The sequence below is a fragment of the Micromonospora sp. U56 genome, from assembly GCF_018070095.1.
Taxonomy (GTDB): Bacteria; Actinomycetota; Actinomycetes; order Mycobacteriales; family Micromonosporaceae; genus Micromonospora; species Micromonospora purpureochromogenes.
Map to the genome: position 1 here is coordinate 1 of NZ_JAGPYL010000030.1, position 55,593 is coordinate 55,593.

Consider the following 55,593-nt stretch of genomic DNA (forward strand, 5'->3'; position numbering starts at 1 on the left):
AAGCGTGGCTATTCCGCGCCGAATAGCCACGCTTTCTCTGAAAGAGGCCTCAAGCGGGCGGCGCGGGCGGGGCGGGCGGGGCGGAGAGGGCGGGGAGGGCGGGGTGGGTCAGGAGGCGCGGGGGCGGGTTTTGGCGCGGAGCATCTCGCGGTCGGCGATCTCGAAGGCGGTGCCGAGGGCGTCACGCAGGGCGCCGTGGGCACCGTCGACCTCGGCGAAGCCGATGCTCACCCCCACCGGGGTGCCGGGCACCAGGGACTCCCAGTCCTCGGTGCGCACCGCCGCGTGGATCCGCCGGGCCACCTCGGCCGCCTCGGTCATCCCGGCCCCGGAGAGCACCACCACGAACTCGTCCCCGCCGTAGCGGGCCACGAAGTCGCCCCGGCGCATCACCCGGTTGATCACCCCGGCGATGCGTTGCAGGACCAGGTCCCCGGAGTGGTGGCCGTGGGTGGTGTTGACCGCCTTGAACCCGTCCAGGTCACAGACGCCGATCACCACCCGCTCGCCGCGGGCGGTCACCGAGGCGATGTAGCGCTCCAGCCGGCGCCGGTTCGGCAGGCCGGTGAGCGGGTCGGTCAGCGCCTCGCCCTCGTACCGGGCGGCCTCGCGGCGCATCTCCTCGTGGTCGATCCGGGCGGCGATGCCGTCGATGTACACGTCGCGCAGCCGGTCGTTGCGCTGGGCGGCCAGCCGGAACGCCATCCGGTCGGCCCGGTGCGCCGCCACATGGTCGCCGGCCCGGGCGTACGCGATGCTGCGCAGCCGGGACGGCTCGGCCGCGCCGAGCGTCTCGTTGGAGACCAGCGCGGTGTCCAGCCGGGTGATCGCCTCGATCGGCCGGCCGTCGGCGACGGCCAGGCAGATCTGCCCGAGCTGCCGCATGTCGCGGGCGCGGGCGCTGTCGCCGCCGTGGGCGAGCAGCCGGACCGGGTCGGTCTTGGTGCCGGTCTCCAGCGGGTCGCCGAGGGCGGCCCGGCGGGCCGCCGCGTAGCCGTACGCGGCCAGGCTGCTGGGACGGATCCGCTCGCTCCGGCCGTCGCGGACGAACCGGTTCAGGTCGATGGCGATGTCCCGGAGCACCCGCAGGCAGCCGTCACTGTCGCCGTTGTGGTCTAGGGCGACCGCGTTGCGCAGCCGGATCCCCGGCGCGGCGAAGACCTCCTCGGGGAGCCCGGCGGCCAGCCCGTGCTGCCGGGCCCGCTCGATCGCGCCGAGGGCGTAGCCGTGGAAGCTGAGGTACGAGTAGGCCATCGCCAGGTCGTGCCAGCCCCAGGCGGTGTCCCGGTCCCGCTCTTCGGCCGCGCCCAGCGCCCGGGCGGCGCGCACCAGGTGGGTGACGCACCGGTCCAGGGCGCCCTGGTGGTGCGCGGCGAGCGCGGCCAGTGCGTTGAGGTGCCCGTGCAGGTACGGCTCGGGCAGGTCGCGGACGGCGGTGGACGCCTCCTCGATGGCCCCGGTGAACTCCGCCGTCCGACCGAGATTGATCAGCGCGCAGAGACGCTGCACCAGCGCGTCGGCGCGGGTGTTCGGGTCGGTGGTGCTGCGCAGCACCGCTTCGAGCAGGCCGCACGCCTCGGCGGACCGGCTCGCCTCCTGCAGGGCCCGGGCACGCCGGAGAGCGTCAACCTGGTCATCGACCCGGTCGAGCCACCCCACCTGCGAACCTCCTGTCGGTGTGCGTCCGGCCGCACCCGCTCGTGACGTGACCCGCGACGCTTCATGATTATGTCGTGACCTTCCTTCCGCGCCACCCCTCCGAAGGGACAGAACGCGAGCGACCCTCGCTCGCCGTGACCCGCGCCACCCGTGCCCTGACCGCCGCCGGGGTGGAGTCGGCCCGCGCCGAGGCGGAACTGCTCGCCGCGTACGTGCTGGACGTGCCCCGCGGCCGGCTGGCGCTGGCGGACGGCTTCACCGCCGCTCAGAAGAAGCGGTTCGAGGCGCTGGTAGCCCGCCGGGCCGACCGGGAGCCGTTGCAGCACCTGACCGGCAGGGCCGGGTTCCGGCACCTGGAGCTGGCGGTCGGGCCGGGGGTCTTCGTGCCCCGGCCGGAGACCGAGCTGCTGGCCGGCTGGGGGATCGAGGTGGCCCGGTCCCGGCCGGCGCCGCTGGTGGTGGACCTGTGCAGCGGCTCGGGGGCGATCGCGCTGGCGGTCGCCCAGGAGGTGCCGGCAGCCCGGGTGGTGGCCGTGGAGCGGTCGCCCGCCACGCTGGAGTGGCTGCGGCGCAACGCCGCCGAGCGGGCCGCCGCCGGGGACCGGCCGATCGAGGTGGTCGCCGCCGACGTCACCGACCCGGAGCTGCTGGCCGCGCTGGTCGGCGAGGTCGACGTGCTGCTCTGCAACCCGCCGTACGTGCCGCGGGCGGTGGCCGTACCGCCGGAGGTGGCCGGGCACGACCCGGACGAGGCGGTCTTCGGCGGGACGGACGGGTTGAGCGTGATCCGGCCGGTGCTGGCCCGCGCCGGGGACCTGCTGCGGCCCGGCGGCGCGCTGGGCGTGGAGCACGACGACACGCACGGGGCGGCGGTGCCGGCGCTGCTCGCCGCCGACGGCCGGTACGTCGACGTGGCGGAGCACCGGGACCTGGCGGGACGGTCCCGGTTCGCCACCGCGTACCGGCGGGCGGACGGCCCGCACGCCGGTGTGGCCCCGGCGTGGCAGACTGGCTCCTCGTGATGCTCTACGACTGTCGGTCGCCCGCCGACCGGGACCGCGGCATCGCCGCTGCCATCGAGGCGGTCAAGAACGGCGAGCTGGTCGTCCTGCCGACCGACACGGTCTACGGGATCGGCGCGGACGCCTTCACCCCGTACGCGGTCAAGGCCCTGGCGGACGCCAAGGGCGGCGGCAGGCAGGCGCCGCCGGTGCTGATCGGCTCCCGGCACACGCTGGACGGCCTGGTCTTCTCGCTGCCGCGCGCCGCGCGCGACCTGGTTGAGGCGTTCTGGCCCGGTGCGCTGACCATCGTGGTGGAGCACTCGCCGAGCCTGGCCTGGGACCTGGGCGACGCCACCGGCACGGTGGCGGTCCGGATGCCGCTGCACCCGGTGGCCCTGGAGGTGCTGCGGGAGACCGGCCCGATGGCGGTGGCGTCGGCGAACAAGGCGGGCCAGGCGGCCGCGCTGACCGCCGAGGAGGCCCGCGACCAGCTCGGCTACTCGGTGCGCGCCTACCTGGAGGCCGGGCCCTGCCCGGACCCGGTGCCGAGCACGATCGTCGACCTGACCGGCGAGCTGCCGCGGGTGCTCCGGCTGGGCGCGATCGGGCTGGACAAGCTCCGCGACGTGGCGCCGGACATCCTCGACGAGCGGGGGGCGTGAGTGCCGCCGTTCACCGTCCTGCACGTGTGCATGGGCAACATCTGCCGCTCGCCGATGGCGGAGCGGCTGCTGGTGCTCGCGGTCCGGGAGCGGCTGGGCCGGCTCGGCGTCGACCCGACCCGCTCCGACGAGCTGCTGCACAGCCACAGCGCCGGCACCGGCGGCTGGCATGCCGGCGAGGAGATGAACCCGCCGGCGGCCCGGCAGGTGCTCTCGCGCGGCGGTGAGGTGGACGGCTTCGCCGCCCGCAAGCTGCGCTCGGATCTGATCGACGCCGCCGACCTGGTCCTCACCGCGACCGCCGACCAGCAGGAGTACGTGGTGGCGCTGCGTCCCGACGCCGTGGCCCGCACCTTCGTGCTCGGCGAGTTCGGCCGGTTGCTCGGGCTGGTGGACGCCGCCACCCTGCCGGCGGCGGAGGCCACCGGCGAGGCGGTGTACGCCCGGGGCGTGGCCCTGGTGGCGGCCGCCGACGCGGCCCGGCAGGGCGCGTCGGCGCTGCACTCCGACGATCTGGACGACCCCTGGGGTCGGGGCGACCAGTGCTTCGGCCGGGTGGCCGACGAGATCGAGGAGACCGTGCATCCGCTCACCGCGGCGCTGCTGCCCTGACCCCCCCCCGCCCGGGTGAACCGGGCGGCGTGTCCGGTGCTCCGCGCCGCGTCCCGCTCGCGAGTTTCCTCCGGGTTTCGCGAAACATGAGGGCGGAAAGGGCATAGCAGGTCATTCTGGACGGGTCCTGACGGCTCCTGCGGGGAGTGCTGATGATCCGGGCCCATCTCGACAAGTTGTTCACCGTGGTGATCGCCGGCGTGCTCGCCGGGCTGGTGCTGGCGGCGGCGGCCCTCCCGGTCGCCCTGGTGCTCGGGCTGGGCTTCGGCGCGCTCTCCGCGCCCTACTCCGAGCTGCCGTCGAGCCTGCCCACCCCACCCACCGCGCAACGGTCGAACCTGTACGCCAACGACGGCCGCACCCTGATCACCTCGTTCTACACCGAGGACCGCGTCGAGGTGCCGCTGGCCAAGGTGGCGCCGGTGATGCGCCAGGCCATCGTGGCCGCCGAGGACACCCGCTTCTACCAGCACCGGGGCGTCGACCTGCGCGGCGTGGTCCGGGCCTTCACGGTCAACCGGCGCGACGGCGCGACCCGGCAGGGCGCCTCCACGCTGACCATGCAGTACGTGCGCAACGTGCTGGCCAGCGATCCCCGGCTGACCCGGGAGCAGCGCACCGCGGCCACCGAGATCACCGCCGCCCGCAAGCTGCGGGAGATGCGGTACGCCCTGTCGTTGGAGCGCGAGCTGGACAAGGACGAGATCCTCCGGCGCTACCTCAACATCGCCTACTTCGGCGCCGGGGCGTACGGCATCGCGGCCGCCAGCAAGCGCTACTTCTCCACCTCGCCGGCGAACCTCACGCTGCCCCAGGCGGCCCTGCTCGCCGGTCTGGTCCGCTCGCCGGACACCGACGACCCGATCAACGGCGACGCCGACGCGGCGCTGCGCCGCAAGGCGTACGTGCTGGACCGGCTCGTCGACGCGGGGCAGGTGTCGGCGGCGGAGGCGGCGCAGGCGAAGGCCGCCCCGTTGTCACTGCGCCCCAGCCAGACCCCGAACGACTGCACCGCGGTGCCGCGGGAGCAGGGCGACTGGGGCTTCTTCTGCGACTGGTTCACCCAGTGGTGGAACGCCCAGCCGGCCTTCGGCGCGTCCGCCGCCGAGCGGCAGGACACCCTGCGCCGGGGTGGCTTCCGGATCGTCTCGTCGCTGGACCCGGCCGTGCAGCGGGCCACCCTGCGGCAGGCGCTGGACATCTACCCCGTCACCGACCGGCGGGCCGTGCCGACCGCGGTCGTCCAGCCCGGCACCGGCCGGGTGCTGGCGATGGCGGTGAACCGGAACTACAGCGTGGCCGACAACCCCGGCGGCCAAAAGAACCACCCGAACACCGTCAACCAGCTCGTCGCCGGTGGCGGCGGCATCGAGGGCTACCAGGGCGGCTCGACCTTCAAGCTCTTCACCATGCTGGCCGCCCTGGAGTCCGGGCTGCCGCTGGACACCGGCTTCGACGCCCCGACCCGGATCGTCACCCGGTTCCCGATCGACGCGGGGCGGGCCAGCTGCGGTGGCAACTGGTGCCCGGTCAACGCCACGCCGGACTGGATGGACGGGCGGCACACCATGTGGACCGCCTTCGGCCGCTCGGTGAACACCTACTTCGCCTGGCTGATCGAGCGGGTCGGCGCGGACCGGGTGGTGGAGATGGCCGAGCGGCTGGGCATCGTGTTCCGGGCCGAGGACGACGCCCGGCTGGCCCGCTCCGGCGCGCGGAACTGGGGCTCGTTCACCCTCGGGGTCTCCTCGACCACCCCGCTCGACCTGGCCAACGCGTACGCCACGGTCGCCGCCGAGGGGACCTGGTGCGCGCCGCTGCCGGTGGTGTCGATCACCGACAGCGCCGGGCACGAGGTGGCCGCCGGCCGCCCGGACTGCCGGCAGGTGGTCGACACCGACGTGGCCCGGGCGGCGGTGGACGCGGCCCGCTGCCCGGTCGGCGACCAGACCATGTACCACCGCTGTGACGGCGGCACCGCGGAGCGGCTCCGGCCACTGCTGGGCCGCCCGGTGGCCGGCAAGACCGGCAGCTCGGAGGGGTACGAGAGCGAGTCGGTGGTCGCGTTCACCCCGCAGCTCGCGATCGCCTCGATGGCGGCGAACCCGGACGACCCGCGGGACGCGGTCGGCAAGGCGGTGCAGGCCCGGATGGTGGACGCGGTGGGCCGGGTGCTCCTCACCGCGCTCAAGGACCAGCCCGTCCGCGACTTCGTCCCGCCCAGCGGGGCGGTCACCTACCGCCAGACCGGCCCCCGCGACGGCAACTGACCCGCGCCGGACCGGGTCAGCCGGTGGCGTGCTCGGCGCCCCGGGCGATGTTGCGGGCCATCCCGCCGAAGACGATGGCGTGGAAGGGGGCGACCGAGCCCCAGTAGGCGTGCCCGGCCAGGCCGCGGGGGAGGAAGACGGCGCGCTGCACGTACCGGCTGCGGCCGTCGGTGGTGGGCTCGACGCGCATCTCCAGCCAGGCCCGGCCGGGCAGCCGCATCTCGGCGCGCAGCCGCAGCAGCTCGCCCGGCACGATCTCCTCGACCCGCCAGAAGTCCAGCGCCTCGCCGACCTGCAGCCGGTGCGGGTCCCGCCGGCCCCGCCGCAGCCCGGCCCCGCCGATCAGCCGGTCCAGCCAGCCCCGCAGCGACCAGGCCAGCGGGAACGAGTACCAGCCGTGCTCGCCGCCGACCCCCTCGATCACCCGCCACAGCGCGCTGGTCGGGGCGGCCACGTCGCATGTCCGGACGTCGGTGTAGACCGTGCCGCCGGACCACTTCGGGTCGCTGGGCAGCGGCTCGGCCGGCGCGTCCGGGCCGCTCGCGGTGGACCAGCGGGTCTCCACCTCGGCGTCGCGCACCTTGGCCAGCGCCAGTGCCACGGCCTCGTCGAAGCCGGTCAGCCCGCCCGGCGGGTCGGGGATGAACCGGGCGATGTCGTGCTCGTGCGCCACCGCCTCGTGGACCAGGCTCTCCACCAGCGGCCGGGCGATCTTGTTGGGCACCGGGGTGACCAGCCCGACCCAGTACGAGGAGAGCGATGGCGTCAGCGGCCGCACCCGCAGGATCACTCGGCGACGCAGCCCGGCCACCCGGGCGTACCGCTGCATCATCTGCTCGAAGGTGAGCACGTCCGGGCCGGCGATGTCGAAGGCCCGGTCCACCTCGGGCGGCAGCGTCGCGCCGGCGACCAGGTAGCGCAGCACGTCGCGGACCGCGATCGGCTGGATCCGGTTGCGCACCCAGCGCGGGGTGACCATCCCCGGCAGCCGCTCGGTGAGATAGCGCAGCATCTCGAACGAGGCCGAGCCGGACCCGATGATCACGGCGGCCCGCAGCACCACCGTCGGCACGCCGCTGGCGAGCAGGATCCGCGCCACCTCCGCCCGGGAGCGCAGGTGCGGCGAGGGGACCGCGCCGTCCTGCTTCGGCTCCGGGCCGGCGAGGTAGACGATCCGGCGTACGCCGGACCGGGCGGCCGCCGCGGCGAAGTGGGTCGCCGCCTCCCGGTCGGCCGCCTCGAAGCCGGCCTGCCCGAGCGAGTGCACCAGGTAGTACGCGACGTCGACGCCGTCGAACGCGGCGGGCAGCGTCTCCGGCCGGCGCAGGTCGCCCTCGACCACCTCGGCCCGCGCCGCCCAGGGCACGTCGCGCAGCCGACCGGCCTTGCGGGCCAGGCAGCGCACCTCGTACCCCTCGGCGAGCAGCCGGGGCGCGAGCCGCCCGCCGATGTAACCCGTGGCTCCGGTGACCAGGCATCTCACGGGTTCCAGTGTGCGGCCCCATAGACTCCTTCGCTGTGGAGAACGCGAGCAACACCTTCTGGGGGCCGGACTTCCAGCAGCTCAGTACCGTCGACCCGGAGATCGCCGGGGTGGTGCTGGGCGAACTGGAACGGCTGCGCGGCGGCCTGCAACTGATCGCCAGCGAGAACCTCACCTCCCCGGCGGTGCTCGCGGCGCTCGGCTCGACGCTGACCAACAAGTACGCCGAGGGCTACCCGGGCCGGCGCTACTACGGCGGCTGCGGCGAGGTCGACCGGGCCGAGGAGATCGGCATCGCCCGGGCGAAGGAGCTCTTCGACGCCGAGCACGCCAACCTCCAGCCGCACTCCGGGGCCAGCGCCAACCTCGCGGCGTACGCCGCCCTGGTGCAACCCGGCGACACGGTGCTGGCGATGGACCTGCCGCACGGCGGGCACCTCACCCACGGCAGCCGGGTGAACTTCTCCGGCAAGTGGTTCCATCCGGTCGGCTACACCGTCCGGCCGGACACCGAGCTGATCGACTACGACGAGGTCCGCGACCTCGCCCTGGCGCACCGGCCCAAAATGATCATCTGTGGCGCGACCGCCTATCCCCGGCTGATCGACTTCGCCCGGTTCCGGGAGATCGCCGACGAGGTCGGCGCGTACCTGATGGTGGACGCCGCGCACTTCATCGGGCTGGTCGCCGGCCGGGCCATCCCGTCGCCGGTGCCGTACGCCGACGTCGTCTGCTTCACCACCCACAAGGTGCTGCGCGGCCCGCGCGGCGGCATGATCCTCTGCCGGGAGTCACTGGCCGCCCGGATCGACAAGGCGGTCTTCCCGTTCACCCAGGGCGGCCCGCTGATGCACGCCGTCGCGGCCAAGGCGGTCGCGCTGCGCGAGGCCGCGCAGCCCGAGTTCCGGGCGTACGCCGGGCAGGTGGTGCAGAACGCCCAAGCGCTCGCGGCCGGGCTGGCCGCTGAGGGGATGCGCCCGGTCTCCGGCGGCACCGACACCCACCTGGCCCTGATCGACCTGCGCGAGACCGGGGTGACCGGCGCGGAGGCCGAGGCCCGCTGCGACGCCGCGACCATCACCCTGAACAAGAACGCGATCCCGTACGACCCGCAGAAGCCGATGGTGGCCTCCGGCATCCGGGTCGGCACGCCGAGCGTCACCACCCAGGGCATGGGCGTCCCGGAGATGCGCCAGGTCGCCTCGCTGATCGCCCGCGCGGTACGCACCGACCCGGCGGCGCCCGGGGGAGCGGACACGCTCGCCGGGATCGCCGGCGAGGTCGTCGAGCTGGCCGCCGCCTTCCCGGCGTACCCCCGTGGCTGAGCCCGGGGTGCGCGCGGCGGAGGCGGCCGCGGACCGGCGCTGGCGGCTGCGCCACCTGCCGGTGCTGCTGATCGCCTCGGTGCTGCTGGGTGCGGTGGCCGCCCTGGTGGGCGGGGTGGCCGGCGGTGGCGACGCGGCGCTGGGCGCGGCGGCCGGGGTGGCGGTGACGGCGGCCAGCTACACGCTGACCACCGTGGTGCTGGCCTGGGCCGACGCGGTCAACCCGCAGCTGGTGCTCCCGTTCGGGCTCGGCCTGTACGCCGCCAAGTTCACCCTGCTGGGTGTCGTGATGGTGGCCGTGGCGTCGACGGGCTGGGACGGGCTGCTCCCCCTCTGCCTCGGCATCGCGGCGGGCGTGGCGGTCTGGACCGGGGTGCACATCTGGTGGCTGACCAGGGTGCACCGACGTGGGGTCGCCGGCTGACCGGTGGGGCGCACACCGAGCGTGGTGGATCTGTAGCGCCGTCCCACCTGGCGGGCGACGCGCGCGTCTGTCCACCTTCGGTCATTTTCTGGCCGGCCGAAGGGGAGTAGCGTGCCTCCAGACGACGCGCCCGCCAAAGGCCCACACAACGACGGTTGTGCGGGGGGTGAGGCACAGCCTCGTCTTCCCGGCTGATATCGTTCGCCCCGTCATGGCTGATGACCAAACCCCCCGATCCAGCGGCGGCTCAGGCGACGTTCCGTCCGGTGCCGGCCAGGGTTGGACCGCGCTCGGATACCTCATCACGGGCATGGTCTTCTGGGGTTTCATCGGCTGGCTGGTCGACCAGTGGCTCGACACCGGGGGCATCGCCACCGGGATCGGCGTCGTGCTCGGCATGGCCGGGGGAATCGTCCTGGTCGTCCGCCGACTCGGCACGCCTACTTAGGAAGGGACGCGGTGTTCGGACAGGCGAACGTCCTGGCAGCGGGCCAGGCGGCATTCCCACCCAGTGTGGAGGACTTCTACCTGCCCAGCATCCTGCCCTGGGGTGCGCACGACTCGTACTGGTTCACCAAGATCACGGCGATGGTCTGGATCGCGGTCGGCGTCCTGATCATCTTCTTCCTGGCCAGCTACCGGAAGCCGCAGCTGGTCCCGACGAAGAAGCAGTGGTTCGCCGAGTCGATCTACGGCTTCGTGCGGAACAACATCGCGGTCGACATGATCGGGCACGCGGGGGTGCGGTTCGCGCCGTACTTCACCACGCTGTTCTGCTTCATCCTGCTGACCAACTTCTTCGCGATCCTGCCGGGCTTCCAGATCTCGCCGAACTCGCACATCGCCTTCCCGGCGATCCTCGCGGTGATCAGCTACGTGCTCTTCATCTACGCCGGCATCAAGCACCACGGCGCCGGGAAGTTCATCAAGAACTCCCTGATCCCGCCGGCGCCCTGGTACATCCTGCCGCTGCTGATCCCGATCGAGTTCTTCTCGACCTTCCTCGTCCGGCCGTTCTCGCTGGCCGTCCGTCTCTTCGCGAACATGTTCGCCGGCCACATGCTCCTGCTGGTCTTCACGCTCGGCGGCTTCGCGATGCTCAGCGCCAACACCTGGCTGGCCCCGGTCTCGGTGCTGTCCTGGGTGATGACCATCGCGCTCACCTTCCTCGAGTTCCTGGTGATCGTCCTGCAGGCCTACGTGTTCACGGTGCTGACCGCCAGCTACGTGCAGGGCGCGCTCGCCGAAGAGCACTGATCCACTTCGCACCAACAGTTGTCGTCCCGCGTGACCGTCACGCGTGATAACCAGGAGGAACCCACTAATGGACGTCTACGCCGCGGTAGAGGGCAGCACCGCCGCCATCGGCTACGGTCTCGCGGCCATCGGCCCGGGCATCGGTGTCGGCCTGGTCTTCGCCGCCTACATCCAGTCGACCGCCCGCCAGCCGGAGTCGTCGCGGATGACCCTGCCGTACGTCTGGATCGGCTTCGCCGTCATCGAGGCGCTCGCGCTGCTGGGTATCGCCTTCGGCTTCATCTGGGCTGGCGCCTGATCCACCCCTGTTGACCGGGAGGTAACCATGTACCACCTGCTCGCCGCCGAAGGTGGTGAAACGGCCCACAACCCGATCGTCCCGCTGTGGCAGGAGCTCGTGGTCGGGACGGTCGCCTTTGCCGTGCTCTGCTTCGTGCTGATGAAGTTCGTCTTCCCCCGCATGGAGCAGACGTTCCAGGCGCGGGTCGACGCGATCGAGGGTGGCATCAAGCGCGCCGAGGCCGCCCAGGCCGAGGCCAACCAGCTCCTCGAGCAGTACCGCGCGCAGCTCGCCGAGGCGCGCACCGACGCCGCCAAGATCCGGGACGACGCCCGGGCCGACGCCGAGGGCATCCGCCAGGACATCCTCGCCAAGGCGCGGGAGGAGTCCGACCGGATCATCGCGGCGGGCAAGGAGCAGCTCGCCGCCGAGCGGGCCACCATCGTGCGCGAGCTGCGCACGGAGGTCGGCACGATCGCGGTCGACCTGGCCAGCAAGATCGTCGGTGAGTCGCTCGCCGACGAGGCTCGTCGCAAGGGCACCGTCGACCGGTTCCTGAGCGGTCTCGAGAGCGCGGGGGCCCGCTGATGCAGGCCGCCAGCCGGGAGTCGTACAAGGTCGCGGCGGAGCACCTCGACGCGTACGCGCGCAGTGCCGACCCGGTCGCGGTGGCTCACACCGCGAACGACCTGCTCGCCGTCGCCGGCCTGCTCCGGCGGGAGACTCGGCTGCGGCGGGCGCTCTCGGACTCCGCCCGGTCCGCTGCGGACCGCGCCGGTCTGCTCGGCGAGATGCTGCGGGGCAAGATCAGCGAGGGCGCGCTCGACCTGCTCGCCGCGCTGGTCTCCGGCCGTTGGTCGGCGCCGTCGGAACTGCTCGACGGCGCCGAGCGACTCGGCGTGGAGGCCGTGCTGGCCAGCGTCGATGCCGCGGGTGACCTGGGCGAGGTCGAGGACGAGCTGTTCCGTTTCGGGCAGGTCGTCGCCGGCCAGCCCGGGCTCAGCGCGGTGCTGTCGAACCCGGTGGCCCCGGTGGACCAGCGGGGTGTCCTGGTCGGCGAGCTGCTGGCCGGCAAGGCCAAGCTGGCCACCGTCCGCCTCATCGAGGTGGCGCTGGCCGGCTTCGGGGGGCGTTCCTTCACCGGATCGCTCACCCGGCTGGTCGAGCTGGCCGCCGAACGGCGGGACCGCCAGGTGGCGTACGTCACGGTGGCAGCCCCGTTGACTGACGAGGAGGAGCGACGCCTGGGTGCCCGCCTCTCCGCGATGTACGGTCGAGAGGTTTCCGTCAAGCAGACGGTCGACCCGGAGGTGCTCGGTGGGGTGAGCGTGCAGGTCGGCTCCGACCTGTACGACGGCACCGTCCTGCGCCGCCTCAACGAGACCCGCAACGCGCTCGCGAAGCGCTGACCAGCGTCTCCGCAGCCCTGATCGACGCCATTCGGACCGGTCGGTACTAGGTATCCCGGGACCCTGATACTTAAGGAAGCAGAGGATGGCCGAGCTGACCATCTCGACGGAGGAGATCCGCGGCGCCCTGGAGCGCTACGTCTCCTCCTACACGGCCGACGTCTCCCGCGAGGAGGTCGGCACCGTCGCCGACACCGGTGACGGCATCGCCCACGTCGAGGGCCTGCCCTCGACCATGACCAACGAGCTCCTGGAGTTCGAGGACGGCACGCTCGGCGTGGCGCTGAACCTCGACGTCCGGGAGATCGGTGTCGTCGTTCTCGGTGACTCCGCCAAGCTGGAGGAGGGGCAGCGCGTCAAGCGCACCGAACGGGTGCTCTCCGTCCCGGTCGGCGACGCCTTCCTCGGCCGCGTGGTCAACGCGCTCGGCCAGCCGATCGACGGGCTCGGCGACATCGCCAACGAGGGCTACCGCGAGCTGGAGCTCCAGGCCCCGAACGTGATGTCCCGGCAGTCCGTCGACGAGCCGCTGCAGACCGGTATCAAGGCGATCGACGCCATGACCCCGGTCGGTCGGGGCCAGCGGCAGCTGATCATCGGTGACCGGAAGACCGGCAAGACCACGGTCGCCCTGGACACCATCCTCAACCAGCGGGACAACTGGCGCTCCGGCGACCCGAAGAAGCAGGTCCGCTGCATCTACGTCGCCATCGGCCAGAAGGCCTCCACGATCGCCTCGATCAAGGGCATCCTGGAGGAGGCGGGAGCGATGGAGTACACCACCATCGTCGCCTCCCCGGCCTCCGACCCGGCCGGCTTCAAGTACCTCGCCCCCTACACCGGCTCGTCCATCGGGCAGCACTGGATGTACGGCGGCAAGCACGTCCTGATCGTCTTCGACGACCTGAGCAAACAGGCCGAGGCGTACCGCGCCGTGTCCCTGCTGCTGCGTCGCCCGCCGGGCCGCGAGGCGTACCCGGGTGACGTCTTCTACCTGCACTCGCGCCTGCTGGAGCGCTGCGCGAAGCTCTCCGACGAGCTGGGTGGCGGCTCGATGACCGGCCTGCCGATCATCGAGACGAAGGCCAACGACATCTCGGCCTTCATCCCGACCAACGTCATCTCGATCACCGACGGCCAGATCTTCCTCGAGACCGACCTGTTCAACCAGGGCGTCCGGCCGGCCATCAACGTCGGCACCTCGGTCTCCCGGGTCGGTGGCGCGGCGCAGGTCAAGCCGATGAAGAAGGTCGCCGGTTCGCTGCGGCTCAACCTGGCCCAGTTCCGCGAGCTGGAGGCGTTCGCCGCCTTCGCCTCCGACCTGGACCGGGCCTCCCGCGCCCAGCTGGAGCGCGGTTCCCGCCTGGTCGAGCTGCTCAAGCAGCCGAACTACTCGCCGTACCCGGTGCAGGAGCAGGTCGTCTCGGTCTGGGCCGGCACCGAGGGCAAGCTGGACGACATCCCGGTCGGCGAGGTGCGTCGCTTCGAGTCCGAGTTCCTCCAGTACCTCCGGCACAAGCACGAGGGTGTGCTGGCGGCCATCGCCGACAACAAGTGGGGCGATGACATCGTCGGCTCGCTGGAGTCGGCCATCACCGAGTTCAAGCAGGTCTTCCTGGGCAAGGAGGACGAGCGTCGGATCAATGAGGCCCCGGCCGCGCCGCTCCAGGGCGAGGAGAACCGCGAGACGGTGACCCGCTTCCGGGACGGCTCGACCGACCGCCCGGCCGAGAGCTGATCCATGGCTGCCCAGGTTCGCGTTCTTCGCCAGCGGATCCGCTCGGCGAAGGGGATGAAGAAGATCACCAAGGCGATGGAGCTCGTGGCGACGAGCCGGATCGCCAAGTCCCAGGCCCGGGTGGAGGCGTCCCTGCCGTACGCCCGGGCCATCACGGGCGTGCTCACGGCGCTGGCGTCCAACGCGCGGATCGACCACCCGCTGCTCACCCCGCGTGAGCGGGTGCGGCGGGCGGGCGTCGTGCTGGTCACCAGCGACCGCGGCCTGGCCGGCGGTTACAGCTCCAACGCGATCAGGACGGCGGAGTCGCTGATCGCCCGGCTCAAGGCCGACGGCAAGGAGCCGGTGCTCTACGTCATCGGGCGCAAGGGCGTCACGTTCTACCGGTTCCGCAACCGGCCGATCGAGGCGAACTGGACCGGGTTCTCCGAGCAGCCGACGTTCGCCGACGCCCGCACCGTGGGCGAGACGCTGATCAAGGCGTTCTCGGCCGGTGCGGACGACGTCGACGGCGGCGCCGGGGCGGACGGGGTGCTCGGCATCGACGAGTTGCACATCGTCTACACCGAGTTCCACTCCCTGATGACCCAGAACCCGGTCGCGAAAGTCATCGGCCCGATGCAGGTCGAGGACCGTCCGCGGTCCGAGGGTCTGCTGCCGGCGTACGAGTTCGAGCCGGAGGCCGAGGCGCTGCTCGACGCGCTGCTGCCGAAGTACATCAACACGCGGATCTACGCGGCGTTGATCGAGTCGGCGGCGAGTGAGTCGGCGGCGCGGCGGCGGGCGATGAAGAGCGCCACCGACAACGCCGAAGAGATGGTCGAGAAGTACACGCGTGAGATGAACTCGGCCCGCCAGGCCGGGATCACCCAGGAGATCAGCGAGATCGTCGGCGGCGCGAACGCGCTGGCCGCGTCGGGAAGTGAAGTGTGATGACTGCACCAGTGGAGACCAAGACGGCCACGGGTCGCGTGGTCCGGGTCATCGGCCCGGTCGTCGACGCCGAGTTCCCGCGCGACGCCATGCCGGCCCTGTTCAACGCCCTGCGGGTGGAGGTGAAGCTCGCCGGCGGCGGGAAGACGCTGACCCTGGAGGTCGCCCAGCACCTGGGTGACAACATGGTCCGCGCGATCTCGATGCAGCCGACCGACGGCCTGGTCCGTGGTTCGGAGGTGCGCGACACCGGCTCGGGGATCAAGGTTCCGGTGGGCGACGCGGTCAAGGGCCACGTGTTCAACGCGATCGGCGAGGTCCTCAACCTCACCGAGGGCGAGACGCTCAGCCCGGACGACCACTGGCAGATCCACCGCAAGGCCCCGGCCTTCGCGGACCTGGAGCCGAAGACCGAGATGCTGGAGACCGGCATCAAGGTCATCGACCTGCTCGCCCCGTACGTCAAGGGCGGCAAGATCGGCCTGTTCGGCGGTGCCGGCGTGGGCAAGACGGTGCTCATCCAGGAGATGATCACCCGAGTCGCGAACAACTTCGGTGGTACGTCGGTCTTCGCCGGCGTGGGTGAGCGGACCCGTGAGGGCAACGACCTCATCGCCGAGATGACCGAGTCCGGCGTCATCGACAAGACGGCGCTGGTCTTCGGTCAGATGGACGAGCCGCCGGGCACCCGGCTGCGGGTGGCGCTGTCCGCGCTGACCATGGCGGAGTACTTCCGCGACGTGAAGAAGCAGGAGGTGCTGCTCTTCATCGACAACATCTTCCGCTTCACCCAGGCCGGTTCCGAGGTCTCCACGCTGCTCGGCCGCATGCCGAGCGCCGTGGGTTACCAGCCGACCCTGGCCGACGAGATGGGCGAGCTCCAGGAGCGGATCACCTCCGTCCGGGGCCAGGCCATCACCTCGATGCAGGCGATCTACGTGCCGGCGGACGACTACACCGACCCCGCCCCGGCCACCACGTTCGCCCACCTGGACGCGACCACCAACCTGGAGCGGTCGATCTCCGACAAGGGCATCTACCCGGCCGTGGACCCGCTGGCGTCCTCGTCCCGGATCCTGGCCCCGGAGTTCGTCGGCGCCGAGCACTTCCAGGTCGCCACCGAGGTGAAGCGGATCCTGCAGCGCTACAAGGACCTGCAGGACATCATCGCCATCCTCGGTATCGAGGAGCTCTCCGAGGAAGACAAGATCACCGTGGCCCGGGCCCGGCGGATCGAGCGCTTCCTGTCGCAGAACACCTACGCCGCCGAGCAGTTCACCGGCGTGCCGGGCTCGACGGTCCCGATCAGCGAGACCATCGAGGCGTTCAAGAAGATCAGCGAGGGCGAGTACGACCACTTCCCCGAGCAGGCCTTCTTCATGTGCGGCGGTCTCGAGGACCTGGAGCGCAAGGCGAAGGAACTGATGTCGGAGGGCTGAGAACTCCGCCACAACTGACGAAGGCCACCCCGGCTCGCCGGGGTGGCCTTCGGCCATTGCGGGCCTGATCGGACCGGATGTCCGATTGTCGGGAGAGCGATTCCCACGACGGCGGGGTACCGTTTCGAGCGCGACGCCCGCCAATCGGCGTCGATCCGGTGCAACTTTTCGGCTGCGTCCGCCCGTCCCTTGAGTTGTGGGCGTGACGACGAATGGAGAAGCTCGTGGGTAAGGCCGGCAAGGGCGGCGGCAAGCCGTCCATGTGGTCGGGCGTGCCGCGGTGGGCCAGGACGTGCACCATTTTCGGCGCCGTGCTCATGCTGCTCAGCGGCGTGGTGCTGGTCGGCTACGAGGCGTTGCTGGCCCGGTACGAGGGCGCCGTCGGCAAGGCCGACCTCTTCGGCGACCAGGCGGCCGGGGCGCAGGAGCGCAAGAGCGACGTCAAGGGCCCGCTCAACATCCTGCTGGTCGGCACCGACCCGCGCAAGCCGGAGGACCGGCCGCTGGCCGACTCGATCATGGTGCTGCACGTGCCGGAGACGATGGACCGGGCGTACCTGTTCTCCCTGCCCCGCGACCTGTACGTCGACATCCCGGAGTTCGACAAGGCCGGCTACTCCGGCGGCGCCGGGAAGCTCAACGGGGCCATGTCGCACGGCAGCGTCGTGCAGGGGCAGAACCCGAGCGCCCCGCAGGGCTTCGAGCTGCTCGCCAAGACCGTGCAGAACGTGACCGGCATCGAGCGGTTCGACGCCGGCGCGATCATCAACTTCACCGGCTTCCAGAAGATCGTCGACGCGATGGGCGGCGTCGACATGTACATCGAGCGGGACGTGCGGTCCGAGCACCGCGAGCCCGACGGCACGCACCGCAAGGGCAACCCGAACGGCCCCGGTTACATCGGGCCGCAGGCGGAGTACACGAAGGGCAACCAGCACCTGAGCGGCTGGCAGGCGCTGGACTACGTGCGGCAGCGCTACCCCAAGAACGGCGTCCCGGACGGCGACTACGGCCGCCAGCGCCACCAGCAGCAGTTCATCAAGGCGATGGTCAAGCAGGCGTTCAGCGCCGACGTGGTGACCAACCCGATCAAGCTGGACCGGGTCATCCGGGCCGCGGGCCAGTCGCTGACCTTCAACGGCCGGGGCAACAGCGTGGTCGACTTCGCCGTCGCCCTCAAGGGTGTGCGCCCGGAGAACGTCGAGCTGATCAAGCTGCCGGGGGAGGGGATCGGCACCGGCAGCGCGTACCGGGGCGAGCGGCTGCTGCCGGCCGCGGACGACTTCTTCACCGCGCTGAAGAACGAGCAGCTCGACGCGTTCCTGCTCGAACACCCCGAGTTCCGCAACCGGAACAAGTGACCTTCGCGCCACCGCCGGGCCGGCCTCCCGCCGGCCCGGCTCCGCGTGTCCCGACACCGGGTGGCGCAGGTCTCGCCACCCGCGTTGGGGCGCTCCCGGCGGCGGGACTAGACTTTCGACATTCCGCCGCCGCAGCAAGGAGACAGCGTGGCACAGCAGCTTCACGTCGAGCTCGTAGCCGTCGAGGAGAAGGTCTGGTCGGGCGAGGCCGAGATGGTCGTCGCCCGGACTACCGAGGGTGAGCTGGGTGTGCTGCCCGGGCACGCGCCCCTGCTCGGCCAGCTGGCGGAGCCCAGCCAGGTCCGCATCAAGCAGGTCGGCGGCCAGCAGGTCGCGTACGACATCGCCGGCGGCTTCCTGTCGGTGACCGGTGAGGGCGTCACCGTCCTCGCCGAGAGCGCCTCCCCGGCCACCCCCGCGCGCTGAGCCGATCCGCCGATGGAGATCGTGGAAGGGATCGGAATCGGCTTTGCGGTGGTCGTCGCCGCGATCCTGATCCTCTTCATCCGGCGGGCCCTGGTCACCCGTAGCGGAGGCATCATCCGGCTCGGCGTCCGGGTCACCACGGTGCTCGACGGCCGGGGCTGGTCGCCCGGCTTCGGGCGCTTCGCCGGCGACGAGCTCCGGTGGTACCGGATGTTCAGCTTCGCCCTGCGACCCAAGCGGGTGCTCTCCCGCAAGGAGCTGGTGGTGGAGCGACGGCGCCTGCCGGAGGGGCAGGAGCGTCTCTCGATGCCCGCCGACTGGGTGATCCTCCGGTGTACCAGTCACCACGCTCCGGTCGAGATCGCCATGGCGCGTTCCACCGTCACCGGATTCCTCAGCTGGTTGGAGGCCGCCCCGCCCGGGGCGGCCTCGCCGCGTGTGGCCTCCCAGGACTGGCCCGCGGCCTGACCTCCCGGTTCTCCGGTGTTTCCGGGGAGCCCACCCGCTCCGGGCGGTCAGGCTTGATCCCTCCGCGGGCGGGCTCCCCGGAAACACCTCACGTGTCCGGCGCCGTCAGACGCTTCTTACCGTGGGCCGTTACCGGTTTCGTCGGAGGCGACCAGCTCGACTTCGTACCCGTGGGTGTCGGTGAGGTAGGCGGCGTAGGTGTCCGGGCCGCCGGCGTGCGGGTGGCGCTCGGGGAAGAGCAGTGTCCAGCCGTGCGCGGGTGCGGCCGCGACCAGCCGGTCCACCGCGGCGGGCGGACCGGCGTGGAACGCGAGGTGGTTGAGCCCGGGGGCGAGCCGGTCGTGCGCCCGCCCCGACAGCGCGGGAGACTCCTCCAGCACCAGGTACGTCGGGCCGAGCCGCCAGGACCGGCCGGCGGGCCAGTCCTGGTACGGCGTCCAACCCAGCTCGCCCAGCAACCAGCCCCAGCTCGCCCGGGCGGCGTCGAGGTCGGGCACCCAGACCTCGACGTGGTGCAGCGCGCCGACGCTCAGCGCCTACCGCCCGGCACCCATAGCACATCTCCGTCCGGATTTGCCGTTCTTGACAGGATGAACAGCAGGTCGGAGAGGCGGTTGAGATACTTTGCCGGAAGGGAGCTGGTGCGATCCGGGTCGTGCGCGACCAGTGCCCAGGCGGCCCGTTCGGCGCGCCGGGCGACCGTCCGTGCCACGTGCAGCAGCGCCGCGCCAGCGGTGCCGCCGGGGAGGATGAAGGAGTCGAGCTTGCTCAGGCGTGCGTTGTATTCGTCGCACCAGCCCTCGAGGCGCTCCACGTACTCCTCGGTGACCCGCAGCGGCGGGTACGCCGGATCCGGCTCGACCGGGGTGGCCAGATCGGCGCCGACGTCGAACATGTCGTTCTGGATCGACCCCAGCACCGCCCGGAGCTCCTCGTCGAGCTGCCCCAGGGCGAGCGCCACGCCGATCGCGGCGTTGCACTCGTCGACGTCCGCGTACGCGGCGATCCGCGGGTCGGTCTTCGGCACCTGCTCGTTGTTGCTCAGCCTGGTCATGCCGGCGTCGCCGGCCTTGGTGTAGATGCGCGTGAGGTGGACGGCCATGACGCACAGCCTACGGATACCGGACCTGACGATCCCGGCACGGCCGGACCCCGCCCTCGGCTGGCCGGGCGGAGCGGGGGCCGGCGACGCCGGCGACCAGGCGGTCAACGACGTCGACGTCATCCGGGTCGGCGGTGACGCCCGGCTGGCCGGCACCGTGCACGTGGTCGGTGCCAAGAACTCCGCGCTCAAGTTGATGGCCGCCGCGCTGCTCGCCCCGGGGCGCAGCGTGATCACCAACGTCCCCCGGATCACCGACATCGCGATCATGGGGGAGGTGCTGCGCCGGCTCGGCTGCGGCGTGCGGTTCGAGGCGGACGATCCGGTCGACCCGATGGTCGCCCGAGGTGGGACCGCCCGGTCCCGCTCGGTCGTCATCGACGTCCCGGAGCGGCCCGGCGTGGAGGCCGACTACGACCTCGTCCGCCGGCTGCGCGCGTCGATCTGCGTGCTGGGCCCGCTGCTGGCCCGTCGCGGGCACGTCCGGGTGGCCCACCCGGGCGGGGACGCGATCGGCTCCCGGGGGCTGGACATGCACATCTCCGGGCTGACCCGGATGGGCGCGGACATCTCCGGTGAACACGGCTTCGTCATCGCATCGGCTCCGGACGGCCTGCACGGCGCGGAGATCGTGCTGGACTTCCCCAGCGTGGGGGCGACCGAGAACCTGGTGATGGCGGCGGTGCTGGCCCGCGGCGTGACGGTGATCGACAACGCGGCCCGGGAGCCGGAGATCGTCGACATCTGCACGATGGCCAACCAGATGGGCGCGCGGATCTCCGGCGCGGGCACCTCCACGCTGCGGATCGTCGGGGTGCCCGAGCTGCACCCGGTGCGGCACGCCACGGTGGGGGACCGGATCGTCGCCGGCACCTGGGCGTTCGGCGCCGCGATGACCCGGGGAGACGTCACCGTCACCGGCGTGGACCCGGCCTACCTGGAGGTCGCGCTGGACAAGCTGGTCTCGGCCGGCGCACTGGTGGAGACTCGCGGCGACGCCTTCCGGGTACGCGCCGACGACCGGCCCGCCGCCGTCGACGTGGTCACCCTGCCGTACCCGGGCTTCGCCACCGACCTGCTGCCGATGGCGATCGGCCTGGCCGCGGTGAGTGACGGCGCCTCCCTGATCACCGAGAACATCTTCGACGGCCGGTTCATGTTCGCCAACGAGATGATGCGGCTGGGGGCGGACATCAAGACCGACGGCCACCACGCGCTGGTATGCGGTCGCGACCGCCTCTCCGGCGCCCCGGTACGCGCCACCGACATCCGGGCCGGCGCGGGTCTGATCATCGCGGGGCTCTGCGCCGAGGGGGTCACCGAGGTCTCCCACGTGTACCACGTGGACCGGGGCTATCCGGACTTCGTGGCCGACCTGCGGGCGCTCGGTGTGCGGGTGGAGCGGGGGACCGCGCCGGAGGCCCCGGACCTCACCATCTGACCGGCTCCGCCGCCGCGGCCGGTGCCTTAGCCGTCGTTCAGGCTCGCCGACTAGGGTGCAGACAGACACTCAATCGCAGCGAGGGAGAAGCAGATGGCGGGTCGACTCGCGGTCGTCGGTGCCGGGCTGATGGGTTCGGGCATCGCCCAGGTGGCGGCGCAGGCGGGCTGGCAGGTGACGCTGCGCGATCTGGACGACGCGGCCACCAAGCGGGGCGTCGACGGCATCCGGAAGTCGCTGGAGAAGTTCGCCGAGAAGGGCCGGATCGACGCGTCCGAGGTCGAGGCGACGCTGGGCCGGATCACCCCCACCACCGACCTGGAGGCGGTCGCCGACGCGGACATCGTGGTCGAGGCGGTCTTCGAGCGGCTGGAGATCAAGCACGAGGTGTTCCGCGCGCTGGACAAGATCTGCAAGGCCGACGCGGTGCTGGCCACCAACACCTCGGCCATCCCGGTCACCCAGATCGCGTCGGTGACCGAGCGGCCGGAGGCGGTCGTCGGCACCCACTTCTTCTCACCGGTGCCGATGATGAAGCTCTGCGAGCTGGTCCGGGGCTACAAGACCAGCGACGAGACGCTGGCGACGGTGAAGGCGTTCGCCGAGGGGATCGGCAAGACGGTCGTGGTGGTCAACCGGGACATCGCCGGTTTCGTCACCACCCGGCTGATCGCGGCGCTGGTCGTCGAGGCGGTCAAGCTCGTCGAGTCCGGCGTGGTGTCGGCCGAGGACCTGGACACCGCCTGCAAGCTCGGTTTCGGCCACGCCATGGGTCCGCTGGCCACCACCGACCTGACCGGCGTGGACGTGCTGCTGCACGCCTCGAAGAACATCTACACCGACACCGCCGACGAGAAGTTCTTCCCGCCGGAACTGCTCCAGCGCATGGTCACCGCCGGCGACCTGGGCCGCAAGACCGGCAAGGGCTTCTACACGTACTGAGCCGACCTCGACGCCGGGCGCCGGCGGCGCTCGAACCGCCCAGGGCGGGTGGCCGCCGGCGCCTTCGTCCTGCACCGGGCCGTCGCCGCCGGATCGCACCTCGGTACGGCCGGTGAGGTCGCCGGGAGCGTGCTCACGCCGGTGGCGTCGGTATCGCCGGAACGGGTTCGGGTGCGGTCCGTCGCAACCCCGAGGTGAGCGCGACGGTGGCGGCCAGCGACGCCCCGGCCAGCAGCGCGACGGCCCAGTACGCCGGGACCAGGTCCGCGACCGTACCGGCGAGCGCGGCGCACACCGCCTGCCCGGCCAGCATGCCGTTGTGGTGCAGGCCGAGCACCTGGCCACGGGCCTCGGGTGGCGAGTGGGCGATCAGCCGCTCCTGCAACGGCAGCCCGGCGGCGAAGCCGACCGAGGCGATCAGTGCGACGACCATGGCCAGTGGTAGCGGCGGCGACAGCAGGAAGACCAGATAGGGGACTGCGAGCAGCAACCGCAGTGCGGGAACCCACCGCTCCCGCCGGGCCCCCGTCAGGAACCGCCCCACCACCACGTCCCCGATCAGCATGCCGAGGGCGGCAGCGGCGAACAGGAAGCCGGCGCGGTCACCGGCGTACGGGACGAAGAGCGCCTCGCACCCGACGATCAGACCGTTGGGTACCCACAGGTTCAGGAACAGCGAGCGGCGGCCCGGGTCTGCCCAGAGTTCCTTGTTCACCCGCACGGTGCGCGCGATCGTCGTCCGCTCGGTGACCCGGACCGGGCGTTCGGACAGCCCGAACCAGCCCACCGCGGCGGCCACCGCCCGGAGCACCGCGGCGAGCAGGAACACCTGGTACGGGGTCAGCAGGACGAGCAGGGCGCCGGCCAGCCCGAACCCAGCGATCTGCATCACCCCGACGCTCGTGTTCATGGTGGCCCGGGCCAGTACGTAGGCGTTGGCCGGCAGGATGTCGGTGAGCAGCGCCCACCTGGCCCCACCGGTGATCGAGCCGACGTACGCGCTGACGAAGATGATCGTGAAGCGGGCCCACAGTGGCAGCCCGGGCACGGCCTGCACCGCCGCTCCGACGGTGACCAGCACCGCAGCGAGGGTCAGCGCCCGGCGGGGCGGCAGGCTGTCCGCGGCCGACAGCAACGTCAGGCTGCCGAGCACGCCGGCCAGCGGTGCGCCGAACATGCTGAGCGCGGTGAGTAGTGCCGAGCCGGTCGACGCATAGGTCAACGCGCCCAGCGCCAGCGCTGACGTGGTGTGCGCTGCGATCCCGGCGCAGTTGGCGAGGAACAGGTTGCGGAACTCACGGGCCGCGAACAGGTCTGCGTACGTTCTCACGAGCACGATCGTGTGGGCCGCCGAGTGGATCTCCTAGAGTTACGTCTGGAGGCGAAACGTGGGCGTCTGGCAGGTGCCATCGGATCTGCTCGCGCGCAGCCGCTTCGCGGTCTCGCCGATGGTCGACACGGTCGCCGCGCTGCACGCGCTGTATCACCCGCGTACGCCCTGGCAGCGTGCCTGGCGAGAGCGCCACATCGAGGCGTTCCGGCGGATGCTGGCCGCCCGGCCCGTGGCCCGGGCGCTGCTGCCCGCGTCGTTCAACCCCCGGTGGACCGCGGACTTCCTCACCATCGCACCCGCCTCGCCGGAACCGACGTTCCCGGCGGAGTTGGCGTCCGTCGCGCGGTTGTCCGACGAGCAGATCCGAGCCGACCTGCGGGTCACCCGCCCGGCGCCGCTCGCCGCCGAGTTGCTGGCGGACGGTCTCGCCGATCAGGTGGTGGAGCTCCTCGCCTGGGTCTGGACGCACACCGTCGAGCCGGAGTGGCCGGAGCGGGAACGCCGGTTACGGGCGGACATCGTCGCCCGCACCGCCACGCTGAGCACGGGCGGCTGGGCGGGGGTCTTCGCCGACCTCAATCGCGACATGCGATGGCTGGGCGACGGTCGTCTCCAGATCAACGACTACCCGGAGCCGCCGCTGTCGCTGGACGAGGCCGAGCAACTGGTCTTCGTGCCGGCACACTGCCGTCGCGGCTGGGTGGTGTGGGACGTGCCCACCCGGTTCGGGATGGTCTATCCGGCACGCGGAATCCTGGTGGATCCCACCTCACCGGCACCCGACGGTCTCGCCCGGTTGATCGGCGCGAACCGGGCCAACATCCTGGCCAGGCTTGATGCGCCGCTGAGCACCTCGCAGCTGATGGCGGTGACCGGGCTGTCCCTCGGGACGGTGAGTGACCACCTGCGGGTGCTGCTCGACGCGGGCGCCGTCAGCAAACGGCGGTCCGGGCGCGAGGTGCTCTACTGGCGTACGCCGCTCGGTGCCGCGCTCGTCGCCGGCGGGTGAGCGGGCCGGCCGACCGGCGGTGCCGGAACCCTCCGGCGGATCAGCCGTCGCGCCTGGTGGTCCAGCGGAAGGTGGTCAGGCAGAGCACCAGGCCGATCACGCACCACAGCGCCAGCACCAGGGCGACCCGGCCCAGCTCGAAGGAGCCGCCCGGCTCCTGCGCGCCGAAGCTCTCCGGCAGGAAGACCGCCCGCAGCCCCTGGCACATCCACTTGAGCGGGAAGAGTGCCGCGACCTGCTGCATCCAGGTGGGCAGCTCGGTGAAGACGAAGAACACCCCGGAGATGAACTGGAGCACCAGGGCGACCGGGGTGACCACGGCCGACCCGCTGCGCGCGGTGCGGGCCAGCGAGGAGATGGCGATGCCGCACAGGGTGCAGGCGGTCACCCCGAGCACGGCGACCCAGCCGAAGGTGAACCACTTCGCGGCGGTGCCGGGCAGGTCGAGGTCGAACAGCGTCACGGCGACGGCCAGCAGCAGCGCGGTCTCCGCGACGCCGATCGCCACCACCATGATCACCTTGCCGGCGAACCAGACCCACTTCGGCATCGGCGTGCCCCGGTAGCGCTTGAGCACCCCCCGGTCCCGCTCGATGGGGATCCAGATGCCCAGGTTCTGGAAGCTCACGGTCATCAGCCCGGTCGCGATCATGCCGGTGATGAAGTACTGGGTGTACTTCACCCCGCCGCCGACGGTGCCGTCGAAGATCGCCGCGAAGATCAGGATCATGATGATCGGGAAGCCCATCGTGAAGACGACGGACTCCCGGCTGCGCAGGAACTGGGTGATCTCCAGCCGGCCCTGCCGCAGCGCGAGGGCACCGGGCCCCACCCGCCGGCCACCGGTGGCAGCGACCGGGGCTGCCGGCTTCGTCGTGGTCGTCATGACTGTCCGATCATCCGCAGGTAGACGTCTTCCAGGGTCGGCCGGGTCACGGTCAGGCCGGGGACCTCGCCGCCGCAGCGCGCGGCCAGCTCCGCCACCAGCGCCGTCGGCGTCGCGCTCTGCGCGGTCTGCGGCGTCCCGTCCGGGGTACGCCAGGCCACGGTCGCCAGGGCCTCCTGCCGGTTGCCCAGCCGGTTCGGCGGGGCCACCTCGATCAGCCGACCGCCGGCGATCACCCCGACCCGGTCGGCGAGCGACTCGGCCTCGTCCAGGTAGTGGGTGGTCAGCACGATGGTGGTGCCGGCGGCCGCCAGGTCCCGGATCAGCTCCCAGAACTCCCGCCGGGCCTCCGGGTCGAAGCCGGTGGTCGGCTCGTCGAGGAAGAGCAGCTCGGGGCGGCCGATGATGCCCAGCGCCACGTCGAGCCGGCGCTTCTGCCCGCCGGAGAGGGTGTGGGTGCGGGCCTTCGCCTTGCCGGCCAGCCCGACCCGCTCGACGACCTTGTCCGGGTCGTCGGCGTCCGGGTAGAAGCCGGAGAAGTGTCGGACCACCTCGGCCACGGTCAGCTCGTCGAACTCGCCGGTGCCCTGGAGCACGATGCCGACCCGGGACCGCCAGTCGGCGGCCGGCTGGGCCGGGTCGCTGCCCAGCACCGAGACCTCGCCGGCGTCGCGCTGCCGGTAGCCCTCCAGGATCTCCACCGTGGTGGTCTTGCCCGCGCCGTTCGGGCCGAGCAGGGCGAACACCTCGCCGCGCCGGACGTCGAGGTCGACCCCCGCCACCGCGACGGTGTCGCCGTACGCCTTGCGCAGTCCCCGTACGGAGATCGCGAGCTCGTCATCCATGACGTCCAGTGTGCGACCTGGGACGCCGTCCCGGCCGGCCGGGGTGTGGTGGTGTCGGCCATGTCGCGTCGGCCGTGCCCGGTGGTCCGCTCCATGGACCTGTGTGGTTTTCCACAGCCCGTTTTACTGAACGGTAACTTAAACTCCGGCCATGGACGAGAAGGCACTCCCGGGCCGGCTGCCGGAGCGCGACCGCCCCTGGGTGATGCGCACGTACGCCGGGCACTCCTCCGCCGCGGCCACCAACGCGCTCTTCCGGCGCAACCTGGCCAAGGGCCAGACCGGTCTGTCGGTCGCCTTCGACCTGCCGACCCAGACCGGGTACGACCCGGACCACGAGCTGGCCGCCGGCGAGGTGGGCCGGGTCGGGGTGCCGGTGGCCCACCTGGGCGACATGCGGGCGCTCTTCGACGGCATCCCGCTCGCCGAGATGAACACCTCGATGACCATCAACGCGCCGGCGATGTGGCTGCTCGCCCTCTACGGCACGGTCGGCGCGGAGCAGGGCGCCGAGCTGTCGCGCTGCGCGGGGACGACGCAGAACGACATCATCAAGGAGTACCTGTCCCGGGGGACGTACATCTTCCCGCCGGCGGCGTCGCTGCGGCTGACCGCCGACGTCATCGCGTACACGCTGCGCGAGATGCCGCGCTGGAACCCGACGAACATCTGCTCGTACCACCTGCAGGAGGCCGGCGCGACGCCGGTTCAGGAGGTCGGCTTCGCCCTGGCCACCGCCGTCGCCGTGCTGGACGAGGTCCGCGACTCCGGCCAGGTGCCCGCCGAGCGGATGGGCGACGTGGTCCAGCGGATCTCGTTCTTCGTCAACGCCGGGGTGCGCTTCGTCGAGGAGATCGCCAAGATGCGCGCCTTCGGCGCGCTCTGGGACGAGATCACCCGCGAGCGCTACGGCGTCCAGAACCCCAAGCAGCGTCGCTTCCGCTACGGCGTGCAGGTCAACTCGCTGGGCCTGACCGAGGCGCAGCCGGAGAACAACATCCAGCGCATCGTGCTGGAGATGCTCGGCGTCACATTCTCCCGGGACGCCCGGGCCCGTGCGGTGCAGCTGCCCGCCTGGAACGAGGCGCTCGGCCTGCCCCGCCCGTGGGACCAGCAGTGGTCGCTGCGGATGCAGCAGGTGCTCGCGTACGAGTCGGACCTGCTGGAGTACCCGGACCTCTTCGAGGGCTCGCACGTGATGACCGCGCTGGTCGACGAGATCGTCACCGGCGCCCGCGTCGAGCTGGAGAAGGTGCTGGAGATGGGCGGCGTGGTGGCCGCCGTGGAGACCGGCTACCTCAAGAGCGCGCTGGTCGCCTCGCTGGCCGAACGGCGCCGCCGGATGGAGTCCGGCGCCGACGTGGTGGTGGGCGTCAACCGGTACACCGAGACCGAGCCCTCGCCGCTGACCGCGGCCGGTGCCGAAGCCGTCGAGCAGGTCGACCCGGCGGTCGAGGCGGCCGCCACCGCCTCCGTACGCGAATGGCGGGCCGGCCGGGACGCGGCGGCGGTCGACGCGGCACTGGCCCGGCTCCGGGCGGACGCCGCGACCACGGCGAACCTGATGCCGGCGACGCTGGAGTGCGTGCGGGCCGGGGTGACCACCGGCGAGTGGGCCGGCGCGCTGCGCCAGGTCTTCGGCGAGTACCGCGCGCCGACCGGGCTGACCGGCGCGGCCGGGGTCGGCGGGGACGCCACCCTCGTCGCGGTCCGGGAACGGGTCGCCGCCACCGCCAGCGAGCTGGGCAGCGGCCGGCTGCGGCTGCTGGTCGGCAAGCCGGGCCTGGACGGGCACTCCAACGGCGCCGAGCAGATCGCGGTACGCGCCCGGGACGCCGGCTTCGAGGTGGTCTACCAGGGCATCCGGCTGACCGCCGGGCAGATCGTCGCCGCCGCCGTCGAGGAGGACGTGGACCTGGTCGGGCTCTCGGTGCTCTCCGGCTCGCACCTCGCGGCCGTGCCGGCGGTGCTGGACGGGCTGCGCGCGGCCGGCCGCGCTGACCTGCCGGTCGTCGTCGGTGGCATCATCCCCGCCGGGGACGCCGAGGCGCTGCGCGCCGCCGGGGTCGCCCGGGTCTTCACCCCGAAGGACTTCGCCCTGACCGGGATCATCGACGAACTGGTCGGCGTGATCCGCCAGGCGAACGGTCTCACCGCCTGACCGCGGCCCACCGCCCGCGCGACCGCCCGGTCGCGCGGGCTCACACGGTCAGCGGCTGGTACGTCACGCAGTCGGCCATGTCCTGGTCCGGGGCGACGGTGATCGCCGGGGCGTGGCACTCCAGCTCCGAGTTGTGCCGGCAGTCCGACCGGCTGCACGCGCCCACCTGCGCGATGAGCTGCTCGATCCCGCCCCGCACCGGCATCTCGACGAAGGTGTGGCAGTGGGCGTGGTCGCTGCTGCCGACGGTGATGGCGAAGGCATGGCAGTCGTTGGTGCGGTTGTAGGCGCAGGACACCACGGTGCACTCCTGCACCCGGGGCCTTTCGATCGATGTGGTCATGACGGCCTCCCTCTCGACTCCTGTGCCGATGGTAGGCATTTGCCCGACTTCGGCGCGGAGTTCGGCGGCACCGTCACCCGCACAGGCGCCAGGCCCCGTCCTCCTTGACCAGCGTCAACACCTGAGTGCTCGTGCCGCCGGTCTCCGTCGTCAGCCGCACGGTGGCGGCGCCCTGGACCCGGCCGTTGGTGTTGTTGACCGTCAGCCCGGCGACGTCGTAGTCGACCAGGCGCGGCTCGGCCTCCCACCGCCGGCGGAACTCGGCCAGCGACGTCCGCTCCCGCTCATCCCGGCAGAGCAGGTCGTACGCCCGCTGGTGGTCGCCGCTCCGGATGGCGTCCAGGTAGCTCGTGGTGGCCTCCCGGACCGGCCCGACCGCCTCCTTCGCCGCGCCGTAGACGAAGAAGCCGCCGACCGCGCCGCCGAGGCAGCAGAGCGCCAGCACCGCGCCCACCACGATCAGGACGATCCGCAGGGTACGGCGATTGTCGCGCGGGGGCACCGGGATCGGCTGGTACGTCATGGCCGCAGGCTAGGCGGGTCGCGCAAACCCGCCGCCCGCGCTCCGGCTCACCGGCCCAGCACCTCGGAGAGCGGGGCCGGTTCCAGACCTCGCTCGGCCAGCCCGGCCAGGATGCGGGGCAGTGCCTCGTCGGTCATCGCCGCGTTCGCCTCGGTGACGTGCAGGATGATCACCGAACCGGGCCGGACCTGGCTCAGCACCGCCCGGACGATCGGCTGCCAGGCGGTGGCGAACGGATCGCCGCTGACCACGTCACCGTCCACCACGGTCAGTCCGAGCGGGGCCAGCTCGGCCAGCGCCGTCCGGTCGTGGCAGAGGCCGGGGAAGCGGAAGTAGCGGGTCTGCCGGCCGCCGTACCGGCCGATCACCTCGAAGGTCCGCGCCACGTCCCGGGTCATCTCCCGCCGGGGCAGCGGCGTCAGGTGGTAGCAGCGCGGGGTGAACGCCGCGTGCCCGTAGGTGTGGTTGGCCAGCTCGAAGCGCGGGTTGGCGGCGAGCCGGCGGGTCAGCTCCGGGTAGTCCTCGACCCACTTGCCGGTGAGAAAGAAGGTGGCCGGGACCCGCTCCCGTTCCAGCAGCTCGACGATCGCCAGGTTCGCGTACGACGGCGGGTGCGGCCCGCGCAGCTGCCGGCGCATGGTGTCGGTCATGTCGGCGTCGAAGGTGAGCGCCACCTTGCGCCCGGTACGCGGACCGTGGTCGACCACCGGCGGCAGGGTGCCCGGCGGCGTCGCCCCGGGCAGCCCGGAGTCCTCCCCGGGCCGCCCACCGTTGCCGGGCTGCCCGCTCTGCCCGGGGGCCGGCGGTACGGCGGTCCCGCCCGCCGTGGCCGGTCCGTTGCCGGCCGGCGCCTTCAGCACGGCCCGTACCGGGGCCCGGTGGGGCGCGGGACCGACGAGGAGCGCGACGATGGCGGCCAGCGCGAGGGTGGCGGCGGTGAGCAGGAGGCGGGAGTTCTTCGCGAGCACCGGGTGATCATGGCAGTGGGGGCGGTCTCGTGGTGGCCCCCGAACGGCCCCTTCCGCCCGGCGGCCGGTCCGTCGGCGGATCTGCCGCCCGCACCCGCGCTTCGGCCCGGACCCCGGCCGCGCGATGTGCGGCGGGCCCGAGGTGTGGTCGCACGGCGAGGTGCGGCGGGGCTAACCGGGTGTGGTGTCGGCGGGGAAACGCTCGTGCCCCAGCACGGCGAGCAGCCGCAGCTTCTCGTGGCCCTCGCTGCGCGGTGGCGCGGTGAGCACGAGCAGCGCCTGGGCCTGGTCCTCGGTGAACAGGACCTGGCAGTCCAGCTCGATCGCGCCGAGTTCCGGGTGGATGAGCGTCTTGTGGTCGGCGAAGCGCTGCGCGACCTCGTGCCGCTCCCACAGCTCGGCGAACTCCGGGCTCGCCTTCTGCAGCGCCCGCACCAGCTCACCGGCGCGCGACCGCGGGCCCATCGACCCGTACGCGGCGCGCAGGTTGGCGACCTGAACGCGGCTCTGCCGGGGGCGGTCGTCCTCCGGGTAGCGCAGCCGCTCGGCCGGGTCGGTGAACCACCGGTAGATCTCACTGCGGGCGAGGCCCGTGTAGCCCGACCGGTCCCCGAACAGGGCTTCGGCCATCCGGTTCTGCACGAGGACCTCGCCGAGGTTGGACAGGATGAGCGCCGGGGTGTCGTCGAGCCGGTCCAGCACGCGCAGCAGCGCCGGGGCGACGTGCGTCGCCGTCGTCACCCGCGCCGGGGCGTTGTGCCCCGCCACCCGGAACAGGTAGTCGCGCTCACCGGTCGTCAGCCGCAGCGCCCGGGCCAGCGCGGCGAGCATCTGCGGGCTCGGCTGCGGGCCGCGCTGCTGCTCCAGCCGGGTGTAGTAGTCGGTGGACATGGCGGCCAGGGCGGCCACCTCCTCGCGCCGCAGGCCCGGCGCGCGCCGCCGCGCGCCGGCTGCCAGCCCGACGTCCCCGGGCTGCAGCGCCTCCCGGCGGCGGCGGAGGAAGTCGGCCAGGGCTGCACGGTCCATGATCCGAGTATCCGCCTGCCGCCGGGACGAACCAGGGATTGCCGATCCCCCGATGAGCGCTCTCTTCATCCACCCCGGCGGACCGGTGAAGGTGGGTGCATGAACATCTCCGGAAACACCGTCTTCATTCCCGGCTCCACCAGCGGGATCGGCCTCGCCCTCGCCCTCGAACTGCAGGCCAGGGGGAACACCGTCATCGTCGGCGGCCGCCGCACCGATCTGCTGAAGGAGATCGCCGCCGAGCACCCGGGCATCGACACGGTCACGATCGACACGGCGGACCCGGTGAGCATCGCGTCGGCCGCGCGGGAGGTGCTGGCGAGGCACCCGGACCTCAACGTCCTCGTCACCATGGCCGGCATCATGCGCGTCGAGGACTGGCACCAGCCCGAGACGTTCCTCGCCTCCGCCGAGGCCGTGGTGAACACCAACGTGCTCGGTCCGATCCGGCTCATCGCCGCGTTCGTCGAGCACCTGCGGGCGCAGCCGGACGCCACGATCATGACGGTCTCGTCGGGCCTCGCGTTCGCGCCGCTCAAGGTCACCCCGAGCTACAACGCGTCGAAGGCCGCGATCCACCTGCTCAGCGAGTCGATCCGGCTGCAGCTCGCCGACACGACCGTGAAGGTCGTGGAGCTCGAACCGCCGGCCGTGCGTACCTCGCTGCTGCCCGGGCAGGAGCACAGCGAGTTCGCGGTGCCGCTGGACGAGTTCGTGGCGGAGGTGGTCGGGCTGCTGGAGGCGCAGCCCGAGGCGAAGGAGATCCAGGTCGAGCGGGTCAAGTTCCTCCGGTACGGCGAGGCGCGCGGCGACTACGACCAGGTGGTCGAGACGCTGAACGCCGCCGACCCGCACGGAAAGTAGCGACGAGGGGTGATACCTCAGAGGCATCAATATGACTCTGAGGTATTACGCTGTTTCGGTTCCGCCGTGCCGACGAGACACGCGCGTGGCGGCTCGGGGGAGTAGTCGGCGCGCATGTCCGGTTCGGGGCCCGCACCGGCGTGCCCGGCTGACCGGCCCCGGTTGGGCATCGGCGTGCCGGATGTCCGGTTGCACGGGCCCGCTGGACGTGCCGGATGTCCGGGTCTGGGCTAGCTGGTCCGGGCCGTCCCGTGACCGGCGGCACGGCGGTGGAATGGTGGCCGGGCCGGGGTCGTTACACCCTCTGGACGATCGCAGCAGCAAGCCCGCTGGCCTGGCCCGATCACCTGGGTCGCCTGGGGATGCGGGCCCCGGAATGATGGTGGGCCGCCGGTCGTTACACATGGACCCGGCACCCGAGCCCCCGCTCGTGAAGCCTGCCGGACCGAAGACTTTCCCCTTGTATGTGTGAGCGCCTGCTCGTGGTGCTTACGCCGCCTGTCATGTCGATCCCCCGGTCGACCGGCGGCGTCAACCCCCTGAAGGAGCTTCCCCCATGAACACCACCATTCTGCGTAAGAGCGTGCTGGGTATCGCTGGTCTGGCCTTCGCCGGTGGCGTCTTCGCCGGCCCCGTCACCGAGGCCCACACCAACCCGGCCATGGACGCCAAGCCGGTCGCCGTGGTGCAGGCCGACAAGCCCGGCGTGGACAAGCTGATCCCGCACGGTGTGCAGGGCAAGCAGTCCCACATCGACCTGGACGACGAGCAGACCGCCAACGTGAAGGCGATCATCGCGGCGACGAAGAAGTCGGGCATGGACGAGCGGGCCGCGGTGGTGGCGATCGCGACCGCCCTGCAGGAGTCGAAGCTGGAGAACCTGGGTCACCTGGGTGCCCGTAACGACCACGACTCGCAGGGCCTGTTCCAGCAGCGCCCCTCGAGCGGTTGGGGCACCGTCGAGCAGATCACCGACCCCGAGTACTCGACGATGGCGTTCCTGAAGGGTCTGAAGCAGGTCGACGGCTGGCAGGACATGCCGCTGACCAAGGCCGCCCAGACCGTGCAGGTCTCGGCCTACCCGGACCACTACGCCCAGTGGGAGAAGCAGGCCGCCGACCTCGTCGCCAAGCACTGGAACAACTGACCCACCCTGAACCAACACGCTGGCCGGCACCCCCAACCCGGGGCGCCGGCCAGCGGCATATCCGCCCGGGAACCCACCCCGTCCAAGATCGCCCCGGACCGGACCCGACCACCCTGTGGGCGTAGCCGGGTCAGACGCGGAAGCCGGCCGCGCGGGCCGCCTGGCGTTCCCGGCGGCGGTCGGAGCGGCGTCGCAGGAACCAGAAGAGGAAGGCCACCAGCCCCAGCAGGAAGGCCAGCACCAGCACCGGCAGCACGATCGCCACCAGGGACATGACCACGCTGGTCGCGTCCTCGGCGGTGCTGGCCACCGGCGCGCCGAAGCCCGCGGTGGTGGCGTTGACGACCGGCCGGGCGGCCGACTTCAGCAGGTGCACGCCGAGCGCGATGACGACACCGGTCACCACCGGCACCCACTGGTGGGACGAGAAGAAGCTCCCAGGGTCGCTGACCGTCACGGTCTCCGAGCTGGCGCCGGCACCGAAGGCCAGGCCGCCGGCGGTCGGGCGGACGACGGTCTGCACGAGGTCGTTGACGTGGTCGACCACAGGCACCTTGTCGGCGACGACCTCGACGGCGAGCAGCACCGCCAGGATCAGCACGACCCAGCCGTTGCCCAGCCACTGCCAGCCGCTCGGCAGCTCGATCAGGTCGGTGTAACGGGCGAGCAATCCCATGATGATCAGGGGGATGTAGGCGTTCAGGCCGGCCGATGCCGCGAGACCGGTACCCGTGAGAACTTCGAACACGAAATCAGCATCGCACCGGCGCGCCAGGTCCGCTCGGTGGCGACGGCCGGGTCCTCGGCTACCCTCGTCGGGTGCGGCTGGTGATTGCGAAGTGCTCGGTGGACTATGTCGGACGGCTCTCGGCTCACCTGCCGCTGGCCACGCGGCTGCTGATGGTCAAGGCGGACGGCTCGGTGTCGATCCACGCCGACGACCGGGCGTACAAGCCGCTGAACTGGATGAGCCCGCCCTGCCGGCTCGAGGAGGCCCCGGGCGTCTGGCGGGTGGTCAACAAGGCCGGTGAGGAGCTGCGGATCACCCTGGAGGAGATCTTCCAGGACACCTCGTACGAGCTGGGTGTCGACCCGGGCCTGCGCAAGGACGGCGTCGAGGCGCACCTGCAGGAGCTGCTCGCCGCCAATCCGGAGACCCTCGGCGAGGGCTTCACCCTGGTCCGGCGCGAGTACATGACCGCCATCGGCCCGGTCGACCTGCTCTGCCGGGACGCCAACTCCGGCGCGGTGGCCGTGGAGGTGAAGCGGCGCGGCGAGATCGACGGCGTGGAGCAGCTCACCCGCTACCTGGAGCTGATGAACCGCGACCCGCTGCTCGCCCCGGTCTCCGGCGTCTTCGCCGCGCAGGAGATCAAGCCGCAGGCCCGCGTGCTCGCCACCGACCGGGGGATCCGGTGCGTGGTGGTCGACTACGACAAGCTGCGCGGCATCGAGCGCGACGAGCTGACCCTCTTCTGAGCCGACGCCGGCTCAGCGCCGGCCGTACATCACCTTGGCGGCCTTGACCAGGCGCGCCACGTCGGCGGGGGTCCGCTCGAAGGTCATCGACGGCAGCAGCGACCGGGCTCGTCGCCGGGTGATCGACTTGGCCCGGCCGAACTCGCGCAGCCCGTCCTCACCGTGGATCCGCCCGAAGCCGGAGTCACCCACCCCGCCGAACGGCAGGGTGGACATGCCGGCGAAGGTGAGCGCCGAGTTGACCGAGGCCATGCCCGAGCGCAGCCGCCGGGCGATCGCCACGGCCCGCTTGCGACCGAAGACCGAACCCCCCAGGCCGTACGACAGCGCGTTGGCCCGGCGTACGGCCTCGTCGGCGTCGCTCACCCGGCTGATCGTCAGCGTCGGGCCGAAGGTCTCCTCGCGGACGGCGGCCGAGGTCTCGGGGACGTCCACCAGCACCGTCGGGTGCACGTACGGCGGCTGGACCGCGCCCGGCCCGCCGAGCACGGCGCGGCCGCCGGCGGCGACGGCGTCGTCGATGTGCCGCCGGATCACGTCGAGCTGACTGGGCATGGTGATCGGGCCGATGTCGGCGCCCTCCGCGCCCACGGTCAGCCGGCCGGCGCGGGCGACCACCTTGTCGACGAAGGCGTCGTAGACCGGCTCGACGGCGTAGACCCGCTCGATGCCGATGCAGGTCTGGCCCGCGTTGGTCAGCGCGCCCCAGACGCACGCCTCGGCGGCCGCGTCCAGGTCGGCGTCGGCGTCCACGATCATCGCGTCCTTGCCGCCGGCCTCCAGCAGCACCGGGGTCAGCGACTCGGCGCAGGCCGCCATCACCTTCTTGGCGGTGGCGGTCGAGCCGGTGAAGGCCAGCTTGCCCACGCCCGAGCGGCACAGCGCCGCGCCGACGTCGCCGAGACCCTGCACCGCGGTCAGCACCGGCTGCTCCGGCACCACCTCGGCGAAGGCGTCCACCAGCCACTGCCCGACGGCCGGGGTGTACTCGCTCGGCTTGAGCACGACGGCGTTGCCGGCGGCGAGGGCGTACGCGGTGGAGCCGATCGGGGTGAAGACCGGGTAGTTCCACGGGCCGATCACCCCGACCACCCCGTACGGCTGGTATTCGAGGTGGCCGGAGAACTCGGCCAGGATCAGCCGCGAGCGGACCCGGCGCGGCCCCAGCACCCGGCGGGCGTTGCGGGCGGCCCAGTCGATGTGCTCGATCGCGGTGAGGATCTCGACGATGGCGTCGGCGACCGGCTTGCCGCCCTCGACGTGGACCAGCTCCGCCAGCTCCTCGATCCGCCGGGCGAGCAGGCCGCGCCAGCGCAGCAGCCGCTCCCGGCGCCCGGTGAAGCCCAGACCGGCCCACCACTCGCCGGCGGCCCGGGCCCGCTCGACCGCGCGGGCGACGTCGTCGGGGGTGGCCACGGGGAAGCGGCCGGCTTCGGCGCCCGTCGCGGGGCTCGTCGAGACCAGCCGATCGCCCTCGATGACCGGGGTGCCGGGGACATGCACAGCCGTCATGGCGGAAGTCTAGACCCGGAGATTACCCACCGGTAGGGGTGGCCGGAGCGGTCCTCGGCCGCCCGTCGTGGACCGGCGTGCCGCGCGCCGCCGACCGTCGCCGCCTCCGCCGCGCCGTCCGCTCGCCGCCGACCGGTTAGCGGGAGTTGTCCAGCCGGGGTCGCGGAGGTGTCCGCGCGGGTGGTGAGGTGGGTGGCTGGGACCTGGCACGCTGACGCGGGGCGAGGGTGGGTGGGGAGCTGACTGTCCATGGAGGATCATCCGGAACTGACACCGCTGCTGACGGTGGCGGGTGGGGCGATGCGCGGGGCCAGCTTCCGGCTGAGCCCACGGCCGCAGGTCATCGGCCGCGCGCCGACCGCCGACATCGTGGTGACCGACCCGCACCTGAGCCGGCGGCACGCCGAGGTGCGGCTGACCGACGCCGCGGCCGTCCTGGTGGACCTGGGCTCCACCAACGGCACCTGGCTCAACGACCGGCGGATCACCGGCCCGGAGCAGCTCTGTGACGGTGACGTGGTCCGGCTCGGCCGTACCGAACTGCGCTTCTTCGACCCGGGCCTGGCCACCACCGATCCGGTGGGGCTGCGCTTCGCCGGCGGGGGCCCGGTCCGCCGGGATCACCGGCCGACCCTGCCGCTGCCGCTGGCCACCCCCGCCACCGCGCCGCCCGACGCCTGGCCCGCCGGCGGCGAGCCGGTCGGGTCGGCGGCCGGGACCGACGTCGCCCCCTGACCTGCCGCCGCGTCCCTGACCTCCGGAGACGGTGCCGCACCCCGGTCGTCGTGCGCGGCGCGGCACAGCCGGCCGCGCCGGATCGTGGGCGCCCGGCTTATGGACCGGGCAACGCCGCCGTGGCAGCATGCCGCGGATGGAGATCGAGCAGCGGACCGTGACGGCGAACGGCATCACCCAGCGGGTACGGGTGGCCGGGCCGCCGGACGGCGTGCCGGTGCTGCTGGTGCACGGCAACGGCTCCTCCTCGGCGTTCTGGGAGCCGCTGGTCCGCCGGCTGCCCGCGACACTCCGGGTGGTCGCGCCCGACCTGCGCGGGTACGGCGACACCGAGACCGCCCCGGTAAACGCGACCCGGGGACTGGCCGACTTCGCCGACGACGTGGCCGCCCTGCTCGACGAGCCGGGTCTCTTCGCCGCCGGCGCGCGTCCGGTGGTGGTCGGGCACTCCCTCGGCGGCGGGGTGGCGATGCGGCTGCTGGTCGACCACCCGGACCGGGTGGCGGCCCTGCTGCTGGAGGCCCCGGTGTCGCCGTACGGCTTCGGCGGCACCCGCGACCTCGACGGCACCCCGACCACGCCGGACTTCGCCGGCACCGGCGCCGGCTCGGTGAACCCGGACTTCGTGGCCAGGCTCGCCGCCGGCGACCGGAGCGCGGACGCTCCGACCAGCCCGCGCAGCGTGCTGCGGACGACCTACGTCGCCGACCCGGCCTCGCTGGGCCAGGACGAGGAGCTGCTGCTGGACAGCCTGCTCTCCACCGCCACCGGCGACGACAACTACCCCGGCACGGCCGGCACCTCGCCGCACTGGCCCGGCACCGCGCCCGGGTCGCGGGGCGTGCTCAACGCGCTCGCCCCGGCCCACTTCCGGCTCGCCGAGGAGCTGGTCGCCGTCGAGGTCAAGCCGCCCGTCGCCTGGGTACGCGGCGACGCCGACGTGATCGTCTCGGACACCTCGCTGTTCGACCTGGCGTACCTGGGGTCGCTGGGGATGGTGCCGGGCTGGCCGGGGGAGCAGGCGTGCCCGCCGCAGCCGATGGTCGGGCAGACCCGGGCGGTGCTGGACCGGTACGCCGCGGCCGGCGGCACCTACCGGGAGGTGGTACTTCCCGGCTGCGGGCACAGCCCGCACGTGGAACGACCGGCCGAGTTCGTGGCCGAGCTGCTGGCGCTGACGGGGGTGCCGGCGACGAACTGACCCGGTGCGTGAAATATCCCACGGCGTCTCGACAACGCAGCGTCGCGTGGCAGACTCCGGCGCATAACCTTAGTCGCCGTTCAAGTCGGCGGGGTGCGGAGCAACCAGGGGAGGCCGGTCGTGGCGCGCGAGTTCACCAGTGTGGGTGTGGTGGGTCTGGGCACCATGGGTGCCGGCATCGTCGAGGTGTTCGCCCGCAAGGGCATCGACGTCGTCGCGGTGGAGATCTCCGAGGCCGCCCTGGAGCGCGGCCGGACCACCCTCACCGGCTCGACCGACCGGGCCGTCGCCAAGGGCAAGCTCGCCGAGGCCGACCGGGACGCCCTGCTGTCCCGGGTGCACTTCCAGGTCGGACTGGACGCCCTGCACTCGGTGGACCTGGTCATCGAGGCCGTCCCCGAGCACCTCGACCTGAAGCAGCGGATTTTCGCCGAGCTGGACCGGGTCTGCAAGCCCGAGGCGATCCTGGCCACCAACACCTCCTCGCTGAGCGTCACCGAGATCTCGGTCGCCACCACCCGGCCCAACCAGGTGATCGGCATCCACTTCTTCAACCCCGCCCCGGTGATGAGGCTGGTCGAGGTGGTCCGCACGGTGGTCACCTCCGCCGACGTGGTCGCCGACGTCGAGGCGCTCTGCGAGCGGCTCGGCAAGGTCGACGTCACCATCAACGACCGGGCCGGCTTCATCGCCAACGCGCTGCTCTTCGGCTACCTCAACCACGCCGTCAGCATGTTCGAGTCGCGGTACGCCACCCGCGAGGACATCGACGCCGCGATGAAGCTCGGCTGCGGCCTGCCGATGGGCCCGCTCGCGCTGATGGACCTGATCGGCCTGGACACCGCGTACGAGATCCTGGACACCATGTACCGGCGGGGCGGTCGCGACCGCCGGCACGCCCCGGTGCCGCTGATCAAGCAGATGGTCACCGCGGGTCTGCTCGGTCGCAAGTCCGGCCGGGGCTTCTACACCTACGAGCGGCCGGGTTCCCCGGTGGTCGTACCCGACGAGCAGACGCCCGTGGCGTCGGAGTCGGCACTCGCCGACGGCGCCCGGGGGATCGCCAAGGTCGGCGTGGTCGGCTCCGGGACGATGGCCACCGGCATCATCGAGGTCTTCGCCAAGGCCGGCTACGAGGTCGTCTCGGTGACCCGGGGCGCGGAGAAGTCCGCCAAGGTCTTCGAGTCCGTCAAGACCTCGCTCAACAAGGGCGTGGTGCGCGGCAAGCTCAGCGAGGCCGACCGGGACGCGGCGCTGGGCCGGATCAACTGGTCCGCCACGCTGGAGCACCTGGCCGACGTCGACCTGGTGGTCGAGGCCGTGGTCGAGGAGCTGAGCGTCAAGAAGGCCCTCTTCGCCAGCCTCGACGAGATCTGCAAGCCGGGCGTCGTGCTCGCCACCACCACCTCCTCGCTGCCGGTGATCGACGTGGCGATGGCCACCCAGCGGCCGGCCGACGTGGTGGGGCTGCACTTCTTCAACCCGGCGCCGATCATGCCGCTGATCGAGGTGGTGCAGACCATCCGCACCTCGGCGGAGACCACCACCACCGCCAAGGCGGTCTGCGCGACCCTGGGCAAGACCGGCGTGGTCTGTGGTGACCGCTCCGGGTTCATCGTCAACGCGCTGCTCTTCCCGTACCTGAACGACGCGGTGAAGATGCTGGAGGCCAGCTACTCCACCGCCGACGACATCGACTACGCGATGAAGCTCGGCTGCGGCTACCCGATGGGCCCGTTCGAGCTGCTCGACGTGGTCGGGCTGGACGTCTCGCTGGCCATCCAGAAGGAGCTCTACCTGGAGCTGCGCGAGCCGGGCTTCGCCCCCGCGCCGCTGCTGGAGCACCTGGTCACCGCCGGCTACCTGGGTCGCAAGAGCGGCCGCGGCTTCCGCGACCACACCCGTCGCTGACCCCGGTCAACACGCCGCCCCCGTGACGGCGTCTTGAGGGTGTGACCTTCGAGGAGTACGTCAGCAGCCGCGGCCCGGCGCTCGTCCGCCTGGCCCGGCTGCTGACCGGTGACGAGCACCGCGCCGAGGACCTCACCCAGGACGTGCTGGCCCGTGCCTACGTGCACTGGCGCAGGATCGCCCGCGCCGACCACCCGGACGTCTACGTGCGCCGGATGCTGGTCAACGCCAACACCTCCTGGTGGCGCCGGCGGTCCAGTCACGAGCTGGCCACGGCGGAGTTCGCCGAGCTCCCGCACCGTGGCGACCTCGGCGGCGAGGCGGCCGAACGGGACGAGCTGTGGCGGATGATCCTCGCGCTGCCCGACCGCCAGCGGGCGGTGCTGGTGCTGCGCTACTACGAGGATCTCGACGACGGGACGATCGCGCAGATACTCGACTGCTCGCCGGTCACCGTCCGCACCCACGCGATGCGGGCGCTCACCCAGCTGCGGGGGCGCTACGGCGTCCCCACCACCAACGGGAGCCGGCCGTGACGGACCTGGACCAGCGGATCGCCAGCACACTGCGGGAACGCGCCGAGGGCGCGGTGGACACCGACCTGTTGACGGCCCGGGCGGTCGGCGCGGGACGGGCCCGGCGGCGCCGTCGCCGGGTCGGTGCGGGCGCGGCGCTCGGACTGGTGGCGGTGCTCGGCTTCGGGGTCACCACGGGCGGGCTGCCGGTGCCGACACCCTCGCCGGCCGCTGCCCCGGTCGCCCCGCCCCGGGCCCCGGACGCGCCGGTCGCGGCCGCCGCGCCGGAACTGGTCGGCACCGACGCGGGCGTGCTGCACTTCGGGGTGGACACCACCCGGGCGCGCTACCTCGGCTGGGAGTCCGGGCGCGGGGTGGAGAGCGTCCTGGTGGAGGTCGCCGGCGGGCGTCGCGTGGCGATCGACGTAGCGCCCGGCCCGGTCGAGGTCGAGCGGTCCCGCCACGAGGGGATGAGCTACGGCCCGGACCGGACCGCGTCGGCCGACTTCGACGGCCGGGTCGAACGGCTCCCGCCGGCCGGCCCGGGCGGCCAGCCGGGCTGGGTGCTGCGCTGGCGGATCGGCCCGCTGCACGCCCGGGCCATCACCGTCGGCCCGGACGACACCGCGGTACGGACCGCCGTCGGGGCGCTGCGGATGGACCGCGCCCACCGGTGCCCCGCCCCGCTGCGGCTCACCACGCTGCCGGCCGACGCGTTCCTGGCGCGCTGCGCGGTGAACATGGTCAACTTCCCCGACTCGGTGGACGTCACCCTCACCGTCGGCGCGCCCGGGGAGAAGCTGATGGACGTCCGCCTGGAGCGTCACTCGGAATTCGACGGGGGCCGGGCCACGGGTAACCGGACGATCGGCGGCAGACCGGCCTACCTCCACCCGGGGGGCGAGGAGTTGGAGCTGCTCGGCATTCCCAAGGCGCACCTCACCGCCCGTTTCGGCCCGGCACCCCAGGGGTTCACCGAGGCGGACGCGGCCACGGTGCTGGGCGGGGCGCGGATCGCAGACGACCTCACCCGGCCGGAGAGCTGGGACTGACCCGGCACCGGCCGGCGGAGCATCCCGCCGGCCGGACCGTACGCTGGAAAGCGTGAGCCCTCGTCGCAACCGTCCTCGCCGGGACGACGCCGCCCACCTGGACTCCGACCGCGTCCGGCAGGGCGTCGCCTCGGTGCAGCAGTGGCGCGACGGCGAGTGGCAGGTACGCGGGATCGGCGGCGGCGCGTCCACCAAGACGTACCGTTGCCCGGGCTGTGACCAGGAGATCCGCCCCGGGGTGGCGCACCTGGTGGCCTGGCCGGCGGACGGCACCGGCGACCTCACCGACCGTCGGCACTGGCACAGCGGCTGCTGGCGGGCCCGGGACCGGCGCGGCCCGGGAATCCAACGCGGGCGCAGCGCGCCGAAGTACGGCTGAGCGATCTGGATCACCCTGTTTCCGCCCGGGCGGGCGGCGGCGGTGAAGTCGCGCCAGACTTGAGCGGTGAGCACACCGATCCGCGCGTCGTCGATCCTGCCCGGCCACCGGGAGGACATCGAGCTGCACACCGCCGACGGCCTGCGCCTGGTCGGTGAGCTGGCCCGGCCGGTCGACCGGGAGCCGGTGGCCACCCTGGTCTGCCTGCACCCGCTGCCCACCCACGGCGGGATGATGGACAGCCACGTCTTCCGCAAGGCGGCCTGGCGGCTGCCGGCCCTGGCCGACCTGGCCGTGCTCCGGTTCAACACCCGGGGCACCAGCAGCGTCCGCGGCACCAGCGAGGGCGCCTTCGACGCCGCAGTGGGGGAGCGGTTCGACGTCGCCGCCGCGATCGAGTACGCCGAGTTCCACGAGCTGCCGAACATCTGGCTGGTGGGCTGGTCGTTCGGCACCGACCTGGCCCTGAAGCACGGCTGCGACCCGGCGGTGGCCGGCGCCATCCTGCTCTCCCCGCCGCTGCGCTTCTCCGAGCCGGCGGATCTCGCGGCCTGGGCCGAGGCGGGCACCCCGCTCACCGCGCTGGTGCCCGAGTTCGACGACTACCTGCGGCCGGACGAGGCGCGGGAGCGCTTCGCGGCGGTGCCGCAGGCCGAGGTGGTCGGGGTGCCCGGCGCGAAGCACCTCTGGGTGGGCGACGCCGAGACGGTGCTGGACGAGATCGTCCGGCGGGTCAACCCGGCGGTGCCGCTGCCGCTGCCCACCACCTGGGACGGCCCGATGGAGACCGGCGACGTCAGCGCGTACGCCGACCGTACGGTGGCCTCCTTCGCCGACACGCCCGTCCCGGGCCCGGCGGCGCGGGACTGAGGGTCAGCGGGCCTCCTGCCGGGGCAGCACCACCTCGCGCAGGATGAGCTGGAGCGCCGCCACCGTCGGGATGGCGATCAGCGCGCCGACCACGCCGATCAGCGCCACCCCCAGCAGCGCGGCGAGCAGGGCGGCCACCTCGTTGACCTCCACCGACCGCCGCATCACCTTCGGGTAGATCAGGTAGTTCTCCACCTGCTGGTAGATCAGGAAGAAGGCCACGCAGGCGATCCCCGTCGGCAGCCCGGTGGCGAACCCGACCAGGGCGACGATCACCGCGCCGAGGGTGGCGCCGATCTGCGGGATCAGGTCGGTCACGGCGACGACCACGGCCAGCGCGAACGGGTACGGCAGCCCGACCACCAGCGCGAAGGCGAAGGTGCTCACGCCGGCCAGCACGGCGATGCTCAGCGCGCCCACCATGTACGCCCCGACCTTGGTCAGGATCGCGTCGCCGATGAGGCTGACCCGCTGCCGCCGCGAGCGGGGAACCAGCCCGTACGCCAGGGCGCGCAGCTTGTCGAAGTAGACCAGGAAGTAGATGGTCAGCACCAGCACGGTGAGCGCCCGGAGCAGGGTGCCGAAGATGAGCTGGGCGCCGCCGAGCACACCGCCGAGCGCCCGGCCCACGGTGTCGGCGTTCGCCGCCGACTGCACGCGCTCCATCACGTCGTACCGTTCCACCAGGTCGTTGACCGTGCGACTGCGCCGCAACTCCTCGACGTAGCTGGGGATCTGTTCGACGAACTCCCCGGTCTGCGTCACCACCGGCGGCACGAGCGCCACCAGGCCGCCGGCGATCAGCAGCACCAGGGTGAGCACCACCGTCGCCACCGCGAGACCGTGCGGCACTCTCCAGGAGCGCAACCGGACCACCGCCGGGTTGAGCCCGACCGCCAGGAAGAGCGCGATGACCACCAGGACGAGGATGCCGCCGGCGTTGCGGACGCCCAGATAGAGCGTGTACGCCAGCAGCACGCCGAGCGCACCGGTGAAGCCGACCAGGAAGCTGCTCCGCCGCAGCGGCCGCCCCGGCTGGCCGTAGCGCCCCGAGGGGGTCGCCACCGGAGCGGCCGGTTCGAATTCCGTCGGGTCGGCGTCGGTCGAGGTGGCCGCGTCCGCGCCGGCCGCGGGCCGTTCCCCGGCGGGCTCGAAGTCCGTCGGGTCCCCGTCGGTCGACGGGTGCTCCCCGTCGCGCTGGGTGCGTCTCCCGCCGGGCGTGGTGGGTCGGGCGGCGGCGTCGTCCCGAAATTCGCCCTCCACCGGTTCGTCCTGTCCCACTCGACCTCCCCGGATCGCGCCCCGGCGGTACGCCGGAAGCTGTCGGACCGTCCCGGCCCGAGCCCCGGGCCGGCCCCCTGCCCGGAGGGTAGTGGCCGGCAGGTGCCCGAGCCAGCCCCGCCCGCAATGTCCGGCCGCCCTCCAGGCCTGTCGGACCAGCCACGCTCCGCCGACCGGTCCTCGGCTGGACAACCTTCCGCCCGGGCGGTCCGTCCTGGCCGGGTTGCGTTGCCGACCGCGGTCCGTCATCTCACCTGGAGAGTCGCACCGCGCCGGGCCCCCCCGACGGTCCAGTCGGCTCCTTCGCTCTGCTGCCCGACCGGCAACACTGGGAGCGCCGCTGTTGCCGGGACCGCAGCAGAGCAAAGCGTGTGGCGGAGGGGTGTCGTCGGGGCCGGTTCGCCACGACGCTGGCGGGGTCGGGACCGCAGCGGGGTCGGGACCGTCGTGGGCCGCGACGGTGGCGGGCTGGACGGCCGTAAGTCGGGACCATCGTGAGTCGCGATTGTGGCGGGGCTGGGACGGCTGTGGATCGGGACGATCGTGAGCCGCGTCGAGGCGGTTCAGGACCCGGGACAGGCTCAGGACTTCGGCGGGGCAGGGCGATCCGGTCCGGCCTGATGGCGAGGCAAACGGCCGGATACCGCCCGGGGCCGGGCGAGTCCTGGCCCAGCTCGGCCGGGCGGCCGTTCCGGCGCTCGCCGCCGCCGGAACGGCCCCGGTCACTCCGACTCGGCGGTGACCTTGCTCGGCTTGGCGCCGCGCTCGTCGGTGGTCGGCTTGGTCGGCCGCTTGCCGTTCTCGCCGGTGCTGGTGATCTTGGTCGGGGTGGCCTCGCGGCCGCCCGTGCCGGGCACCGCGGCCACCGTCGGCCCCCCGTCGACACCGGCGCTGGCCGTGCCACCGTCCACGGTGGTCACCGGCTCGGCCACCGGGCGCGCCTTGGGCTTCGCCCCGCCCGTGCCGGCGACCGGCTCGGCCTTCGGCCTGGCCCCGTCCGTGTCCGGCGCGGTCTTCGCGCCGTCGCCGGTGACTCGCGCACCATCGGCGATGGCCCGCACGGCGTCGGCCTTGGGCTTCGCGCCGTCGCCGGTGGGTTTCGCGCCGTCGGTGCTCGGAGTGACGCCGGCGAGCGCCGGAGCGGCACCGTCCGTCGTCGGTACGGCCGCCGTCCCGGTGACCTTCCGGAGCTGGAGTTCGGTGATCTGCCGCTCGAGCTCGTCGGACTCCTGCCGCGCCTGCCAGGTCTCCTGACGCAGGTCAGCGAGCTGCTGCTGGGCCTGCGCGATCTCCAGCATCACCTCGGCGAGCTGCTGCCGGCCCGCCGCCGCCTCCTGCTGCGTCGCGGCCAGGTGCTGCTGGGTGGTGGCCAGGTGCTGCTGGGTGGTGGCGGCGTACTCCTCGAACTGCCGGCGGGACGCCGCGACGTGCTCGTCGGCCTTGCGGCGCTTGTCGGCCGACTCCGTCTCGGCCCGCTGGAGCAGCGTGGTGGCCTCCTCCTCGGCCCGGCGGCGCATGGTGAGCGCGTCGACCTCGGCGGACCGACGGACCTCGGCGGCGCCCTGCTCGATCTCGTCGCGGCGCGCCGTCCACTCCCGCTCCAGCTGGTCGTGGCGGGTCTTGTGCTGCTTCTCCAGCTCGTCGCGGCGCTTGGCGTACTCCTGCTCGATGGCGGCGCGACGCTGCGCCAGCTCCCGGTCGGCGGCCTCCCGCCGGCCGTTGACCTCCTTCTCCACGCCCGCCCGCCAGGCGCCCAGCTCCTGCTGCGTCTGAGCGCGGGCGTGCTGCACGTACGCCTCGGTCTCGCTGCGCATCCGCTGCACGTACGCCTCGGTCTCGGCGCGGCTGCGCTTGGCCGTCTCGGCGGCCTCCGTGGTCAGCCGGTGCGCCTCCTGCCGGGCCCGGCCCCGGGTGCCCTTCGCGGCCTCCTCGGCGTCGTCGGTGATCCGCTTCGCCTCCTGGAGGGCCTTGGCGTGGGTGGCCCGCCCGGCCTCGGCCGCCGACTCGGTGAGCCGCTTGGCCTCCTGCTGGGCCTTGGCGTGCACCTCCTTGGCCGCCTCGCGCAGCTCGGTGGCCTCCTGCTGCGCCTTCGCCAGCGCCTCTTTGGCCGTCTCGCGCAGCTTGGTGGCCTCCTGCTGGGCCCGGCTGTGGATCTCCTTGGCCGTGTCGCGGAGCTGGGTGGCCTCCTGCTGCGCCTTCGTCAGCGCCTCCTGGGCGGCGGCGCGCAGCCGGGTCGACTCGTCCTGGGCGGTGGCGCGCAGCCGATTCGACTCGTCCTGGGCCGTGGCCCGCAGCCGGGCCGCGTCCTCCTTGGCGCTCTTGAGCGCGGCCGACGCCTCGGCCTTGCGGGCGGCGGTGTGCCGCTCCTCCTCGGCGCGCCGCGCCGCCAACGCGATCTCGAAGTCCTTGAGTGCCCGGGCGGCCTGCTCGCGGGCCTCGTCGATGATGTGCTCGGCGGCGGCGCGACGGGCCTCGATCTCATCGTTGGCGGCGCTCAGGATGGCGTCCGCCTGCTCCTCGGCGAGAGCGAGGATCTGTTCGACCCGGGGCCCCAGGTGCTTGAACGAGGCGCGGTCCACCACGCCGACCTGCTTGCGCACCTGGGCCAGGTCCCGCTGGAGATGCTCGACCTGCCCGGCCAGCTTGTGGATCTGGGTGTACGCCTGTTCCCGCTCGGCCGTCAGGGTCGCGATCTCGTGCTCCGCACGAGCGACGTACCGGTCGACCTGTCGTTTCTCGTACCCCCGCAGGGCGGACTCGAAGCTGGGCTCCGTGGTCACGTCCCCGCCGAGAGCGAACAGTTCCTCGCCGTGCGACATGCCCCCATCCTCACACGCATCCGGTCCTGCTGGGGCGATACGGACGCCCCTGTTGCGACCTACTTCATCACGGTCGTACCGGCCGTATCAGGGGTTGGGAAACGCATACGGCGCGGGGTGCCACCGGTCACCCGGTGTCACCCCGCGCCGTGAACTCATGCCCCGACGGTGCGGTGGGTCAGCTGGCCGTCTCCGCGGTCGCCCGCTGCTCGGTGCCGGCGGCCTCCGGCTTCGCCGGCGCGGCGGCCGGCGGCTGCGCCGGCACACCCGGCACGATGCCGGCCAGGCCGGAGAGCATCTGGCCGAGCTGGGAGGTGACGGCGTCCTTCTGGCGGGTGAGGTCCTCGACCTCGCGGCGGGCCGCCTGGGTGGTCAGCTCCGCCTCGGTGCGCGCCTCGGTGAGCAGCCGGTTCGCCTCGGACTTGGCCTCGTTGAGGGTCTTCTCGGCCAGCGCCTTGGCCTTGTCGACGGTCTCGTTGGCGGTGCGCTCCGACTCGACCCGGCGGGCCTCGGCGCGCTGCTCGATCTCCTTGGCGCGCTCCTGGGCGGCGCGGGCCCGCTGCTCGGCCTCGCCGACCAGCTTCTGGGTCTGCGCGACCTGCGCGGCGTGCCGCTCGGACTCCTCGCGCTCGGCCTTCTCGCGGCGCTCGGCGAGCTGCAGCTCCAGGGCCTGGAGGTCCTTGTCCCGCTTGTCGCGGGCGTCGGTGAGCAGCTTGGTCGCCTCGGCCCGCTTCTCCTCGGCCTCGCGCGCGGCCTTGGCCCGCTGCTGGGTGATCTCCCGCTCGGCGGTGGCGCGCAGGGTGGCGACCTCCCGCTCGACCGTGGACTTCAGCTCGGCCACCTCGTGCGCGGTGACCGTACGCAGCTGCTTGGTCTCCCGGTCGGCGTCGGCGCGCAGGGTGTCGGCCTCGCGGCGGGCCTGCACGCGGACCTCGGCGGCCTCGCGCTCGGCGGTGGTGCGGACGTTGCCGGCCTCCCGCTCGGCGGTGGCCTTCATCGCCGCCGCCTCGGCGCGCGCCTTGTCGGTGATCTCCCGGGCCTCCAGGCGGGCCGCGGAAAGGATGCCCTCCGACTCGCGCTTGGCCTCGTTGCGGTGGTCGTTGGCCTGCTCCTCGGCCAACCGCAGGATCTGCTCGACGCGAGTGCCCAGGCCGGAGAGGGTCGGCCGGCTGTTCTCCTCGAGCTGCTTGCTGGTGTCGGTGAGCTTCTGCTCGAGCGCGCTCTGGCGCTGCTCGGCCTGGCGGAGCCGGCGCTGGGCGTCGTTCATCCGCTGCTCGGCCTCGGCGCGGGCCTGCTCGGACTGGGTCAGCGCGGCGGTCATCCGGCCGATGAAGTCATCGACCTGGTGGGTGTTGTATCCGCGCAGGCCGACGGTGAAATCTGGCTGCGAGTTCGCGTTATCGAAGAACGCGAGAGGGGAGGACTGCTGCTGGGGCATTGGGACATACTCGCAGACCCCCCGGGGTCGTTCGCAAGAGCGGTCCCGACCTTTCGTGTCCTCATTACATGGTCAACTTCTACGCTCGTCGAGACCGGACCAATCGGCGATCTTGGCAGGTCCCGGGCGGGCCGAGGTCACGCCGAGTGAGCGGGAAAAGGGCCGCGGGGGATGCCCGCGGCCCTTTGTCCGTCGTCACTCGAATGGGGGTGCGCCGCCCATGTGGAAAGGCAATGGCCGCCTCACCGCAATGGGCATGCCGGCATCACCCGGACGGCTCAGTGGCCGCGGAACCGGTTGATCGCGTCCTCGTGCCGGGAGCGCAGCGCGGTGTCCCGGACGCCCAGCCCGTCGGTGGGGGCGAGGCAGCGCACGCCGACCTTGCCCTGGTGGGCGTTGCGGTGCACCTCGTACGCCGCCTGGCCGGTCTGCTCCAACGGGTACGTCCGCGACACCGTCGGGTGGATCAGGCCGAGGGACACCAGCCGGTTCGCCTCCCACGCCTCGCGGTAGTTGGCGAAGTGGCTGCCGACGATCCGCTTGAGGTGCATCCACAGGTAACGGTTGTCGTACTGGTGCTGGTAGCCGCTGGTGGAGGCGCAGGTGACGATGGTGCCGCCCTTCTTGGCCACGTAGACGCTGGCGCCGAAGGTCTCCCGGCCGGGGTGCTCGAAGACGATGTCCGGGTCCTCGCCGCCGGTCAGTTCGCGGATCCGCTCGCCGAAGCGGCGCCACTCGTCCTGGTCCTGGGTCTGCTCGTCCTTCCAGAACCGGAAGCCCTCGGCGGTGCGGTCGATCACCAGCTCGGCGCCCATCTTCCGGCACAGCTCGGCCTTCTCCGGCGACGAGACCACGCAGACCGGGATCGCGCCGCCGTTGAGCGCCATCTGGGTGGCGTAGCCGCCCAGGCCGCCCGAGGCGCCCCAGATCAGCACCACGTCGCCCTGCTTCATGTTGGCGCCGTGGTGCGAGACCAGCTGCCGGTACGCGGTCGAGTTGACCAGCCCGGGGCTGGCCGCCTCCTCCCAGCTCAGGTGGCGCGGCTTGGGCATCAGCTGGTTGGCCTTGACCACGCACAGCTCGGCCAGGCCGCCGAAGTTGGTCTCGAAGCCCCAGATCCGCTGCTGCGGGTCGAGCATGGTGTCGTCGTGGCCGGCCGCGTCCTCCAGCTCCACCGAGAGGCAGTGCGCGACGACCTCGTCGCCGGCCTTCCACTTGGTCACGCCGGGACCGGTGCGCAGCACCACGCCCGCCGCGTCCGAACCCACCACGTGGTACGGCAGGTCGTGCCGGCGGGTCAGCTCGGAGAGCCGGCCGTAGCGCTGGAGGAACTTGAAGGTCGGCAGCGGCTCGAAGATGCTGGTCCAGACCGTGTTGTAGTTGATGGCGCTGGCCATCACCGCGACCAGGGCCTCGCCCGGGGCGAGCTCCGGGGTGGGCACCTCCTGCAGGTGCAGGGCCTTGCGCGGGTCCTTGTCGCGGGTGGCCATCCCGTCGAACATCCGGGTGTCCTCGGCCCGGACGACCATGCCGCGGTAGGTCTCCGGTACCGGCAGTCCGGCGAGACCGGCGAGTTCGCGCTCCGGCCGGTCGGAGCCTTCCGCCGCCATGATCGCTTCGAGGATGTCCTGCACGGTGACCTCCCGTTCGTCCGCACCCACGCCGGGGGCAGGGGGTGCTGCCATCGTCGGCGCCGGTGCGACCGACCGCCATGTCGGCAATCGACACATCCGGCACCGGTCGCGCTCCTTGTTGGGCCGGGACGTTACTGAACGGTAGCTAGGGCCGGAAGTCCTGTGTGAAAAACTGCATTGGCCGGTGCGTGGAGGTGTCCGCGCCGCACCCGTACCGCGCACCCGTGCGCTCCGCCGCGTTGCGGGGGCCGGCCGGCGGGGTCCGCCGGCGTTCGCGGCGGGTCGCGGTGTCCGGCGACGGGGACACCGCGACCCGCCGCAAACGGCGGAACAGGCGGGCGGGGGTCAGTGGGCGTCGGCGGCCGGTTCGACCAGCTCGACCAGGACGCCGCCGGCGTCCTTGGGGTGCACGAAGTTGATCCGGGAGTCGGCGGTGCCGCGCTTCGGCTTCTCGTAGAGCAGCCGTACGCCCCGCTCGCGCAGCGCGGCGCAGGCGGCGTCGATGTCGACCACCGTGTACGCCACCTGCTGCACGCCCGGCCCGTTGCGGTCCAGGAACTTCGCGATGGTCGACTCCGGGGTCAGCGGGGCGAGCAGCTGCACGCAGCCGCCCTCGGTGGTCGGGCCGACGGCGAGCATCGCCTCGCGTACGCCCTGCTCGGTGTTGGTCTCGACGTGCACGCAGCGCATGCCGAAGGTGCGCTGGTAGAAGTCGATCGCGGCGTCGAGGTCGGCGACCGCGACCCCGACGTGGTCGATGCGGCGCAGGCCGATGTCTGTGACATAGTCGGCAGCGGGCTCGACGGGGGAGTTCTCAGCCATGGCGCTAGTCTGACCGAACAATCGTTAAGGCGTACAGGTCGGCACCCCCTCGGAGGCAGGCAATGGCTTCGGTGATCATCAGCGGCGCGCGGACCCCCATGGGGCGCCTGCTGGGCAACCTCAAGGATCTCCCGGCGACGAAGCTCGGCGGCGTCGCGATCAAGGCGGCGTTGGAGCGCGCCGGCGTCGCTCCGGACCAGGTGCAGTACGTGATCATGGGGCAGGTGCTCCAGGCCGGCGCCGGGCAGATCCCGGCCCGGCAGGCGGCGGTCGAGGCCGGCATCCCGATGTCCGTGCCGGCGCTGACCATCAACAAGGTCTGCCTCAGCGGCCTGGACGCGATCGCCCTGGCCGACCAGCTCATCCGGGCCGGTGAGTTCGACATCGTGGTGGCCGGCGGCATGGAGTCGATGACCAACGCCCCGCACCTGCTGCTCGGCCAGCGCTCGGGCTACAAGTACGGCGACGTCACGATCAAGGACCACATGGCGCTCGACGGGCTGACCGACGCCTGGGACTGCTGCGCGATGGGCGAGTCCACCGAGAAGCACGGCGTGCGGCACGGCATCACCCGCGAGGAACAGGACGCGTTCGCCGCGACCAGCCACCAGCGGGCCGCCGCCGCGCAGAAGAACGGCTACTTCGCCGACGAGATCGCCCCGGTGGTCATCCCGCAGCGCAGGGGTGAGCCGCTGGTGATCAGCGAGGACGAGGGCATCCGTCCCGACACCACGGCCGAGTCGCTGGCGAAGCTGCGCCCGGCGTTCACCAGGGACGGCACCATCACCGCCGGCAGCTCCTCGCCGATCTCCGACGGCGCCGCCGCCGTGGTCGTGATGAGCAAGGCCAAGGCCAAGGAGCTGGGGCTGACCTGGCTGGCCGAGATCGGCGCGCACGGCAACGTCGCGGGGCCGGACAACTCGCTGCACTCGCAGCCGTCCAACGCCATCCAGCACGCCCTCAAGAAGGGCGGGCTGAGCGTCTCCGACCTGGACCTGATCGAGATCAACGAGGCGTTCGCCCAGGTCGGCATCCAGTCGGCCCGCGACCTCGGGGTCAGCCCGGACAAGGTCAACGTCAACGGCGGCGCGATCGCGCTGGGCCACCCGATCGGCATGTCCGGCGCCCGGCTGGTGCTCACCCTCGCGCTAGAGCTCAAGCGCCGGGGCGGCGGCACCGGCGCGGCCGCGCTCTGCGGCGGTGGCGGTCAGGGTGACGCACTGATCATCCACGTGCCGGCTGGGGCCGAGAGCCAGCAGTGAGCGCGCGGAGCGAGTCGGTGCTGCGAGCTTCGCAGCCGTGAACAAAGGGACCACAGTGAGCGACGCCGTCGATCACGTCCCGGCGACGGCCACCGGGCCGGTGCGCCGCAGCCGGGACGTACCGATGCTGGTGGAGCGGGCCCGCGCGGGTGACCCCCGCGCGGTGGCCCGGCTGATCACCCTGGTCGAGTCCGGTGACGAGGTGCTGCCGCAGGTGGCGGCGGCCCTCGCGCCGTACGCCGGTCAGGCCCAGGTGGTGGGCCTGACCGGCTCGCCCGGGGTGGGCAAGTCGACCACCACCAACGAGCTGGTGCGGGCGCTGCGGGCGCGCGGTCACCGGGTCGGTGTGCTGGCGATCGACCCGTCCAGCCCGTTCACCGGCGGCGCGATCCTCGGCGACCGGGTCCGGATGCAGGACCACGCCACCGACCCCGGGGTCTACATCCGCTCGATGTCCAGCCGGGGCCACCTCGGCGGGTTGTCCGCGGCCACCCCGCAGGCGGTGCGGGTGCTCGAGGGCGCCGGCTGCGACGTGGTGCTGGTGGAGACCGTCGGCGTCGGCCAGGCCGAGGTCGAGGTGGCCTCGCTCGCCGACACCACCCTGGTCCTGCTGGCCCCCGGCATGGGCGACGCGATCCAGGCGGTCAAGGCCGGCATCCTGGAGATCGCCGACGTCTTCGTGGTCAACAAGGCCGACCGGGACGGCGCCGACGCGACGGTCCGCGACATCCAGGGCATGATCGCCCTCGGTGAGCGCGGGCCCGGCGAGTGGCGTCCGCAGGTGGTCCGCGCGATCGCCGCACGGGCCGAGGGGATCGACGACATCGCCGCCGCCATCGACAAGCACCGCGGCTGGCTGGAGCAGCACGACGAGCTGCGCCGCCGCCGGGAGACGCGGGCCGCCGCCGAGATCGAGGCGATCGCGCTCGGCGCGCTCCGCGCCCGGATCGGTTCACTGCGCGACGGTACGGAGCTGTCGACGCTCGCCGCGAAGGTGGCCGAGGGCGCCCTCGACCCGTACGCCGCCGCGGACGAGCTGCTGGCCCAGCTCGGCTCCTGACCGGTCCACTGCGGACCAGCCCGCCTAGTACGCTCGCACCGCCACATGGCGAGCGTGGGGCTGGACGAGTGGGCGGGTGGATCATGGCTGACGAGGCGACGCAGGAGCTGTCGGTGACTCCGGACGCGGTGGCGGGCGGGACGACGCACGTCTCCGACGAGGTGGTGGAGAAGATCGCGGTGGCCGCCGCCCGGTCCGTGCCCGGGGTGGCCGAGCTCGGGGGCGACGTCGCCCGGTTCTTCAACGCCGTGCTCGACCGGGTCGGCCTGGACCAGGTCGGCGACGCGCGGCGGGGCTGCTCGGCACACGTGACCGACGGCGGGGCGGTGGTCAACCTGGTGCTGGTGATCTCCGCCGGGCACCCGGTGCCGCAGGTGACCGACGCGGTGCGGGCGGCGGTGACGGCGGCGGTCGAGGCGTACGGGCTGCGCGCCGACGAGATCAACATCCGGGTGGACGACGTCGCGCTCGACGCCCCGGCCGGATAAGGTTACCGACCGGTACGAACTTCCTTAGCGATCGTTCAGGACTCCGTTCTACACTCGGTCTTCAGTCGAGGACTCGAGGAGGAGCCCCGCGGATGAACGCCGACGAGATCGCAGCCGGACGGGCACGCTGGCAGGCCCGCTACGACGCCGCGCGAAAGCGGGACGCCGACTTCACCACGCTGTCCGGGATGACCGTCGACCCGGTCTACGGCCCGCCGGAGGGCACCGCGTACCCGGGCTTCGACCGGATCGGCTGGCCGGGCGAGTTCCCGTACACCCGGGGGCTCTACCCGACCGGTTACCGGGGGCGCACCTGGACGATCCGGCAGTTCGCCGGGTTCGGCAACGCCCAGCAGACCAACGAGCGCTACAAGATGATCCTGGGCGCCGGCGGCGGCGGGCTCTCCGTCGCCTTCGACATGCCGACCCTGATGGGGCGCGACTCCGACGACCCGCAGTCGCTCGGCGAGGTCGGCCACTGCGGCGTCGCGGTGGACACCGCCGCCGACATGGAGACGCTCTTCGACGGCATCGACCTGGCCGGCGTCACCACCTCGATGACCATCTCCGGCCCGGCCGTGCCGGTCTTCTGCATGTACCTGGTCGCCGCCGAGCGGCAGGGCGTCGACCTGTCCAAGCTGGACGGGACGCTGCAGACGGACATCTTCAAGGAGTACATCGCGCAGAAGGAGTGGCTCTTCGACCCCGAGCCGCACCTGCGCCTGATCGGCGACCTGATGGAGTACTGCGCCCGGGAGATCCCGCGGTACAAGCCCCTCTCGGTCTCCGGCTACCACATCCGCGAGGCCGGGGCGACCGCCGCGCAGGAGTTGGCGTACACCCTGGCCGACGGGTTCGGCTACGTCGAGCTGGGGCTCAGCCGCGGGCTGGACGTCAACGTCTTCGCCCCGGGCCTGAGCTTCTTCTTCGACTCGCACGTCGACTTCTTCGAGGAGATCGCCAAGTTCCGCGCCGCCCGCCGGATCTGGGCCCGCTGGCTGCGCGACGTCTACGGCGCGACCAGCGAGAAGGCGCTCTGGCTGCGGTTCCACACCCAGACCGCCGGGGTGTCGCTGACCGCCCAGCAGCCGGTCAACAACGTGGTACGGACCGCCGTGGAGGCGCTTGCCGCGGTGCTCGGCGGGACCAACTCGCTGCACACCAACGCCCTCGACGAGACCCTGGCCCTGCCCACCGACGAGTCCGCCGAGATCGCCCTGCGTACCCAGCAGGTGCTGATGGAGGAGACCGGCGTGGTCAACGTCGCCGACCCGCTCGGCGGCTCCTGGTACGTCGAGGCGCTCACCGACAAGATCGAGGCCGAGGCGGAGGAGATCTTCGCCCGGATCCGGCAGCTCGGCGGCGAGGGCCCGCACCAGATCGGCCCGATGACCTCCGGCATCCTGCGCGGCATCGAGGACGGCTGGTTCACCGGTCACATCGCCGAGTCGGCCTTCGTCTACCAGCAGGCGCTGGAGAAGGGCGACAAGCGGATCGTCGGCGTCAACTGCCACACCGGCACGGTCGCCAAGGAGCTGGAGATCCTGCGCATCTCGCACGAGGTGGAGCTGGAGCAGCGCCGGGTGCTCGCCGAGCGCAAGGCCGCCCGGGACGACGCCGCCGTCAAGGCCGCCGTCGCCCGGATGGTCGAGGTCGGCCGCACCGGCGAGAACATGATCCCGGCCATGCTGGACGCCGTCCGCGCCGAGGCCACCCTCGGCGAGATCTGCGACGCGCTGCGCGCCGAGTGGGGCGTCTACCGCGAACCCGCCCGCTTCTGACCCCACCCCCACCC

Annotated in this window: 53 protein-coding genes; 35 read left to right on the forward strand and 18 right to left on the reverse strand. The window is 72.5% G+C overall.

The window, feature by feature from the left end; all coding sequences use genetic code 11:
* Positions 1–108: 108 nt before the first annotated feature.
* The gene (locus tag KBX37_RS13135) at positions 109–1,659 is read right to left on the reverse strand and encodes a diguanylate cyclase (RefSeq protein WP_210776180.1); all 1,551 of its coding nucleotides are present in this window, start codon (positions 1,657–1,659) and stop codon (positions 109–111) included.
* A gap of 134 nt (positions 1,660–1,793) precedes the next feature.
* Between KBX37_RS13135 and prmC the strand changes: the two genes are divergently transcribed.
* From prmC to KBX37_RS13155, 4 genes are all read left to right on the forward strand, one after another.
* Entirely contained in the window at positions 1,794–2,681 is an 888-nt protein-coding gene (gene prmC, locus KBX37_RS13140) for a peptide chain release factor N(5)-glutamine methyltransferase (protein WP_307849055.1), read from the forward strand.
* Complete coding sequence (locus KBX37_RS13145) at positions 2,681–3,325, forward strand: L-threonylcarbamoyladenylate synthase (RefSeq protein WP_210776223.1); 645 nt, start codon at positions 2,681–2,683, stop codon at positions 3,323–3,325. Before prmC ends, KBX37_RS13145 begins: the two co-directional genes overlap by 1 nt.
* Positions 3,326–3,937, forward strand: a complete 612-nt coding sequence (locus KBX37_RS13150) for a phosphotyrosine protein phosphatase (protein WP_210776182.1) — start codon at positions 3,326–3,328, stop codon at positions 3,935–3,937.
* A gap of 152 nt (positions 3,938–4,089) precedes the next feature.
* A complete protein-coding gene (locus tag KBX37_RS13155) occupies positions 4,090–6,207 on the forward strand; it encodes a transglycosylase domain-containing protein (protein ID WP_210776183.1) in 2,118 nt (705 codons plus the stop codon).
* Positions 6,208–6,223: 16 nt separating this feature from the next.
* On the opposite strand, the gene KBX37_RS13160 is transcribed toward KBX37_RS13155, so the two are convergent.
* Positions 6,224–7,690: an SDR family oxidoreductase gene (locus KBX37_RS13160; RefSeq protein ID WP_210776184.1), complete on the reverse strand. Its 1,467-nt coding sequence runs from the start codon at positions 7,688–7,690 to the stop codon at positions 6,224–6,226.
* A gap of 35 nt (positions 7,691–7,725) precedes the next feature.
* Between KBX37_RS13160 and glyA the strand changes: the two genes are divergently transcribed.
* The 13 genes from glyA (at position 7,726) to KBX37_RS13225 (ending at position 18,750) form a co-directional block, all read left to right on the forward strand.
* Complete coding sequence (glyA, locus tag KBX37_RS13165; protein ID WP_210776185.1) at positions 7,726–9,015, forward strand: serine hydroxymethyltransferase; 1,290 nt, start codon at positions 7,726–7,728, stop codon at positions 9,013–9,015.
* The gene (locus KBX37_RS13170) at positions 9,008–9,439 is read left to right on the forward strand and encodes a hypothetical protein (RefSeq protein WP_210776186.1); all 432 of its coding nucleotides are present in this window, start codon (positions 9,008–9,010) and stop codon (positions 9,437–9,439) included. Before glyA ends, KBX37_RS13170 begins: the two co-directional genes overlap by 8 nt.
* Before the next feature lie 211 nt (positions 9,440–9,650).
* Positions 9,651–9,887 carry an AtpZ/AtpI family protein gene (locus tag KBX37_RS13175; protein ID WP_179801599.1) on the forward strand — a complete coding sequence of 79 codons (237 nt, stop codon included), beginning with the start codon at positions 9,651–9,653 and terminating at the stop codon, positions 9,885–9,887.
* Positions 9,888–9,898: 11 nt separating this feature from the next.
* Complete coding sequence (gene atpB, locus KBX37_RS13180) at positions 9,899–10,696, forward strand: F0F1 ATP synthase subunit A (protein ID WP_210776187.1); 798 nt, start codon at positions 9,899–9,901, stop codon at positions 10,694–10,696.
* A gap of 67 nt (positions 10,697–10,763) precedes the next feature.
* A complete protein-coding gene (locus KBX37_RS13185; protein WP_210776188.1) occupies positions 10,764–10,994 on the forward strand; it encodes an ATP synthase F0 subunit C in 231 nt (76 codons plus the stop codon).
* Positions 10,995–11,021: 27 nt separating this feature from the next.
* Positions 11,022–11,564 (forward strand): F0F1 ATP synthase subunit B, encoded by a 543-nt coding sequence (locus KBX37_RS13190; protein ID WP_088960569.1) that lies wholly within the window; start codon positions 11,022–11,024, stop codon positions 11,562–11,564.
* Positions 11,564–12,385 carry a F0F1 ATP synthase subunit delta gene (locus KBX37_RS13195; RefSeq protein ID WP_210776189.1) on the forward strand — a complete coding sequence of 274 codons (822 nt, stop codon included), beginning with the start codon at positions 11,564–11,566 and terminating at the stop codon, positions 12,383–12,385. The genes KBX37_RS13190 and KBX37_RS13195 overlap by 1 nt, the downstream gene beginning before the upstream one ends.
* Positions 12,386–12,470: 85 nt before the next feature.
* Positions 12,471–14,123, forward strand: a complete 1,653-nt coding sequence (gene atpA / locus KBX37_RS13200) for a F0F1 ATP synthase subunit alpha (protein WP_210776190.1) — start codon at positions 12,471–12,473, stop codon at positions 14,121–14,123.
* 3 nt (positions 14,124–14,126) lie between these two features.
* Positions 14,127–15,056 (forward strand): F0F1 ATP synthase subunit gamma, encoded by a 930-nt coding sequence (locus KBX37_RS13205; protein WP_210776191.1) that lies wholly within the window; start codon positions 14,127–14,129, stop codon positions 15,054–15,056.
* Positions 15,056–16,495 carry a F0F1 ATP synthase subunit beta gene (gene atpD / locus KBX37_RS13210; RefSeq protein ID WP_210776192.1) on the forward strand — a complete coding sequence of 480 codons (1,440 nt, stop codon included), beginning with the start codon at positions 15,056–15,058 and terminating at the stop codon, positions 16,493–16,495. Before KBX37_RS13205 ends, atpD begins: the two co-directional genes overlap by 1 nt.
* Before the next feature lie 212 nt (positions 16,496–16,707).
* On the forward strand, positions 16,708–17,856 hold the full coding sequence (locus KBX37_RS13215; protein WP_210776193.1) for an LCP family protein: 1,149 nt from the start codon (positions 16,708–16,710) through the stop codon (positions 17,854–17,856).
* 147 nt (positions 17,857–18,003) lie between these two features.
* On the forward strand, positions 18,004–18,282 hold the full coding sequence (locus KBX37_RS13220; RefSeq protein ID WP_154942281.1) for a F0F1 ATP synthase subunit epsilon: 279 nt from the start codon (positions 18,004–18,006) through the stop codon (positions 18,280–18,282).
* Between the two features lie 12 nt (positions 18,283–18,294).
* Positions 18,295–18,750: a DUF2550 domain-containing protein gene (locus tag KBX37_RS13225; protein WP_210776194.1), complete on the forward strand. Its 456-nt coding sequence runs from the start codon at positions 18,295–18,297 to the stop codon at positions 18,748–18,750.
* A gap of 116 nt (positions 18,751–18,866) precedes the next feature.
* Here KBX37_RS13225 and KBX37_RS13230 read toward each other — a convergent pair whose 3' ends face one another.
* The gene (locus tag KBX37_RS13230) at positions 18,867–19,283 is read right to left on the reverse strand and encodes a VOC family protein (protein WP_210776224.1); all 417 of its coding nucleotides are present in this window, start codon (positions 19,281–19,283) and stop codon (positions 18,867–18,869) included.
* A complete protein-coding gene (locus KBX37_RS13235) occupies positions 19,280–19,852 on the reverse strand; it encodes a cob(I)yrinic acid a,c-diamide adenosyltransferase (RefSeq protein WP_210776195.1) in 573 nt (190 codons plus the stop codon). The genes KBX37_RS13230 and KBX37_RS13235 overlap by 4 nt, the downstream gene beginning before the upstream one ends.
* On the opposite strand from KBX37_RS13235, the gene murA reads away from it, so the two are divergent.
* Positions 19,851–21,293: a UDP-N-acetylglucosamine 1-carboxyvinyltransferase gene (murA, locus tag KBX37_RS13240; protein WP_210776196.1), complete on the forward strand. Its 1,443-nt coding sequence runs from the start codon at positions 19,851–19,853 to the stop codon at positions 21,291–21,293. The genes KBX37_RS13235 and murA overlap by 2 nt on opposite strands.
* Positions 21,294–21,386: 93 nt before the next feature.
* The gene (locus tag KBX37_RS13245; protein WP_210776197.1) at positions 21,387–22,235 is read left to right on the forward strand and encodes a 3-hydroxyacyl-CoA dehydrogenase family protein; all 849 of its coding nucleotides are present in this window, start codon (positions 21,387–21,389) and stop codon (positions 22,233–22,235) included.
* Positions 22,236–22,368: 133 nt separating this feature from the next.
* Here KBX37_RS13245 and KBX37_RS13250 read toward each other — a convergent pair whose 3' ends face one another.
* A complete protein-coding gene (locus KBX37_RS13250; protein ID WP_210776198.1) occupies positions 22,369–23,565 on the reverse strand; it encodes an MFS transporter in 1,197 nt (398 codons plus the stop codon).
* Positions 23,566–23,623: 58 nt separating this feature from the next.
* On the opposite strand from KBX37_RS13250, the gene KBX37_RS13255 reads away from it, so the two are divergent.
* Entirely contained in the window at positions 23,624–24,577 is a 954-nt protein-coding gene (locus tag KBX37_RS13255) for a helix-turn-helix domain-containing protein (protein WP_210776199.1), read from the forward strand.
* Positions 24,578–24,617: 40 nt separating this feature from the next.
* Here KBX37_RS13255 and KBX37_RS13260 read toward each other — a convergent pair whose 3' ends face one another.
* Both KBX37_RS13260 and KBX37_RS13265 read right to left on the reverse strand, forming a co-directional pair.
* A complete protein-coding gene (locus KBX37_RS13260) occupies positions 24,618–25,463 on the reverse strand; it encodes an ABC transporter permease (protein ID WP_210776200.1) in 846 nt (281 codons plus the stop codon).
* Positions 25,460–26,308, reverse strand: a complete 849-nt coding sequence (locus tag KBX37_RS13265; protein WP_210776201.1) for an ABC transporter ATP-binding protein — start codon at positions 26,306–26,308, stop codon at positions 25,460–25,462. The genes KBX37_RS13260 and KBX37_RS13265 overlap by 4 nt, the downstream gene beginning before the upstream one ends.
* A 151-nt stretch (positions 26,309–26,459) precedes the next feature.
* On the opposite strand from KBX37_RS13265, the gene KBX37_RS13270 reads away from it, so the two are divergent.
* Positions 26,460–28,469, forward strand: a complete 2,010-nt coding sequence (locus KBX37_RS13270) for a protein meaA (protein ID WP_210776202.1) — start codon at positions 26,460–26,462, stop codon at positions 28,467–28,469.
* A 40-nt stretch (positions 28,470–28,509) separates the two neighbouring features.
* On the opposite strand, the gene KBX37_RS13275 is transcribed toward KBX37_RS13270, so the two are convergent.
* The 4 genes from KBX37_RS13275 to KBX37_RS13290 form a co-directional block, all read right to left on the reverse strand.
* Positions 28,510–28,812: a DUF1540 domain-containing protein gene (locus KBX37_RS13275; RefSeq protein ID WP_210776203.1), complete on the reverse strand. Its 303-nt coding sequence runs from the start codon at positions 28,810–28,812 to the stop codon at positions 28,510–28,512.
* A gap of 73 nt (positions 28,813–28,885) precedes the next feature.
* A complete protein-coding gene (locus tag KBX37_RS13280) occupies positions 28,886–29,335 on the reverse strand; it encodes a DUF4878 domain-containing protein (RefSeq protein ID WP_210776204.1) in 450 nt (149 codons plus the stop codon).
* A gap of 47 nt (positions 29,336–29,382) precedes the next feature.
* On the reverse strand, positions 29,383–30,303 hold the full coding sequence (locus tag KBX37_RS13285; RefSeq protein WP_307849056.1) for a polysaccharide deacetylase family protein: 921 nt from the start codon (positions 30,301–30,303) through the stop codon (positions 29,383–29,385).
* A gap of 171 nt (positions 30,304–30,474) precedes the next feature.
* Entirely contained in the window at positions 30,475–31,329 is an 855-nt protein-coding gene (locus KBX37_RS13290) for a helix-turn-helix transcriptional regulator (RefSeq protein ID WP_210776205.1), read from the reverse strand.
* Between the two features lie 99 nt (positions 31,330–31,428).
* Here KBX37_RS13290 and KBX37_RS13295 point away from each other — a divergent pair, with 99 nt between their 5' ends.
* Positions 31,429–32,193 (forward strand): SDR family oxidoreductase, encoded by a 765-nt coding sequence (locus KBX37_RS13295; RefSeq protein WP_210776206.1) that lies wholly within the window; start codon positions 31,429–31,431, stop codon positions 32,191–32,193.
* Positions 32,194–32,749: 556 nt separating this feature from the next.
* Positions 32,750–33,340 carry a hypothetical protein gene (locus tag KBX37_RS13300; protein ID WP_210776207.1) on the forward strand — a complete coding sequence of 197 codons (591 nt, stop codon included), beginning with the start codon at positions 32,750–32,752 and terminating at the stop codon, positions 33,338–33,340.
* Positions 33,341–33,470: 130 nt separating this feature from the next.
* Here KBX37_RS13300 and KBX37_RS13305 read toward each other — a convergent pair whose 3' ends face one another.
* Positions 33,471–34,088: a DUF4126 domain-containing protein gene (locus KBX37_RS13305; RefSeq protein ID WP_179805899.1), complete on the reverse strand. Its 618-nt coding sequence runs from the start codon at positions 34,086–34,088 to the stop codon at positions 33,471–33,473.
* Between the two features lie 71 nt (positions 34,089–34,159).
* Between KBX37_RS13305 and nucS the strand changes: the two genes are divergently transcribed.
* Entirely contained in the window at positions 34,160–34,819 is a 660-nt protein-coding gene (nucS, locus tag KBX37_RS13310; RefSeq protein ID WP_088964445.1) for an endonuclease NucS, read from the forward strand.
* A 12-nt stretch (positions 34,820–34,831) separates the two neighbouring features.
* Here nucS and KBX37_RS13315 read toward each other — a convergent pair whose 3' ends face one another.
* The gene (locus KBX37_RS13315; protein ID WP_210776208.1) at positions 34,832–36,331 is read right to left on the reverse strand and encodes an aldehyde dehydrogenase family protein; all 1,500 of its coding nucleotides are present in this window, start codon (positions 36,329–36,331) and stop codon (positions 34,832–34,834) included.
* A gap of 249 nt (positions 36,332–36,580) precedes the next feature.
* Between KBX37_RS13315 and KBX37_RS13320 the strand changes: the two genes are divergently transcribed.
* The 7 genes from KBX37_RS13320 (at position 36,581) to KBX37_RS13350 (ending at position 42,994) form a co-directional block, all read left to right on the forward strand.
* Positions 36,581–37,066, forward strand: a complete 486-nt coding sequence (locus KBX37_RS13320) for an FHA domain-containing protein (protein WP_210776209.1) — start codon at positions 36,581–36,583, stop codon at positions 37,064–37,066.
* Positions 37,067–37,202: 136 nt separating this feature from the next.
* On the forward strand, positions 37,203–38,267 hold the full coding sequence (locus KBX37_RS13325; RefSeq protein WP_247657897.1) for an alpha/beta hydrolase: 1,065 nt from the start codon (positions 37,203–37,205) through the stop codon (positions 38,265–38,267).
* Positions 38,268–38,387: 120 nt separating this feature from the next.
* Positions 38,388–40,178: a 3-hydroxyacyl-CoA dehydrogenase family protein gene (locus tag KBX37_RS13330; RefSeq protein ID WP_210776211.1), complete on the forward strand. Its 1,791-nt coding sequence runs from the start codon at positions 38,388–38,390 to the stop codon at positions 40,176–40,178.
* A gap of 41 nt (positions 40,179–40,219) precedes the next feature.
* The gene (locus tag KBX37_RS13335; RefSeq protein ID WP_210776212.1) at positions 40,220–40,714 is read left to right on the forward strand and encodes a SigE family RNA polymerase sigma factor; all 495 of its coding nucleotides are present in this window, start codon (positions 40,220–40,222) and stop codon (positions 40,712–40,714) included.
* The gene (locus tag KBX37_RS13340) at positions 40,711–41,745 is read left to right on the forward strand and encodes a hypothetical protein (RefSeq protein WP_210776213.1); all 1,035 of its coding nucleotides are present in this window, start codon (positions 40,711–40,713) and stop codon (positions 41,743–41,745) included. The genes KBX37_RS13335 and KBX37_RS13340 overlap by 4 nt, the downstream gene beginning before the upstream one ends.
* Positions 41,746–41,797: 52 nt before the next feature.
* Complete coding sequence (locus KBX37_RS13345) at positions 41,798–42,124, forward strand: hypothetical protein (RefSeq protein ID WP_210776214.1); 327 nt, start codon at positions 41,798–41,800, stop codon at positions 42,122–42,124.
* A gap of 66 nt (positions 42,125–42,190) precedes the next feature.
* Positions 42,191–42,994 carry an alpha/beta hydrolase gene (locus KBX37_RS13350; RefSeq protein WP_210776215.1) on the forward strand — a complete coding sequence of 268 codons (804 nt, stop codon included), beginning with the start codon at positions 42,191–42,193 and terminating at the stop codon, positions 42,992–42,994.
* Positions 42,995–42,997: 3 nt separating this feature from the next.
* Here the strand turns inward: KBX37_RS13350 and KBX37_RS13355 are convergent, their stop codons facing one another.
* The 5 genes from KBX37_RS13355 to mce all read right to left on the reverse strand — a co-directional run bounded on the left by KBX37_RS13355 (position 42,998) and on the right by mce (position 50,988).
* Complete coding sequence (locus KBX37_RS13355; RefSeq protein ID WP_210776226.1) at positions 42,998–44,059, reverse strand: AI-2E family transporter; 1,062 nt, start codon at positions 44,057–44,059, stop codon at positions 42,998–43,000.
* 938 nt (positions 44,060–44,997) lie between these two features.
* Positions 44,998–47,094 (reverse strand): hypothetical protein, encoded by a 2,097-nt coding sequence (locus tag KBX37_RS13360; RefSeq protein WP_210776216.1) that lies wholly within the window; start codon positions 47,092–47,094, stop codon positions 44,998–45,000.
* A gap of 178 nt (positions 47,095–47,272) precedes the next feature.
* Entirely contained in the window at positions 47,273–48,532 is a 1,260-nt protein-coding gene (locus KBX37_RS13365) for a DivIVA domain-containing protein (RefSeq protein ID WP_210776217.1), read from the reverse strand.
* Between the two features lie 278 nt (positions 48,533–48,810).
* Positions 48,811–50,166, reverse strand: a complete 1,356-nt coding sequence (ccrA, locus tag KBX37_RS13370) for a crotonyl-CoA carboxylase/reductase (RefSeq protein ID WP_210776227.1) — start codon at positions 50,164–50,166, stop codon at positions 48,811–48,813.
* 345 nt (positions 50,167–50,511) lie between these two features.
* On the reverse strand, positions 50,512–50,988 hold the full coding sequence (mce, locus tag KBX37_RS13375) for a methylmalonyl-CoA epimerase (protein WP_210776218.1): 477 nt from the start codon (positions 50,986–50,988) through the stop codon (positions 50,512–50,514).
* A gap of 62 nt (positions 50,989–51,050) precedes the next feature.
* Here mce and KBX37_RS13380 point away from each other — a divergent pair, with 62 nt between their 5' ends.
* The 4 genes from KBX37_RS13380 (at position 51,051) to KBX37_RS13395 (ending at position 55,579) form a co-directional block, all read left to right on the forward strand.
* Complete coding sequence (locus tag KBX37_RS13380) at positions 51,051–52,250, forward strand: acetyl-CoA C-acetyltransferase (protein WP_210776219.1); 1,200 nt, start codon at positions 51,051–51,053, stop codon at positions 52,248–52,250.
* 55 nt (positions 52,251–52,305) lie between these two features.
* Complete coding sequence (gene meaB / locus KBX37_RS13385; RefSeq protein WP_210776220.1) at positions 52,306–53,310, forward strand: methylmalonyl Co-A mutase-associated GTPase MeaB; 1,005 nt, start codon at positions 52,306–52,308, stop codon at positions 53,308–53,310.
* Between the two features lie 83 nt (positions 53,311–53,393).
* Entirely contained in the window at positions 53,394–53,798 is a 405-nt protein-coding gene (locus tag KBX37_RS13390; protein ID WP_210776221.1) for an Asp23/Gls24 family envelope stress response protein, read from the forward strand.
* Between the two features lie 92 nt (positions 53,799–53,890).
* The gene (locus KBX37_RS13395) at positions 53,891–55,579 is read left to right on the forward strand and encodes a methylmalonyl-CoA mutase (RefSeq protein WP_210776222.1); all 1,689 of its coding nucleotides are present in this window, start codon (positions 53,891–53,893) and stop codon (positions 55,577–55,579) included.
* Positions 55,580–55,593: the final 14 nt, after the last annotated feature.

Excerpts from the sequence above, each read along its gene's own strand:
- KBX37_RS13145 (WP_210776223.1), top strand. The coding sequence starts at position 2,681 with ATGCTCTACGACTGTCGGTCGCCCGCCGACCGGGACCGCGGCATCGCC.
- KBX37_RS13155 (WP_210776183.1), top strand. The coding sequence starts at position 4,090 with ATGATCCGGGCCCATCTCGACAAGTTGTTCACCGTGGTGATCGCCGGC.
- KBX37_RS13175 (WP_179801599.1), top strand. The coding sequence starts at position 9,651 with ATGGCTGATGACCAAACCCCCCGATCCAGCGGCGGCTCAGGCGACGTT.
- KBX37_RS13185 (WP_210776188.1), top strand. The coding sequence starts at position 10,764 with ATGGACGTCTACGCCGCGGTAGAGGGCAGCACCGCCGCCATCGGCTAC.
- KBX37_RS13190 (WP_088960569.1), top strand. The coding sequence starts at position 11,022 with ATGTACCACCTGCTCGCCGCCGAAGGTGGTGAAACGGCCCACAACCCG.
- KBX37_RS13195 (WP_210776189.1), top strand. The coding sequence starts at position 11,564 with ATGCAGGCCGCCAGCCGGGAGTCGTACAAGGTCGCGGCGGAGCACCTC.
- atpA (WP_210776190.1), top strand. The coding sequence starts at position 12,471 with ATGGCCGAGCTGACCATCTCGACGGAGGAGATCCGCGGCGCCCTGGAG.
- KBX37_RS13205 (WP_210776191.1), top strand. The coding sequence starts at position 14,127 with ATGGCTGCCCAGGTTCGCGTTCTTCGCCAGCGGATCCGCTCGGCGAAG.
- atpD (WP_210776192.1), top strand. The coding sequence starts at position 15,056 with ATGACTGCACCAGTGGAGACCAAGACGGCCACGGGTCGCGTGGTCCGG.
- KBX37_RS13215 (WP_210776193.1), top strand. The coding sequence starts at position 16,708 with ATGGAGAAGCTCGTGGGTAAGGCCGGCAAGGGCGGCGGCAAGCCGTCC.
- KBX37_RS13225 (WP_210776194.1), top strand. The coding sequence starts at position 18,295 with ATGGAGATCGTGGAAGGGATCGGAATCGGCTTTGCGGTGGTCGTCGCC.
- murA (WP_210776196.1), top strand. The coding sequence starts at position 19,851 with ATGACGCACAGCCTACGGATACCGGACCTGACGATCCCGGCACGGCCG.
- KBX37_RS13235 (WP_210776195.1), bottom strand. The coding sequence starts at position 19,852 with ATGGCCGTCCACCTCACGCGCATCTACACCAAGGCCGGCGACGCCGGC.
- KBX37_RS13245 (WP_210776197.1), top strand. The coding sequence starts at position 21,387 with ATGGCGGGTCGACTCGCGGTCGTCGGTGCCGGGCTGATGGGTTCGGGC.
- KBX37_RS13260 (WP_210776200.1), bottom strand. The coding sequence starts at position 25,463 with ATGACGACCACGACGAAGCCGGCAGCCCCGGTCGCTGCCACCGGTGGC.
- KBX37_RS13265 (WP_210776201.1), bottom strand. The coding sequence starts at position 26,308 with ATGGATGACGAGCTCGCGATCTCCGTACGGGGACTGCGCAAGGCGTAC.
- KBX37_RS13270 (WP_210776202.1), top strand. The coding sequence starts at position 26,460 with ATGGACGAGAAGGCACTCCCGGGCCGGCTGCCGGAGCGCGACCGCCCC.
- KBX37_RS13275 (WP_210776203.1), bottom strand. The coding sequence starts at position 28,812 with ATGACCACATCGATCGAAAGGCCCCGGGTGCAGGAGTGCACCGTGGTG.
- KBX37_RS13280 (WP_210776204.1), bottom strand. The coding sequence starts at position 29,335 with ATGACGTACCAGCCGATCCCGGTGCCCCCGCGCGACAATCGCCGTACC.
- KBX37_RS13290 (WP_210776205.1), bottom strand. The coding sequence starts at position 31,329 with ATGGACCGTGCAGCCCTGGCCGACTTCCTCCGCCGCCGCCGGGAGGCG.
- KBX37_RS13295 (WP_210776206.1), top strand. The coding sequence starts at position 31,429 with ATGAACATCTCCGGAAACACCGTCTTCATTCCCGGCTCCACCAGCGGG.
- KBX37_RS13300 (WP_210776207.1), top strand. The coding sequence starts at position 32,750 with ATGAACACCACCATTCTGCGTAAGAGCGTGCTGGGTATCGCTGGTCTG.
- KBX37_RS13315 (WP_210776208.1), bottom strand. The coding sequence starts at position 36,331 with ATGACGGCTGTGCATGTCCCCGGCACCCCGGTCATCGAGGGCGATCGG.
- KBX37_RS13320 (WP_210776209.1), top strand. The coding sequence starts at position 36,581 with ATGGAGGATCATCCGGAACTGACACCGCTGCTGACGGTGGCGGGTGGG.
- KBX37_RS13325 (WP_247657897.1), top strand. The coding sequence starts at position 37,203 with ATGGAGATCGAGCAGCGGACCGTGACGGCGAACGGCATCACCCAGCGG.
- KBX37_RS13360 (WP_210776216.1), bottom strand. The coding sequence starts at position 47,094 with ATGTCGCACGGCGAGGAACTGTTCGCTCTCGGCGGGGACGTGACCACG.
- KBX37_RS13365 (WP_210776217.1), bottom strand. The coding sequence starts at position 48,532 with ATGCCCCAGCAGCAGTCCTCCCCTCTCGCGTTCTTCGATAACGCGAAC.
- mce (WP_210776218.1), bottom strand. The coding sequence starts at position 50,988 with ATGGCTGAGAACTCCCCCGTCGAGCCCGCTGCCGACTATGTCACAGAC.
- KBX37_RS13380 (WP_210776219.1), top strand. The coding sequence starts at position 51,051 with ATGGCTTCGGTGATCATCAGCGGCGCGCGGACCCCCATGGGGCGCCTG.
- KBX37_RS13390 (WP_210776221.1), top strand. The coding sequence starts at position 53,394 with ATGGCTGACGAGGCGACGCAGGAGCTGTCGGTGACTCCGGACGCGGTG.
- KBX37_RS13395 (WP_210776222.1), top strand. The coding sequence starts at position 53,891 with ATGAACGCCGACGAGATCGCAGCCGGACGGGCACGCTGGCAGGCCCGC.